Below are 57,470 nucleotides of genomic sequence, written 5' to 3' on the forward strand. Positions count from 1 at the left end.
TTTTAAATATCCTCACCCCCCCCCTACCGCGGGCGCGCGGGGGCGCGGGGGGGGGGGGCGCCCCCCCGGGGGGTTTCGGGGGGCGGGGGGGGGGGGCCGGCCCCAAACCGGCCGGCCCCGGCCACACCGTCGACGACGAACGCTGTGGAAGGAGATAACGATGAACAACGTCGGCGTCATCGACACCTTCCTCAACACCTTCACCACCTATACGAATCAGGCTTCGGCCTGATCAAAGGCGAGGTCACGTCTCTCGCCTCGACGCTGATCGTCATCGACATCACCTTGGCCGGCCTGTTCTGGGCGTAGGGCGCTGACGAAGGCATCCTCCAGCGGCTGGTGAAGAAGACGCTCTACATCGGATTCTTCGCCTTCACCAACTTCAACACTCTCTCGGGCGTCATCTTCAATAGCTTCGCCGGCCTTGGCCTGAAGGCCGGCGGCTCCTCAATCTCGACAGCCGATTTCCTGCGGGCCGGCCGGCTCGCGCAGGCCGGTCTCGACGCGGCGCACCTACTGCTGGACGCCGCAAGCCAGATGATTGGCTTCGCCAGCTTCTTTGCGAACTTCGTCCAGGTTGCCGTGCTGATGGTGTCCTGGCTCCTGGTCCTGATCGCCTTCTTCATTCTGGCGGTGCAGCTGTTCGTCACGCTGATCGAGTTCAAGCTGACAACGCTCGCCGGCTTCATCCTCATTCCCTTCGCCCTCTTCAACAAGACTGCCTTCCTCGCCGAGAAGGTGCTGAGCAATGTCGTCGCCTCCGGCGTGAAGGTGATGGTGCTCGCTGTCATCGTCGGCATCGGCACCGGACTGTTCTCGCAGTTCACCACCACCTATGGCGGCGGCCAGCCGATGATCGAGCAAGCGCTTTCTGTCGTGCTCGCCGCACTCGCCATGCTCGGCCCCGGCGCCCGGCATCGCCACCGGTCTGTTCTCCGGCGCGCCGCAGCTTGGCGCGGGCGCTGCTGTCGGAACTAGCCTCGCCGTCGCCGGCACGGCGATGGCGAGCGGCGCTTCGCTCGCTCTCGCCGGAAGGGAGCGATGGCGGCGGCCACGGTGCTGCGGCCGCCGCGCGTGGTGGTGCGGCGATGGCCCGGGTGGCCAAGCGCGTCCAGTGATTTGATCTCCATAAGCGGTCCTGTCCGCTAGTCAAAGACGCAAACTGTGCGTGTGGCGCAGCGGCGACCGCCAGATCCACAGCACCGACGCCGCGCCCAGCACGCTGCTGGCCAGCAACGTGGCACGCAGGCCCGATGCGGCAGCCGCCGCGCCGCCGACCAGCGCGCCCAGCGGCGCCAGCCCCCACACCACGCTCCGGATACTCGCGTTCACCCGGCCCTGCATCCGGTGCGGGGCCAGCGCATATCGAATGGGGACCTGCTGCACGTTGTAAATCCCTTGGCCAACCGATAGCAGGAATTGAGACAGTGCCACGCACACCAACGCGGCCCACAATGGCCGGGTGAGAAGCGCCGCCAAGCTCATGCCTCCAGCGCTGAGCGCCAGCGCAACCATCAGCACCGGCCCGAGGCCGATCGCGCGTCCCGCCCACGGTGCGGTAACCGCGCCGACGACGCCACCGAGTGCACCGATGCCGAGCACCATGCCGACAGTCCCGCCCTCCAAACCCAGATCTTTCGTCAGGTGCAGAAGGAAGACCGCCGAATATGCGTTGTACCAAAAGATGAAGGTGCCAGTGGCCAACGTGACTGCCCGCAGAATCGGGGTGCTGAACACGGTGGTCAGCCCTTCGGCCATTTGGCCGAGTAGCTGGGTCGACCCGACCGCTGAGCGCGCGGCCGCGCGCATCGGCACGAGCGACAACAACGCGGCAGCGATCAGGAACGAGGCCGAGTCGGCCAGGATCGCGGTCGGCGCGGAGAACGTGCTCACCAGCCAGCCGGCCAGGAACGGACCCGCTGCCAACGCGCTCGCCTGGCTGAGCTCCAACAAACTCTGCGCCTGGACCAGCTGAGTCCGGTCCACCACCGTGGGTACGCACGCCAGATAGGCCACCTCGGCGTTTACCGCCGCCACCCCGACCAGCGCCGTCGCCGTACACAGCTGGACCATTCCGAGATGTTCGAGGCCGGCCAGCACCGGAATCGTGGCCAGCGTTGCCGCCATCACGAAGTTGGCGATCAACAGAATCCACCGATGCGGGAGGCGGTCCACGATGACGCCGGCGAACGGGCCCGCCAACAGGTACGGCGCCCGACCGCAAGCCAGCAGCAGCCCGGTCTGCACGGGTCCCGCGCCCAGCAGAGTGATCGCGGTAAGCGGCAGCGCCAGCATGGTCACCTGGGAGCCCAGCAACGACACGGTTTGGCCAACGAGCAGCGCCAGGTAGCCGCGCGGCAGTCGGAGCAGGGCGGCGGAACAGTGGGCGCGCCTCACGCTTCGACGCTCAAGGTCGGGGCCGATAGATAGCCTAGCCGGGCCAGTTCACTGCCGGCAATCCGCTCGAACTCCGCGATCTGAGCGCGCGTCAGATCCTCGGCGTAGCGACCGAGCCGGCCCGAGTGCAGCGGTCTGCCAGCGGATTCCGCCGCCGGGTGGCCGTACGGATGGTCGAAGAGCGCGTGCTGATACTCGGCGTGCCGCAGCACCGCCTCGTCCCAAGGCAAGCCGAGGTGCTCCAGGATTTGGGTCAGGGTGGGTCGAGGACGACTTACCAGATCCTCGTAGCGCAGCTCGAGGTAGCGGTCCGGCGGCGCGACCCGATGCGGCCGGGAAACCACTTCAAGCCAGCCCGCGCGGCTTCGGCGGCGGTCCGGTAACCCCAATCTGGCACGGTTTTCAGGTGCGAGGCGGCCAGGTCCCGACCGTCGCGCACGATGTGCACGAAATGCGCCCTCGGCCACAGCCGGGCGTAAGAATCGATCTGAGCGATCTTGCGCTGTAGTTTTAGTCCCAACCGCAGGGCTCCGGTGTGAGCCCTGCGGAACTCACCGATCTCGTTGATCAGCCGGCACCGGTCGGCGAACGATACAATGTCATTGGCCACCTCGACCATTACCTTGGTGACCAGTTCGCGCACGTCGTCGAAGTCCAGGCCAAAGCGTCGGCACTGCACCGCGAAGTGCACGCCGTCGTACCAGAATGGATCGATCGCGCTTTTTGTAGTGCCGGTGACCTTCGGGTCGCGGGCGTCCAGCAGGTCGATCGCGCGCAGGATGTGCGGACCGAGATTCGGCGGCTCCAGGAAGTCGATCTCCGGCCCGATCACCAGATCGGGATGCGAGTCCAGCACCACGCTCAGCAAGGTCGTGCCGGACCTGTTGTCGCCGCCGAGCAGAACCGGCGAAGTGGGAAATGGGTCGGCCTCCGGCATAGCGGTGCCCCCTGTTTGACAGCTGCTGCTCATGGGTGGCTGGGCGCAGTGAACCAGCGCCGGACAGAATCCGGGGTAGCCACGAAGTGATCACCGGCGAACCGCACGGCAGCGGCCATCGGATCCGGGTCGCCGCCGATGCGATCCACTCGCGCCAGTGCCGCCGGCAAAGCGTGTCCGGCGGCTTCGATCGCGCCCCGTACGTCAGCGTCGGACAGTGCCGCGGATGGCATGAACCGGCCGCCGTACTGCATGAGGAAGCCCCGCGACCACATCTCCTGGAAAAACGCGTGGCCGAGTTCGGCGTCGGCAAACATGACGTCGAACATGGTAGGCCAGGCGAACGCCCACGCCTCGACCTGCTGGCCAACGAAGACCTCGTTGAGCCCCCTAATGAGTTGCTCGCCAACCTGACGCATCCGCGCCAGTGCGGTCCCGTCGCGCAGCGCGTCTAAGGTGCTCAGCGCGGCCGCGAACGGGGTAACCTCGCGCTGATAGGTGTTGCCCAGGTAGGTCTTTTCGGTGGCGTTGATCACGTCCGCCCGACCGGCCACCGCAGACAGCGCCATGCCGTTCGCCAGTCCTTTGCTCAGTGTGATCAGGTCGGGCGTGAGGCCGACTGCGGTGTGGTATCCGCCGAGGGCGTAGCGAAAGCCGGTCATAACCTCGTCCAGGATCAACAGGGCACCGTGCTGGTGCACCAGCGTCTGCAATCGCCGGTGGTATTCGGCAGGGAAGAAGTTGACCTCGGGGGTGATGATCACTGCGGCGACGCGCTGGACGTTGGCCAACTTCTCAAGCAGGTCCAGATCGTAGCGGAACTCCACGGTGTCCGGGTCCCGCCCGGGCAGCCCCATCGCTGGCCGGTCCTGTAAGTGCCAGTCGTGCCAGCCGTGATATCCGCTAGTAAGCACCAGGTTGACGCCAGTGTGCGCGCGGGCGAGGCGGACTGCGGCGGTGGTGGCGCACGAGCCTGTGCGGAAGAACACCGAGCGTTGCGCGACCGGGAAGATTTCCGCGAGCCGTTCGGCCACCTCGACCCGGTGCACGGACAACGGCCCGGGTAGGATGCCGCCGGTGCGGCGCATTTCCGTGGTGACGTGCGCGAGCACAGGTTCGTATCCGGCTCCCAACGGTGCGGCCCCGCTACATGAGGTGAAATCGACGTATTGTTTTCCATTAACATCCCAGACATGCGCGCCGGACGCGCGGCTCATCACCACTGGAAAACGCCGGTTAAGATCCCATTTCTCCGACGCGGTGATCCGCAGCGCGCGGCGGAGCGCGGTGTTTTGCGCGTCGGTCGCGGCGACGGTGGCACTGGGCGTGTTCATGGACATGAACGGTCTCCGGTTGATTCTTCGCACATGCGTCGGTCAGGCGAGCTGCGTGGCTATTCTTCGAGCGATGCGCAGCGCGTTCGCCTGAATAGTGAAGGTCGGGTTGACGCCTCCGGAATACGGAAAGAACCCGCCGTCCGCGACATAGAGATTGTCGATGTCGTGCACCCGACCCCAGCGGTCGACTACAGACTCTGTTGGATCGACCCCTGCTCGGCAGCCGCCATGCAGATGCCTGCTACCGAACTGATAGTTGGAATCCTGGTAATCGACTTTTTTCACGCCGGCTTCGGCCAGCAATTCCGACGCGCGTCGGGACAAATAGCCTAATCGGCGTTTGTCCAGCGGATGAGTCCAGTACTCAAGAATGATTTTCTGCAGACCTAGCCGATCTCGACTGTTGGCCAGTCGCACCGTGTTTTTGCGCATGGGCTGATCGGCCGCCAGGAAATGAAGCCGTAGCGCTATATTGCCGTCACAAACCGCCTGTTCGGCAGGACTGGCTTCGTAGATCATTCCGCCCAGCCCGGAGGGCGCCTCGTCGTCGAGGTAGTGATCCGACATTGCGACCGTGGAGAACGGGCCGCCCGGCGATCGCGCGGGCAGCCGGTCCAGCGTGGTGTTGCCGGACACGTAGCCACTGATTTTGAACGAGATGCCGCTGCCGACCATGCCAGTGGCATTGCCGATGCCGTTGGGCGCCATGGACTGCGCCGACCGTAGCAGCAAGGCGGCAGACTGCACCGCGTTGCCGGTGAGCACCACGCAGCGGGCGCGAACCCGAGCGCGTTGACTGGTGACGGTGTCCAGCCATTCCACCGAGTCCGCGCGGCTCACGTTGCCCAGATCGATACGCACGGCCTTGCTGCCCAGGGCAACTGTCAGTGCGCCGGGCGGCAGGGGTACGTCAGTGAACGGGGACCGCGCGTCGGCCCTCGCACCGGTCGGACACAGGTGTTCGTTGCAGGGGCCGCAGCAGTGACACGCCGGGCGGCCGCCATAGGGCAACGAGTTGATAGCCAGCGGGGTGGGGAACGGCAGCCGGCCTAGGCGTCCGCCCGCCTTGGCGATCAACAGGCCCTGTGGGCTGTACTCGTGCGGCGGCAGCACGGCGGGATCGCTGGGTGGCTCGAGCGGGTCCGCGCCAGGGAGCCGGGCCACCCCCGTCCGCCGTTCGAGCTCCTCGTAATAGGGGCGTAGTTCGGCGTAGTCGATCGGCCAGACTGGGTCGAGCGCGTCCGCGGCCACATGCGCTCGCGCGTCAAAATCGACGGTCCGATAACGGAAGGCGATCCCGGCGTACAGCGTCATTCCACCGCCGAGTGCCGACACGGTCCAGGGGCGCCCGAACGGCGTCAACGTCCCGGCAGGGGAGGGCACCAAGGCGTCATCGAAACCACTTTGGACAGTCGCCAGTGAAGCGCCGGGGGGAAGCGTCCGGCCTTCCTCGAGGACGAGCACCCGGAATCCGTTTCGAGCGATCTCGTGGGCGACTATCGAGCCACTGGCACCACTCCCGACAACGCATACGTCAACCGCACTGGTCATCATTGTGATACCTGGCCCCTCTAGCCGCAACTATCGCGTCCTGTGATATGCTTCCAAAACCGCTGTGGATCGAAGTGCCGCGAACCTCTTTGGCCTTGGTCTGTTCTTTAACTCGGCATCAGCGCTTTCTCTCCGTAATCCAAGATCCTGTCGTGCCGTTGATGTTCAGCTCAAATTGGCGCCTATTGCCCTACGGCGAGATAGAGCAACGGCCGTGCCAGCGCTCCTCGCGCGCATTAAGCGCCTGATTGTGCTTTGAAACAGTTCGCGATGCGCAGACGGCGCAGGGTGTTTTGAATCTCGCAGCTTTGTGCACCGCTGTCAGAAAGCGGACAAGGATCGAGGGGCTGATGCATCCGGACCTTGCCCCACGGACTTGATCCGGGTTGAAGGCAATTCCTTTTTGGCAATGCGCGCGGCGCCCTCGGAGACTTGCGGTGGGGTACCGCCAACTGCTGGAAGAGGATTTCACGGTCCACGCTTACAGCAAACTAACTGAGGCCGCCCGTCCATGCTGCCGAGGTCTATGGTCTCGGGGGCTGAGAGCCACAAAAAATTGACCCTGCGCCGGCAATTAGACAACGCCCGCGCGTGACCGGCGCGTGCCATGCTACGCATTTCGATCGGATCGCAAATTCGCATGTAGAGTCAGAACGCCGCGATACTTGCGCACGATTTCGATGTCAGCAACATGAGCTTCGTCCCCTTCTCGCGTAACCCACTCGCCGGACATTGACGGAGGCCACACCGATTTTCCACGACCTGGGCTTTGAGGAGGATGGGACTCTGGATCGCATTCACGGTCGAGACGCACCGAGATGGCTGAGACGAGGAGATCTCCAGAGAGCTAGAGTGGCGGCCTGGATTGCCGTGACGGGATTCTAGCCGCGAGAGAGGCCCGCGGTGCCCGTCGTGGAGAACCGCAATGTCCAGGCACAACCAAGTTTCGCAGAGCAGCTCCAGCCGGCAATTTTTATGACGAGATCTAGACTCATGTCGAGCTAGAGGCGGTGTGTGCCCTGGATCCAGGAACGGCCGTGGCGAAGGCGCCGCTTGCCATGCCTCACAATGCAGCAACACATCGGCGATATAGCGGCATTATTTGTCGGCCGGACTCAATTCGCAGCCATAGCGCCGCGCCATCTTGGTCGAGGCTCCCGTCTCGTCGATGAACACCAACCGATGGATGCCGATCTCAGGCTGAGATCCCTCCACGCCGCGCGCTCAGCGGCCACGTCCGGTCGATCCTGCTCGCTGGCGTGCGATGTTTTTTGAATGTGATGTTGTGGCGATCGAAGAATCGTCAGACCACGCTCGGCACGAACGCTCGCCTTGGACTTTGAAGAGATGGTCAGCGATCTCGGCCAGCGTCATGTCAGGCGTAGCTCTGACCAGGGAGAGGATCTCCGCAGCATGCCCCTCGATCCGAGCTAAACGCCGGTCTCCGCCCTGCGCTCCCGCCTCACAGGCGCCGGTGCTTCGCGACTCGCTGACCAGCTCCATCGCTGTCGATGGCGCCACGCCGAACCGGCTGGCGGCGCCCCGACAGCTCATGCCTTCATCCTCCACAGCCCGAATAATGCGAAGGCGAAGGTCCGGCGAGAGTGGTTTAGCCATGGGGGGCTGGCCTCCATCACCAGCCCTCAGGGTGAATCACGATTTGCCTCGCAAGGGAATCTGGAGGGTTCTGTGAGGTCGCGCTCACGCGAGGGCGCGGCAAGCGCTTATCACGCGACCTCATTGAAGCCGGATTGAACGAAGGCGCGGGAGGGTGAGCACGGTGGTGAGGCTATGGGGATTGTTCGAGATCGCAACTAGCTATCGGCAGACTGTGCATCTGAAGCGGAGACGTGCTGGCTGCGCATCGGCGGCAATTTGAGACCGGGAGCGTTTTGCAGGCGGTCGCGATCGATGGTCCGCTGCATTGAATGGTTGTCGTCGCGCGGTGTGGCCGCACGGCTTCGACCGCGTCGGCGGTGATCGAGACGCTGGGAATGATGATCGTCGTGCAGGGCACGAACTGGCTCACGACGTGTCGCATCGGAACGGTGGGGTTCGAGGGCTGGAGCGGCTGCAGCTGTGTCGAAAGCGCTCGACGATGCGCATGACGCCCCCACAATCGGGACAGGCAGGAACCTCGGCCCGGGTATGGAGGGCCGAATCCAAGGGCGACGGCTCGGCATTGTTTGGCGCTGTCCGCTCATCATCGAGAAGTTTGCGGCAGAGGGCGAGTTTGGCAGCGCGATGGCCGTTGGCCATGAAGCCGAAGTGGCGGATGCGATGGAAGCCGTCGGGCAGCGTGTGAAGAAAGGAAGCGGCGGATGAACTCGTCGGGCTTGAGCCTCATGATTTTTGTCGCGCCGTTCTGGCGGTAGTCCTTCCAGGTAAAGGCGACGTGATCCTCGTCGAGGGCTACGAGCCGGCCGTTGGCGATGGCGACGCGATGGGTGTAGCGGCCGAGATAGGCCAGCACCTGTGCGGGCCCGCCGAAGGGCCGCTTGGCGTAAACAACCCAGTTGATGCGTCGCATGACGTCGAGGTGGGCCGCGAAGGCAGCCGGCTCGGCCAGAGCTCCGAGATCGCCGAAGAAACGCAAGGCACCGGAGTTGAAGGCTGCCGACAGACGTTTGAGAAAAAGTGTGCGAAATAGTCTGGACAACGGTTTGACGGCCAGGAAGAAGTTCGGTCGGCAAGCGATCCAGCGCGCGCCATCGGGCGAGAGCCACCACTCGGAACGACGCAGTGGACGTGGGGATGATGCATCAGCGCCTGTCCCCAGGTGTGGAGGACGGCGACGCCGCCGATCGCACCGCCGAGCCGGCGTGGATTGGCGGTGAGCGTCGTCATCGCCTCGGCGGCAGCCTTGAACAGGATGGCATAGACGACGGCCTTTCTGGAAAGCGATCGCGGCGATCGGTGCGGGAAGTGTAAAGACGACGTGGAAATAGGGAACCGGAAGCAGGTCGGCTTGACGCGCGGCGAGCCACGCGGCTCGGGCTCTCCCCTGACACTTCGGACAGTGCCGGTTGCGGCAGGAATTATAGGCAACGCGTGTCGTGCCGCAGTCGTCGCAAGCCTCCACGTGGCCACCGAGCGCCTCGGTCCGGCACGCCACGATCGCGCTCATCACGCGCCGCTCGGCCCGACCGAGATGACCGGCATGTACACGGCGATAGGCGTCGCCATGCCGGCGCAGAATATCGGCAATCTCGATGGCGGGCCTGTTGGAGCGGCTGTCGGAGCGGGTCATGACCCGCTTCCCGCCGCGGATCATCCAGGTGGCGTCACCTCCAGCGACAGGCGATCGAGCGGGCTCTGGGTCGCTCGGATCGTATCGGTGGCGACCTGCGTGTAGCGCGCCGTCGACGACAAATTATTGTGTCCGAGCAAGACCTGAATGATCCGGATATCGGTTCCGTTCTCGAGAAGATGTGTCGCGAAGCTGTGGCGCAGCGTGTGGAGCGTGACGCGCTTGGTCAGGCCTGCAGCCTTCACCGCCGACCGGCAGGCGGCATGCAACACGGTCTGATCGATCGGATGATCTTCGTCACGGCCAGGAAACAGATAAAGCCGCGGCCGGGCGAGCCGCCAGTAGGTGCGCAGGATGCCCAGCAGCTGGGGCGACAGCATCACGTTGCGATCCTTCGCGCCCTTGCCGTGGCGCACCTGGATGACGCCGCGGGCGCTGTCGATGTCTTCGATCCGCAGTCCCGCAACCTCCGAGGCCCTGAGCCCGGCCGCATAGGCGGTGGTGAGCGCGGCGCGGCTCTTCAGGCTCGATACCGCTTCAAGAAACTGAACCACTTCGTCGGCGCTGAGCACGACCGGCAGCTTGCGCGGTTCTCGCGCATAGGGAATGCGCTCTGGGATGAGCGCCTCGCCGAGCGTGACGCCGTAGAAAAACCGTAGCGCACAGACAATCTGGTTCAGCGCCGGCCATGATATGCCGGTCGAGACCAGATGCACCTGGAAGGCGCGGACGTCTTCCAGCTCTAACCGATCAGGTGATCGGCCAAAATAGCGGCTGAACTTCGAAACCGCGCTGATGTAGGATCGCTGCGTCGCCGGCGACAGATTGCGGACGGTCATGTCTTCGATCATGCGGCGGCGAAGAGGGCTCAAATCCGCCATCTCGATACTCCTGTCTGAGGGGGTGGGCTCCAACACCCACATCCTCTCAGCCAGGAGGCGAACTACGCCACCTTGGCCCTTACGCCGCGGCAGCGGCTTCGTTCAATCCCTTCCGATTCCGCCAGGTCGGAAATGCTCTAGCCTCCACGTTAGACTGTACTGAGTCTGGCGTCCTTCGAATGCAGGAGCTGCTCCTTCAACTGCACGATCGACATGTTGCCTTAGGCAATTTTAAGCGTGTCGCCGCCGATCTCGCGGTTGCAAGGGCAGAGCTCATCAGTCTGTATCGCATCCAGAACGCGTAGCGTGTCCTTTGGGCTCCGGCCGACATTGAGGCTTGTCGCATAGACATGCTGGATCGTGTTCTCAGGATCGACGATGAAGGTGTAGCGATGCGCGATGCCGTCACGCGAGCGCACTCCAAGGCCATCGACCAGTGCGCCCTTGGTGTCGGCAAACTGCCAGATCGATAGACGGTGCAGGTCCTTGTGCTCACGCCGCCAGGCGAGCTTGCAGAACTCGTTATCGGTCGAGCCACCAAGCACGACTGCATCGCGATCGGCGAAATCCTTGGACAGGCGGGCAAACTCAGCGATTTCGGTTGGGCAGACGAATGTGAAATCCTTCGGGTAAAAGAAGATGACTTTCCATTTGCCGGGGAAACTCCTCTCAGTCAGGGTCTCGAAGGCGCTCTGCCCGTTCTCCTCTTGCTGGTGAAAGCCGGGCTTTACGCCTGTGATGTCGAACGGCGGCAACTTACTTCCAATTCCAGGCATATTGTCCTCTCAATATCGCGTCACGCGGAAACAGCGTTTCGCGACCAGCAAAGCAAGCGATATGCCACCCCGATCCAACGGCAAGTACCCGACATGCCGGTCGTGAAACATTCGCCTTTGATGATGGCGGTGTCCTCGAACCCGATCTGCACTGTGTGGTCTCCTCAATCGTCTCGGGCTTAAGGCCCGGCATTCCCCGTTCCGCGCTCTTTCGCCCGGCGCTCGTAGTGGAATCCACGCGCCGGGGCTTTGTCCGGTTTCTGTCAAAGCCCTTGCCGCTGTCGGGTCCGCCACCGCATCCGGTCTTGGACGCCGCGCTATTAGTCCAGCATGCTCAGACGCTTAATGCGCGTGCGAACGAAATGGCACGCCAGTTGCTAAATGGATGCAGCAACAACGAGTGAGGGCTGAGGGCACGCCGACGCCGATGGCGAGCGATGGCCTCCTTCCCGAAACCCGTGTGCCCACGTTTCTGAGAGAGAAACAGCCTCGCGCATTCGGCGCGAAAAAATTGGCAATCGGTTGATGGAGAGCAACATGTCTTCGCTGAGACAAATCGCGTTTTATGGCAAGGGTGGCATCGGTAAATCGACAACGTCGCAAAATACGCTGGCGGCCCTTGCAGAGCTGGGCCAAAGGATTCTGATCGTCGGCTGTGATCCCAAAGCGGATTCGACTCGCCTCATCCTGCACGCCAAAGCGCAGGACACCATTCTGAGCCTCGCGGCGAATGCCGGCAGTGTCGAGGACCTCGAAATCGAGGACGTCATCAAGCTCGGCTACAAGGACATTCGATGCGTCGAGTCCGGCGGTCCGGAGCCGGGGGTCGGTTGTGCCGGAAGAGGCGTGATTACTTCGATCAACTTTCTCGAGGAGAATGGCGCCTATGAGGACATCGACTACGTCTCTTACGACGTGCTCGGCGACGTCGTCTGCGGCGGCTTCGCGATGCCTATCCGCGAGAATAAGGCACAGGAAATCTACATCGTGATGTCCGGCGAGATGATGGCGATGTATGCCGCTAACAACATCTCCAAGGGTATTCTGAAGTATGCGAATTCCGGCGGCGTGCGCCTCGGCGGCCTGATCTGCAACGAGCGGCAGACCGACAAGGAGCTGGAGCTTGCGGATGCTCTTGCCAAGAAGCTCGGCAGCCGGCTGATCTACTTCGTGCCGCGCGACAATGTCGTGCAGCACGCGGAGCTGCGCCGCATGACTGTGCTGGAATACGCGCCAGAGTCCAAGCAGGCGGATCACTATCGCAATCTCGCGACCAAGATCCACAATAATGCTGGACAAGGCGCTATCCCGACGCCAATCAGCATGGACGAGCTCGAGGATATGCTCATGGAGCACGGCATCATCAAGCCTGTCGACGAGAGCCTGGTCGGCAAGACCGCCGCCGAGCTTGCCGCTGTTTCGGCATAGTTCATGTTGTCGGCCTTCTCGACCGGGGAAGGCCGACATCATCCACTCAGAAGCTGGGGGACCTTCATGATTGGTACACAAAGAAAATTGGCCGATACGATGTCACCTCCTGTATCGGCGGCTCACGTCGCCGAGCAGCGCGATGCGAGTGAGCTCTACGGCCTTCTGACCGGGCGCCATCCAGCAGATGTCGACATCAGCGACAATGACGATTTCGATCGCCATGTGCTCGCTTGCATTCTTGCCACATCCGCTATGGATGTCGGCCAACTTCCCGAACGGGCTGGCTTGACCAACCAGGAGCTCAATGTGCTCTTGGTGCAATACTTCCCATCCACGCCGATCAGGAGCTGTACCTGGCGCGAACAGTCCGCGTTACCGTCTCCTGACGAGACGATTATGGTGCGCGACCTCCTGCTTGCGCAACGTTCCACCCATGGCGAGGTCGGCGGCTGGTTGGCGACGATGATCGCGCGGCGCGCCATGGAGCCTAATCACTTGTGGGAAGATCTCGGTCTGCGGAAGCGGGACGAATTGTCCCGCCTCCTGACGCGCCATTTCGCGCCGCTAGCGGCTCGCAACACCAAGAACATGCGCTGGAAGCGCTTCTTCTATCGCATGCTATGCGAAGATGACGGCCTGGTGATGTGTACCGCGCCGGTCTGCACGGAATGCAATGATTTTGATCTTTGCTTCGGCGAGGAGAGCGGCGAGAGCCGGATGGCCGGACGCCGGCGGGATCATCTGCGTCGTCTCGATGACTCCGTCCAAGCGATCCCAAGTTCGCAAGACTGAGCTCATCATGGATTGCCCCTCGTCGGCGCGATTCCCGGTATATCGGACGAGCTTTCGGCCAGCTGTCACAAGAGGAGACTGAGGGTATGAAAAGACAACTGGGATAAACGATTGCGCGCAGCCGGCCTAAGGCCGACGCGGATGCGCCTGATGATCGCGGGTTGATATTTGGCGGAGGCGGCCGTCACATTCACCGGCCGAGATATTCTATGTTGACGCGCGATCGAGGCCAACATCCGGCTCTCGATCGCACCCGCTGAATTTGTTTACGAACGCCGACCTGTGGTTGGACCGAACCCGGCGGCTCAAAACTCTTCTTCGACGCGCATCCCAGAATGCGGCCGCCTTCCCCGAAGTGCTGCAGCTTGAGGTGAGACCCGAACCGTTGCCCGGCTAGGAAGCTTCCAAGCTCGGCACCTGCCTTCAACTCAGTCGCAAGCGCACCGAACCTCACGCTCCGCCGTTTCCACCCTGTCGGAATTGCGACACACTCGAGTCATCTAAAATTCGACGTCCGTCAGAGGCTCTTGGGAATTCGAACGGGTTGGCACGGCAGTTGCTGAAGAGTTTCCGGAATAAACATACGGAGCCGCTGATGGCGTTCGCTGCCGCGATCACCGGGCCCGACAAAGATCGGTCGAGGTCCATAGTCCTTAATGACGCTACGTTGCGCGACGGCGAACAGGCGCCCGGCGTGGCGTTCACGACAACGGAAAAGGTATCGATCGCGCGTGCTCTAGCGGCGGCCGGGGTCACGGAGATCGAGGCCGGCACGCCGGCGATGGGTCACGAAGAGATAACCGCGATCCCAGCGGTCGCCGAAGCGGGCCTTGCGGCCACGACCATTGGCTGGTGCCGGATGAAACCCGCGGACGTCGATGCGGCGATCGAGGCCGGCGTTTCGATGGTCAACCTATCGATTCCATCGTCTGACGTGCAGATTGCGGCGAAACTCGGTGGCGGCCGTTTAGCCGCGCTGGAGCGGGTGAAGCGCGTCGTGAGCTACGCTCGCGACAAGCGACTGGATGTTGCGGTGGGTGGCGAAGACTCCTCGCGTGTTCGAACAAAAAGGCCCGGTTGCCCAGGAAACGGTGGTGGCGATCTGGCGCGACATTCACGAGAGCTCGCTGGTCAACGGCCGGTGATCGGTTGGTCAGCCATGCGCGTCGCGTGATCGGGTTGGAACGTTCGAGCCTGGATGGTTTCCGGGCGCAGATCTAGATGGAGGTTGACAATGACGACGGACGGGATCCTTGCGCAATTGAACAAGGCGTCGGCGGCAGAGGAGTTTTTTGCACTGCTCGGCGTCGAGTACGATGCGAAAATCATCGACGTGGCGCGGCTTCACATCCTGCGTCGCATGGGTCAATATCTCGCGGATGAGGAGCTTGCCGGTGCATCCGATCCTGACATCGCCTCGCGTTGCAAGGCCACGCTTGAGCGCGCCTATGCCGACTTCGTCACGTCCTCCCCAATCGAACAGCGCGTGTTCAAGGTCCTGAAGGATGCGGCCGCACCACAACCGAACAAGCATCCAGCATTGGTCCAGCTCGGTTCCTTGGAGTGAATTGAGTTTATATCTCGTGCTCTGGACCGTGAAGGTTCGGAGAACCTGCCAGCCACCGAAGGTATCGAATTCAAGCGAAAGTTGAAGTTGCCGCCCCGCGGATCCGCAGCTTCAACACTCGGCTCGTTAAGGGCCAATCACGGCTCAGCCCTGGTATTTCCATCCTTAGCTGGTGCTCATGGTGCATCTATCTCCTGCGACGGTTCGGCAGCGGAGAGCGCACATTTGGCGAGGAAAGCGCATCATGATTCGGATGACTGTCTTCTGTCGCATTCCGGACATCGGTCAGCACGGTTATCGAATGTTCCGATCTTCGCGAGAGGCTGCCAATCCGATTTCCTTCAGTAAGAGTCTGTATTGGCGGTCAATTTTCATCACCTGCGCAATTGGTACGACAATTGCTGACATATGCTCAGCTAGTCTGGAGAAGCGCATGCACCTCTTGGTCCGTATCGATTTCGTTGGTGACGCCGCGCAGCTTCGCGCGCGCTGCCTGTCGGCACCATGATGCGTGGCGACGCCAAAACGATGGTCGCATATTTCGGCCTGGCTGAGCTGAAAGCTGCGCTTGATCCGCGCCAAAGGTTCGTCGACGAAATCACCGCCGTTGGTCGATCCATGGCCGAGGTTTCGCCGGGGCAGGCCTTGCTCTCCAGCGCCGACCATGCGGCGCCGTTGACGGGCGGCTTGACCGCCGGTGCTCGTGCCTTCGCCAAGAGTTGCGGGCTTGTCGCTGCAATAGGCAAGATCTCGAGGGCATTCGGAGCGGGGGAGCGCGTTTTCACCGGCAGGCACGCGGCCGAGCCGAGGCTCTGGCAGATCCTCGATCTGTTCCGGCTCGCTTGCATCTCGAAGATGAGGGGGATCAATCGATCGGCTCGCGTGACCCGCGTGGTTGGGTGCCTTACCAGTGCCCGTTGCCAAATGGCGGCCCCAGAATGCCGAACCCGGAAAGAACCCGAAACGCGTGCTTTCGGGCTCGTCGACACATTGAGCAATGTCTGTCTCGGCCCCGCGCTGCTGCCAAGCGGTGCTGACAGAATGGCGGCGGGCACGCGGCCGAACTTTTAACTGAAGCTATCTTCAAGCGCGAATTCAAAGCTGGAGGCGGAGCACGCTCCGCTGGCGAGCCGCTACTGAACACGAATGGGAGTACAGATGATGAGCACCGCACCCAAAAGCGCAGCTCCGGCCGCGGGTGGTGGTCGCGCGGCGACCAAGAGGGAGCTGCCCGAACGATTTAAGGCGTATAGGCACGTCTGGGTCTTCATCGAGCAGGAACGCGGGGTTGTGCACCCCGTCTCCTGGGAGCTGATGGGTGCCGGCCGCCGGCTCGCCGACAAGCTCAACGTTGACCTCGCCGCGGTTGTCATCGGCCCGGTCGGGGAGACAACGCAGCAGGCGGTCGCCGAATCCTTCTGCTACGGCGCCGACCTCGCCTATATCGTCGCGGACAATCTCTTGGCCGATTATCGCAACGAGTCCTATACCAAGGCGCTCTCCGAGCTAGTCAACACTTACAAGCCGGAAATCCTACTCCTAGGGGCGACCACACTCGGCCGCGATCTCGCCGGCTCAGTGGCCACCACCCTGCTCACCGGCCTAACTGCCGACTGCACCGAGCTCGATGTGGACGCCGACGGCTCGCTTGCAGCGACCCGGCCGACGTTTGGCGGCTCACTGTTGTGCACGATCTACACACTCAACTATCGTCCACAGATGGCAACCGTCCGCCCGCGCGTGATGCCGATGCCCGAGCGCGTGACAGGCGCCGTCTGGCGCGTTATCTCGCATCCGCTCGGGCTTGTAGAAGAAGATATCGTCACAAAGGTCCTGTCATTCCTGCCGGACCGCGATTCTACAAAGTCGAACCTTGCCTATGCCGACGTGGTCGTCGCTGGAGGGCTCGGTCTGGGATCGCCTGAGAACTTCCAACTGGTACAGCAGCTCGCAGACGTGCTTGGTGCCGAATATGGCTGCTCGCGGCCGCTGGTCCAGAAGGGCTGGGTCACCTCGGACCGACAAATCGGCCAGACCGGGAAAACCATTCGGCCGAAGCTCTATATCGCGGCCGGTATTTCCGGGGCGATCCAGCATCGCGTCGGAGTGGAGGGGGGCGACCTCATCGTTGCCATCAACACCGACAAGAACGCCCCGATCTTCGACTTCGCCCATATTGGTATCGTCACCGACGCCATTCGACTGTTGCCGGCATTGACCTCTGCATTCCGCGCGCAGCTGTCGCCGCACTCGCACGACCGCATCGCCGGCTAGGGAGCTTGTTATGATCGAAGAAAGATTCGACGCGATCGTCGTCGGTGCTGGCATGGGCGGGAATGCGGCGGCGCTTACCATGGCCGAGCGTGGCCTGAAAGTGCTGCAGCTGGAGCGCGGCGAGTATTCGGGGTCGAAGAACGTGCAAGGCGCCATCCTTTATGCCGATATGCTGGAGAAGCTGATCCCTGATTTCCGAGAAGACGCACCACTTGAGCGGCACCTGGTCGAGCAACGCTTCTGGATCATGGACGAGCGTTCGCACACGGGGCTTCACTATCGCTCCGATGATTTCAACGAGGAGAAGCCGAACCGCTACACCATCATCCGCGCCCAATTCGATAAATGGTTCTCGCACAAGGTCCGCGAGGCCGGCGCTACGGTGCTGTGCGAGACCACGGTGATCGATCTCCTCCAGGATTCCCATGGGAAGGTCGTCGGGGTGCGCACAGACCGCGATGGGGGTGAAATCCATGCAGATGTCGTCGTGCTGGCCGAGGGGGTGAACGGAGTGCTCGGCACGCGTGCGGGCCTAAGAGGGCGGCCGAAACCGGATAAGGTCGCGCTCGCGGTCAAGGAGATGCATTTCCTGTCGCGCGAGACAATCGATGCTCGCTTCAATCTCAAAGGCGACGAGGGGCTCGCCATCGAAGCCGCCGGAACTATCTCCCGGGGCATGACCGGTATGGGCTTCATCTATTCCAACAAGGAATGCATCTCCCTCGGTATTGGCTGTCTTGTTGCCGACTTCCAGCGTACCGGCGAGACGCCTTACGGCCTGCTCGAGGGTTTCAAGCGTCACCCCTCCGTCGCGCCGCTGATCGAGGGTTCGGAAGTAAAGGAATACTCCGCGCACTTGATCCCCGAAGGTGGGTACAAGGCGATCCCGCAGCTTTGTGGTGAGGGCTGGGTCGTCGTCGGAGACGCCGCCCAGCTCAACAACGCCATCCATCGCGAGGGGTCCAATCTGGCGATGACATCGGGCCGTATCGCGGCGGAAGCGATTTGTCTCATCAAATCGCGAAAAGATCCGATGACGGCCAAAAACCTTTCACTTTACAAGAAAATGCTGAATGATTCCTTCGTGATCAAGGACCTGAAGAAGTACAAGGATATGCCGGCTCTGATGCATACCCACTCGCAGAACTTCTTTCTCACATATCCGCAGCTCTTCTCGAGGGCGATGCAGGATTACGTGCGCGTCGACGGCACATCAAAGCTCGAGAAAGAGAAGCTGATGCTGAACTCGTTCATCAAGGCGCGGTCGTGGAGTGGACTGTTCAGCGATGCCCTCCGCATTGCCCGGGCCTGGCGCTGATCGCGAAGCACAGACAACGACGAATGACGGAGCCAGAAACAATGCCGAGCGAGCCATCCCAACGTGTCGAGGACAAGCTATTCTACAACCGTTATCTTGTTGATTCCGGCCGCGCCCATATCAAGGTGCGGCCGCACACCACGCCATCGTCGCGGCTCTTATCGATGCTGAAGGCTTGCCCGGCACGGTGCTACGAGCTCAACGATAAAGGTCATGTTGAAGTTACAGTCGACGGGTGTATCGAGTGCGGCACCTGCAGGGTGATCTGCGAAGAAAGTGGTGATATCGAGTGGAGCTACCCGCGCGGCGGTTACGGTGTGCTATTCAAGTTTGGTTGAAAGTTCAGGGGAGGGCCTGACCTTGGTAGGATGCGGCGTAGCGCGGCGACGCCGTCAACGCCGCCGCCGGCTACAACTTGGCCGCCTCATGCGCTTGCTCAGGCTCTTGGCGCGTCTGTTCCTGACAGCACTCTCCCTCGGCCTTCTGACGAACTCAGAAATCAGCCTTCTTCACGGACGACTAGGCAGAGCCCGGTAAGCGCAATCTTGATGCCAACCGTCTATATTCGAACGCACTTCGCAATCTACTGCTCAGCTCGCGTTGAATGATGAGTTCGAGGCCCGGTCGACCGATCTCATCAAAGACGAGTGGCTCCGCAACCATACCGGACCCAATTCTTGAAAATGGACCTTAGCGTGCGGAATGCAACGCGAGGTCTCCCGACGAGTGGCTGCGATCCAAGTGGCTGTGCGAACACTGAGTTCGAGACGAGACATGGTGCCGAAAGCGGTGCCACGGACCTGAAGCGGCGCTTTCCAGTGCACCAGGCCAAGATCTAGTAGCCGCCAAGCACGAGCAGATCACGAAATTAGCGCAATCTGACTCCTTCGGGACCGCCGGTTCCGCGTTCGTCAGCCGGGCCGCCCGCATGCAGCACACAATTTTGCACTTTCATTCGACCGAATCGGCAGGATATATCGTCGGGCGGAGAGCATGACGATGGTTCGAGTACAAAAGAGCAAAGCAGCCACCAACGCGCGGCGAGCACAGGCGCGCCGTGAGAGTTCGGTCGACGACATCCAGGCCCGCATAGCCGAACTGAGAAGCTTGCCGCGTGAGAAGCTCGCGGATGCGGTGTTCATGCTCTCGATCAATGCAAGACGGCAGGGCGAGTTGAAACGACAAGCGATCGAGAAGCGCGCCGAGGTCGCGTTGGACTTTGATCCGCCGCCGAAAGCTGATTTGGCGACCTATCTTGCGAGTGATGTGGTCTCGACCTTACGCCACCACGTTGCTGACCTTCCTTGCTTGACGTCTTGGTTCAGCGAGCGCCTGACGTTCGTTTCGCCGTCCATCGGGAGGAGGCCGTTTCGCTGCTCGCCGCCATAGTTCGCGTACAGCGGCTCGAAGGGGTCCTTGAAGGCCTCCGGCTCGCCGGGCTGCTGAACGAACCAGCGAAGGACCGCCATGCCGGGATCCGTTCGGAAGCGGATTTGAGGGGAGCTGCCGGCGGCACGTGAGTGTCCAGAGCGCTTTAAGGGAAAGTCCCTGTAGATGGAACGTCCAATCGGAACGGGGGACATCAGGCGCTTGGTTGCGAGGTCAAAACCGCGTCGAAATTCGCTGCGCAGTCCTTTTCATCCGTTTAGCGTTTATCGTCGACGCGGAGCCGCTATTGCAGGCAGCCCGGTCGCAGTCCCCGGCCCCGTCAAGCTCGGCGACTTCCCTGTTGGTGAGGACGAGATCCGTACTTCTGAGGTTCATCTTCAGTTGCAGCACGCTCCTTGCGCTGGAAATGGTGCGGTTCATGGAACTCTTCACTAATTCCCAAGCAAGGGAAATCACGGCAGGAGAGGTCGACGACCGAGCCGCGGCGATGCACCCAGAGCGGCGAAGGCGGTCGCTCAACTCATCGAGGCGCTTTGGTTGAAATCGGCTGTCCTTGTTCCGGTAGTCGCTGGGTGCGCGCTGGTGGACGGCCGGAGAGGCCCGGCAAAGTATTCTGCGATCCAATAGAGAATAGCAGACAAGCTCAGTGGCGGTCCCCTGCATAGCGGGCAAAGAGTCGTCTTTCCTGGTCGAGATAAACGCTCCGCGCGTGTACGCCATCACCCCATATCCTTGCCCGATACCCAGGGAAATGCGCCGGAAGTCGCCTCGTTTATTTGCTGGGTTCGCGAGCCGCACCGGATTTACCTCGCGTGCACGAACACGGCGAAGACATGGCCGAAATCCGCGGCTGAGTGTGCGGCCGAACGGCGCGTCTCCCGCCAATGCCGGTCTGATCGGTTAGTCAGCCCGCTCAAAGCCCACGAAGGCGCCTCGCGTGCTGCGGTAGCCGCACTTCAGTGAGCTACTGTAATAATCTGAAAGCATCCGATCGCAACTTCCATCACGATCAGCACGACTATAACCCACTCCAGACGCAGCGAGCGCCGTGTGTCGATGATGTCCGTCAGTGCGTTGGCTGTTCCGGAGATGGCCGACAGCTTGCGCTCGAGCATCTCAAGACGCTCCTTCAGTTCGTACTCGTCTTTCAGACGCGAATAGAACCGCTCGAGCTCCGGCTTGTCCCAGAGTGCGTCGGGCTTTTCGGCAATGGCGACGCGGCCCGCGACGCGCTGCTGGACCAGGAGCGCATTGCCGATCAGTTGGAGACCTGCGGCCCCGCGGCGTCCGGCCGCGCTCGGCTAGTTCACGTGCAAAGGGTTCGATCACGTCGAACACCGCGGCGACACGGCGCTCATCTCGCTCCAGCGCCGTGCTCTTGGCCAGCGTATCGGCGATCAGAAGCAGCCGGTCGTCGGTAAACTCGCTGAGACAAATCCGACCGCCCGGCAGGATGACCTCCGCGTCCTGGTCGTTGCAGAGCTGCACCTGCGCGCTCTCCTCTTCATAGGAGCTGAGTTCATCGATGACGCGCGACCTCAATGTATCGATCAGAGCGGTTTCCTCCGAGGGCGACAACCCGATGAGCACCACAACACCATAGCGGAAGATCACGACAAGGCCCGCATGTGTACGGAAAGCGACCGGCGTCGAGGACACCAGCGTTCCGATTTCGAGAGCCGACGGGTTGATACGATCGCCCAGCAGCGCGAATGCGCAGCATTGAGGCGGCCGCCGTCTGTCCGGAGACGGCAGTCTTACCGGGCGTAAGTTGATCCATGTTCACTTTAGCATCCGGTTTGCCGCCACTGCGACGCGATAGGCGTTCCCCCGGGACGGTCAAACACGTCCAGAACTTCGTCGCAGATGGTGCAGCGGAATTTGCCGGGCGCGTCGCTGAGAGATGATGCTGCGATCCCGCAAATGCCGGCTCCACAGTTTGGACGGATCGTCGCTATTTCCATGTTCGTGCGTGCTTGGCCGCAAGATCAATCGGACGACCCAGCAAGCCCTTGGAGGCAATGAGAGGTTTTCCGATTCGACGAGCCCGCCAAACATTTGGCGGCGCTCGAGGCGCCGTCCTTGAACAAGGTCGAGCAAGATTGATGCCGAACCGGTGCCTTCGCGCCAGCGGCCAGAGGATTTCCGCTTCAATGGGCGAGCGAGAATGTTTGTTCGAAACGGCACAGGTTGAGCAAAGACAGCGGCGCCATGTGTGTTCAATTTCGCCCAGAGCATGTCAGCTACAGAACACGTGGAATGTCGCGCGCTGCGGAGCTTTTCAAAGCGAAATCAGAGCCTTAACCGCGGTGGCGGCGCTGGCATAGCTGTTGCTATCGACATGTCGAAGTCCGAGCGAAGGCTGAGTGCACCCCCAATTCGATTGGCGAGACAGGACGTTGACCGGTTGACCGAGGGTGGGGAAGGTGAAGTGCCGTTTCCAACCGTCAGCCAAAAGACGGCCCGGCAAATTCTTGAGCTAAGACCCCGAGTACAATGACAGGCAGGACTTGAGACCATGCATATCGAACCGGGAATAGGAACAGGCGCCAAGCTCGGCTTGAGCTACGCGACAGGCCTTGCGACGGGCGGCGTCGCCGCCAAGCTTGTGGTCGAAAATATGCGCGAGCGGGGCGCCCTGTCATTTGCTGTGCAAGCCATGGCCGCGACGGGGCTTGTGTTCACGTTCTTCGAGATTCTCCCGCACTTTGCGGTTGGGGTCTCCGAGGTGCACTTCGTCCTCGGCTCGACGCTGTTCCTGTTGTTCGGCGCGGCGCCGGCTGCCTTTGGTCTTGCGCTCGGCCTCTTGCTGCAAGGCGTCCTCTTTGTTCCGACCGACCTGCCGCAATATGGTATGAATGTCACGACGCTTCTATTGCCGCTGTTTGCGATCCAGGCGCTCGCCAAGCGGCTCATTCCATCCGACACCGCCTATCGCGATCTGCAGTACAGCAAGGCGCTTGCGCTCTCGACCGCGTATCAGTCCGGCATATTTGTCTGGGTCGCGTTTTGGGCCCTCTATGGCGCGGGCTTCGACGCCGCCAACCTCTATAATATCGCATGGTTCGCGGTTTCCTATGCAGTTGTGGCCTTGGTCCAACTGGTCGCTGATCTGGCTGTGCCGGCGCTCGCAAAGCAAATTGGGCGGCGCGATTGCGGGCGGATCTGTCGCCCATCGCCTGTAGAAGGCATGTTGCCGTTGATAACAACGATGGCCGTCGGGTCGCCCGTTTTGCTCAAGCGATGCATACGCTTTCCCTGATAGCGACCGGCTGCAGCGGTCCCTGGCGGCGCGCGCTCGCTGCTGTCCGTCACAGCGATGCGGCCGAGCTTATGCTCATTCCGCACAAGGCGACCGGGAAATCATATCTCGCCGACTTGCGGCCGGCCGTCTGCGCCGGCTTGCTCGCTAATCAGCGGACGCAAACCACGGAGTTCGACCTGCTGGTGCGCGATGCGGCCGAGGCGGATTGCCGCAACGACGTGGAGCAAAGGCCGGATGCGGTCAGCGCAGCAGCCTGGTCGCAGAGCATCGCGGGCGAGGTTGGACGGGGGCGTCTTGCGCTGCTGATAAAAGAGGATTCATCCGTCGAACGAGCTTACCTATGGAACATTAGCACCCTCCTAAGCACTGCTGCGATGGAGCGCCTCTCGGCGCTTGCCAATGCTCTGCTGCACTCGGCGGGAATGTTCGCAGTTCGACAAAGAAGATCGCCATGCATGGATTGATCGTGGTGTTGACCATGCTCGCACTGTGCACAATCGTGTTGGCCGGCGAGTTGACGGGGCCGGCAAAGGTCATCAGCACCGACACCCTTGAAATTCACGGGACACGCGTTCGGCTCTGGGGCATCGATGCGCCGGACAAGACTCAAATGTGCCGAGATATCAACGGCAATCTATATCAATGTGGCCTCAGGACCGCGAGCAATCTTGAAGGCTTCATTGAAGATCGCGAAGTCAGTTGCCTGTCAGTCCTGAAGGATGAGTGTGGACGGACGACGGCGACCTGTTCAGCTCATGGCACCGATCTCGGAGAATGGCTGGTCCGTAACGGTCTCGTGCTCGATTGGACGCGATATTCGGGGGGACGATACCACGCTGCGCAACGCGCGGCTGATAGTGCCGGACTGGGCTTATGGGCGGGCAGCTTTGCCGTACCTTGGTTATATCGAGCGTGCGTTCGGTTAGGGGGTGGGCCAGCCCGCTGTTCTGATGACGTGAATGCACATCCTTAACGGGTATTCCCCACACTAGAATGTGCGATAATCGGCTCCGCGTGAGTTGACAGTCACGAGGTCGCGGCTCCGCAGGAAACGACACCATCTGGGCCGTGGTTCTTGCAAACCTTGGACTCCCGGTCATGCCAGGGCGCCGCCTTTTGAGTTCGAGAGAGAGACGCATTCGCCTCGGAAGAAGACGGAGTTCTCCGGCCTAACAAGACAATGGCGTGGCACGGAAACAACATCAGATTCCGACGGGTAGAGGTTGAGCGGAAAGAAAGAAGCCCAGTGGGGTTCAAGGCACCACTGGGCAAGGTAGGCAACACCAATGTGGCTTGGGATGCAGCCTACCTCCACTCCACGACTCTAACTCTCAGGCTTTGACATTCCCAGAGCTGATTCCCAGAGGCCGCCAGATGCTGTCCCCCAAACTTTTATACGCGCACTCAAATCTGACGGACCGAGCAGGTGTGAGCGCTTGCTCAACACCGGCTCCGAGGGGGCCATCGAAACGATGGTAGTCGAATTGCGGCGTTTGCCGCGGGAAGCCAGATAGGTCCCTTCTCGGAAACTTTCGCTGCTGTTGGCGATATCAGCCGGGATTGCCTTTCCAAGCCACGGCTGCTGCGACGTAGTCCAGCGTTTGACCGTGCGGGCAACAGGCGTAACACAACACGTGCCGTTTCGGTGACAAAGACGTGTGAACCTGCGTTGGAGGCGCCGATCACAACAATGCCAGAGAAGGCAATACATCTGTTCATATGGCTAGAAAACAGCGTGGCCCGCTCACCACTGGCTCGATATCCGCCGAATGAGCAACATCGCATGTGGCGAGCGCAACTACAGCGGCGGCCCGAACAAGAACATCCGATCGCATATCATCTCCCGAGCAGGTCGTCCGTGCCTTCAATGAAGCTTGAGCCCCTGAGGTCGCCGCGTCGCTCCGACGCCCTCGTGGTGTGCAGACACTGTGTCGAGGGATGCGATGCAAGCTTCCGGCATTTTCAATCGCGATGTCGTCTACGCGACAAGAGCGGTCATTGTGCAAACAAGCCGCCGGTCTGAGGTCGAACACCAATCGCATGTCGCGCGCCGGCGCCTCAGGTCGATGATTTTTGTGAACGCTCCTGCGAAAGAGATTAGGTGCTCCAGCTTCTTTACAACCGAAACAATGAAGCCGTACCCGGTTCGAGGCTCGGAGCTGTCGCAAGCTCACCTGACTGATCCGATGTAAGAGTTGAACTGGTCGGCAGTCCGTGATCGTGCCGGCGCGGGATGGTCGCAAGCAGTGCGGAGCAAACGAACACGATCTGCCGATCACATCGCTCTGTGATGCATCTTCACCCCTGCTGCTCCGCAGACCAAGGATTGCCTGACTCCGGCATGCGACCTTTTTTGGCCGCCGCCCGTAGATCAGCCGGATAGCTGGGGATCCGTTGCTGTTCTATTCGCATGTGAGCTCGGCAGCGAATTGTTCGTGCCATTCTGGCCGGTGCTATCGTGCCAAACGCAATGGCGGTGGGGACGCTGATGGGCGGCTGCCGTATCGTCCGCACCATGGGCTTTCGCATTGCGACAACTGAGAGTCGCGGCCAGCAGGTCTCGGCCCAGAGGGCCTGCATCGGCATCTGGTTCATGGCTAGTTTCCTCGGCCACTCCAAGCCGCGCCCCACGGCGGTGCGCTGGAACGCGGCCAGCCCAATTGTCCATGCCTGGACAATCACGGTGCCGGCCTCGGCCATCGTTGCGGCGCTGACCTGGTGGGGGTCAATGCTATCGATGTATTTTGTCAGGACACGAGCTTCAGCCCAACAATGCCGGCGACGATCAGTCCGATGCTGGCAAGGCGAAACGCGGCGGCCGGCTCCCCGAACAGGATGATGCCGAGCGCTGCGGTGCCGACCGCACCAATGCCGGTCCAGACCGCATAGGCAGTTCCAATGGGCAGCGTCTTCAGAGCGAGGCCGAGCAGGATCACGCTACCGGCCATGGCCGCGAGCGTGAGCACCGACGGAACGAGCTTGGTAAAGCCCTCGGTGTATTTGAGGCCGATTGCCCAGGCGACCTCCAGCAGGCCGGCGACCAACAAAATGCTCCAGGACATGGCGATCCTCCGTTCGTGGCAGGGTCGTCCCCGCGGCTGATATGATGATGAGCTGTAAGGCCGCTCTCGCCAGAGCTCGCAATTCGCTTCGATCAGGCAGGGAGGCAACTTCTCTCAAAGATCAGCGTTCGGACGTTAATGGTTCGGCGAATTCACACGATCGACAAAGCAGAAAACCCTCTGCTCCGTTCATGCGATCGGCAATGTTGCAGAAAGTCGCCCCTTCGAAGAGATCCTTGTACCTGTCGCGGAGGAGGTTGCCCAAAACGTGTCGTCGCTCAAAATCCATGCAACAGAAAGTAACATCGCCGTTTGGGAGAAGAACATTACGATATTGCCGTTCGTCAGGACATGTCAGTGCTCCAAGGAATTGCTGTCGTGCTTCAACCATCTTAAGCTCGCCGCTGCCAGCCCTGCTGCGCGGCGGTCGCGAGCGAAGCAGCGCTTCGTCAGGAATTATGTCGACAAGTGCGGGATGCACCTCCCCCATGACTATGAAGAGCAATGATGAAATGTCGGCATCGACAAGTTGGCGCATCAAATCGACATAGTTACTCGTGACAAGACCACTGTCCATGTGCGTGCCGTCATCAAAAACGTGCACCAGGAAAACGCGGAACTGCAGCGCACGCAAGCGTCTTAGATCCCGCCCGTTCATTCCTACGAGGCTTGTGAAAATCCGGACTCCATGGCCACACGCGTAGGCATGCTCAACCATTTCGGTGCAAGCCGGATTGAGCCAAGGCTCCGAATACCCGGAAAAGCTGATGTCGATAGCAGCTGGCACGCGCGCCAGGCATCGCTTGAAATCTTGGAGAGAAAGATGCTTCACGTCGGATATCGTTCTTTGCCGTTCGGCAAACTTGTCCTGCTGGCAATAAGAACATCCGACGACACAGCCCGTTGTCGTAGTTACCTCCAGGATCCTGCCGCCGATGGTAGAGCGCAGCTCCTGTAGAGTCATTGATTGTATATTATCCACTTCCGCGCTCCGCGTTTGGAAGAAAGAGCTCTTGAGGGGGACCGTCGATCTGCATTCCTCATGCCGGTCCGCTGTTGCATCATTCTCGAATCGTCAATCAGCGCGACACGGCACGCTCGTAAGCGCGGCTGTGACAGATGAAGAGAGCGCCACGGCTCTTCCCCCTAGCGCGCCCAGTCCTGCAGTATAGGGCAGTTGCCGTGTGGACATGCATCGATGGGTTGGTCTAACGTCTCGCTTGTTCCAAAAAGCATCACTCATGCCAAGTGCGGTAGTGTCCGGTAGTCGACACGTCCGCGACAAATGTCGTCATAATTGCGCAAGCGGAGCGCAACTCTACGCGATCGAAAGCGTACAATATGACGCTACGTACGATTCAAGCTCTCTCGAAAATGATTTGAATGGCAGCTTTCTTGTGAAATGTGGCGGCGTTGCCGCCCTCCGGAGCGCCATGTCATTATGATCGACGTGTGTCGGCATCGGTCCCGAAGGTACGATTTCGAGCGCCGTCGGCCGCAGTCGAGAACACAAATTCTTCATCGCGCCTTGATGCAGCAAATCATGAATTTCAACACTGGAAAACGGTGACGAACGCCTGAAGGTGCTGCCCATATGGCTTGTACGCTCGCCGCATGGTCCTTTGGGATGTTGCTCGCCCACGCCGTTGGTGAGATACGAATCTCTGCAAACGTGAGGGGCGATTGATGGCAAGGATCGATAGTGCCCATCCGGCGGAGCTAGGGAGACCTTCCACTCTCACCTTTGAATAGGAATCGTCTGAATTTCTTGCATTCCTTGTCAACAAGGGAGGATTGTTATCCGAACACGATGCAGCCATGGAAATTCAGCCGGGTGACTTCGCTACGCGAGCGCTGCTTTCGGTGCATGGACGATCGCTGTGCCGGCGCTTCAGGAAATCTACTTAACCAAGTGCGTCGTTGAACGGCCCCTCTTCCCGGCAGGGCTATCGCATATGATAGTTCGAGTTCGCCGGATGAGCTCGGCCCGCATGGTCCGAGACGCGCCGAAGGCGGCGCTCCTCACCATGACGGTTGACGATCTCTCCGCAAGCCAAAGACCAGCCCCCAGCTCCGAACCGGCGCTGCACACGGGTCATGAACTCGACATCCTGGCCTGGGGAGGGCCGTCGGGAGCAGTATGGCCGCTGATCCTCTGATGCACTCGTTGCCCAGCCCTGAGGTTGGTTCCGATCGCTGGCGATTGCATATTATGGCGAGCATTGCGCTTCCCGTTGGAGAGGTTTGCAATTTCATAGCCCGTTTGGCCTCCTGGCGGGACTTCGCGTTAGAATGGACGGCAGAAGCACATGAGGGCGCGAATGAGTAACTTGGCGGTATTGGATCCGCGTGCAGCCTTTCTCGATGTCGGCAGCGAGAAAATGTATGCGTCGATCGCGAGAGGGCCAACCGCGGTGTTCGGCACGGTGACCTCGCAACTGCATGCGCTGCGCGACTATTTGGCCGAACATCGGTGCGATCGGTCGCGATGGAAGCGACCGGGATCTACTGGTTACCCTCTATGGGGTGGAAGGAATAGATCCGGACCTGTGGTAGTGAAGCGGACCCATCCGGGACTACGGACATCAATCGATAGCTATGATCCTAGCGAGCACTGATGCGGATCGCCTGTGGACAGGGCCGCCCGTGTAAAGCATGCCGGGACGGCGCGGCTTGGACCCGAAGAGAATTCATCGAAACCTCCGATTATTGAGCTGGTGCGCACGCTCCAATTACCTTGTCGTGTCGCCGCCGAGCTGCTCGATGATCCCCCTCAGCGAGGTCGTCAGTTCCTCGACCTGCTGGGGCTCGTGTCCTGACGCGCGAGAAAGCCTTGCACGTAAACAGGCGTGGAAGTCCTTTCCTAGTAGCGTTGGTGCGGCTCCCTGCGACGAGCCGTTCGAGCCCTTCGGAAACGAAGTCGTAGGGTCTCAGAAAAGTGGGACAACGGCCCTCGATGCGGCATGTGGCTCCGCAGGATTGAGGCCAGCGTGAGGCGGCGAATTGTCGTGCGGGTTCGTGTGCAATGTCGTGTTCGCAGCATGTTGGAGGATAACAAACAAGTGCGGGTTGGCTTTCGGGCGTTGCGCTTCGCTTGCGTCCAGTTGGCCGCGCAGCGGCCCGTGCGCAGAAGCGTCGGGTCATTGGCCTGACTTTTGCTCCGCTTCTTGCCAACGGCGTGCGGCTCACTGCTTTGTCGGTGTTCGCTGCAGAACGTGAAACTCTAGGTGACCAAAGGCCATGACATGAAGAATTCCAGCTCCCTGACAATCAAGGTGCTAGGCACTGTCACTTTTGCCCTGGCCTTGATGGCGCGTACCGCGCTGACGGTCGAATACAAAACGGAAAATAGCCGGGATCCTAGCTCCCAGGACGTTCCTGTGAACAGGAGCGTTCTTGCTCAGATCACACCCACCTGGGAACGACCGGCGAGCTTCATGCTTCAGAACGGCCTGCAAGTTGTGGTGATCGTCGATCACCGCACGCCGGTGGTGACGGAGATGATCTGGTACAAGGTCGGCTCCGCCGACGAGAAGCCGGGCAAATCGGGATTGGCGCATTTCCTTGAACATCTGATGTTCAAGGGAACGGCCAACCATCCGGCCGGCGAATTCTCTCAGACCGTGCAGCGGGTCGGCGGCAACGAGAATGCCTTCACCTCGCTCGATTACACCGCATATTTCCAGCGCGTGCCGAGAGAGCAGCTCGCGCGGATGATGGAGTTCGAAGCCGACCGCATGACCGGCCTGATCCTGAAGGAGGAGAACGTGCTGCCCGAGCGCGACGTCGTGCTGGAAGAATTCAACATGCTGGTCGCCAACAATCCGGATGCACGGTTGACCGAGCAGATCATGGCTGCGCTCTACCTCAACCACCCCTACGGCCGGCCCGTGATCGGCTGGCGCCAGGAGATCGCGAAACTTGATCGCGAGGATGCGCTCGCCTTCTACAAGCGCTTCTACGCGCCAAACAACGCGATCCTGGTCATCGCCGGCGACGTCGACGCCAATGAAGTCCGTCTTCTGGTCGAGAAGAATTTCGCTGATATCCCTGCGCACCCGGTGATCCCCGCCAAACGCATGCGTCCGCAAGAACCCATCCCGGCGGCGCCGCGCACCGTGACACTGTCAGATCCGCGAGTCGAGCAGCCCGGGTTGCGCCGTTATTATCTCGTGCCTTCCGCAGCCACAGCGACCGCCGGCGAAAGCCCGGCGCTCGACGTGCTCGCGCGACTGATGGGTGGCGGCTCCAATTCCTATCTGTATCGGGCACTGGTGATCGACCGCCCGCTCGCGGTCTCTGCCCGCGCCGGCTACGCCGACATCGCGCTCGATGCTTCGCAGTTCTCCATCTCAGTGACGCCGAAACCCGGCGTGGAATTTTCGCAGATCGAACTCGTGATCGATGGCGTGATCGCCGAAATCGCGCAAAATCCGGCCCGCGGCGAAGACCTCGAGCGCGTCAAGACGCAGTTGATCGCGCAAGCGATCTACGCCCAGGACAACCAGCAGAGGCTGGCGGGCTGGTATGGCGGCGCGCTCACCACGGGGCTGAGCATCGACGATATCATAAGCTGGCCGGACCGCATTCGCGCGGTCACCGCCGCGCAGGTCAGCGAAGCCGCACAAAAATGGCTCGACAAGAAACGCTCGGTGACCGGCTACCTCATCAAGGATGCCGCGCCGAAACGCGAGGAGAAGCGCTCGTGATCAACCGCTTAACCTGCCGCTCGGCGCTGATCGGCAGCGCCTGCGTTGCGATGATGATGTTCTCTTCGGCGCCGTCTCAGGCCGCCGGAAAGATCCAGCGGGTGGTTTCCACCGGCGGCATCGCGGCCTGGTTCGTTCAGGACGCCACCGTTCCCCTGATCGCGATGGAATATGCCTTCGATGGCGGCGCGGCTCAGGACCCGGCCGACAAGCCCGGCGTGGGCAATCTGGTCGCCGATCTACTCGACGAAGGCTCCGCCGACCTCGATTCCAAAACCTTTCGCGAGCGTCTCGATCGCCGCGCCATCGAACTCAACTTCTCCTCGACCCGGGATCATTTCCGCGGCTCGCTGCGCATGCTGAAAGGCAACAAGGAGGAGGCCTACGATCTCCTGCGCATGGCGCTGACCGCGCCGCATTTCGAGGCCAGCGACGTCGAGCGGATTCGTGCCCAGGTGCTCTCGGGGCTACGCCGCGACAGCACCAACCCCAGCGCGCTCGCCGAACGAAAGTTCCTCGAAATCGCGTTCGGCGGCCATGCCTATGGCCGGGGATCGAGGGGAACGCTGGATAGCGTGCCAAGAATCGTTGTCGCCGACCTGAGGGACTATGTCGGCCACGTGATCGCCAAGGATACGCTGCGGATTGCGGTCGTCGGCGATATTGACGCCGATACGCTCGGCAAACTGCTCGACAAGACGTTTGGCAGCTTGCCCGCCAAAGCTAACCTTAGGCCCGTTCCTGATGTGCTAGCGGCAAAGCCGCCGCAGCGCGCCTTCATTCCACTCGATGTGCCGCAGACCATCCTGCAGTTCGGCGGTCCCGGCATCCGCCGCAATGATCCGGATTTCATGGCGGGGTACGTCGTCAACCATATCCTCGGCGGCGGGTTGTCGTCGCGACTTTTCCAAGAGGTCCGGGAGAAACGCGGGCTGGCCTATTCGGTCCATGAATCGCTGCTCTGGATGGAGCACTCCGCGGTGTTTGTCGGTGGTACCGGCACCGGCACCGACCGTGCCGGCCAAACCCTCGATCTGATCGAAAAGGAAATCCGCCGCATTGCCAAGGAGGGCCCGACCCAGAAAGAGCTGGATGAGGCCCAGTCGTATCTGAAGGGCTCGCAGATGCTGATGCTCGATACGTCGTCAAAGCTCGCCCAGGCGCTGTTGCAATATCAGCTAGACGAACTGCCGATCGACTATATCGAGAAGCTCAACGTCCTGGTCGATGCCGTGACGCTGGAGGACACCGAGAAAGTCGCGCGGCGGCTATGGGGCCAAGGCGTGCTCAGTGTCATCGTCGGCCGCTCTCCACCGGCAGCAGCCGAGTCGACGACCCCGCCATCGGCCGCGAAGCCGGCGGCCCCCAATTAACTTTTCAAGTAGCTTGGGGGGCGGCGTAGGCGCGAGCCTGGCTCTGCCGTGCCCCCGCTTGCATTGTTCGCGCTGGTCGTGTCGTTGTTCCTGGAGAGCTTGGCATGCTGCTCGCGCAGCCAGCTCTGCAACTCGATAATCAACGGGCGGCGACGCTCTTGACTTTGGAACAGGAGGTCGGTGGTTCGAGCCGAACTGGGTTGGCAAATCGTGTGATCTGACGACCACCGCGCACGCAACTGGCAGCCGAGGGATCCAGCACGCGCGAAGTACGCCTCTGACATCGCTCTTGCAGCGATTGATCACCTGTTCGATCATGAGCTGGGCCACACGTTCAACGGTCACTCCGCTCTGAAGAAGCAGGTCACCGGCTCCAGCCGGATCTCAGAAGCGGAATCGATTTCATCTCGCTCCGCGCTGAACCACCAAACTCTGGAATTTCAGGCGATTGTTTCGCTATCGGACAAGGTTTGCACCGACTTAGCACGGGTCCGGCCGTCACTGAGAAACAGGTGTATGACCTATTGTGTGCGGTCTATCTTCAGTGCCGAATATGGACGGAGGGTTTAGGTGCGACCACCGTCGAACGCGTGTTAACACAGAAAAACCATCCGCCCGCAAACATCCGACTGCAATTGATCTTGGGCTTGAGCGTTGAAGTGGTGTTGCAGCGCAAGTTGATGTCCATGCCCAACTCTCGGAGAGCTGGTGATCAGCGCAATCCTCGAGTGTGAGGAAGGTCTTGCGCGGTTGATGGGGACGTCGGTAATCCCGATGGTCCTGATGGACGATGCTGGTTTGACCCGGTCGGTCTTGCCGGCCTTGCTCGACGACTGGAAAAAATTACGGCCGCGATTGCTGCCGTATGCCTTCGGCGGAAGGCTGAGCCCGGACCTCTCGTAAGAGGCCAACCGTCATATAACTCCGCATTGGGCGTTAGCTATGCTGCAGCAAATCAGTCTCGCGTTTGGGTTCTAAATAATTCTTTGGGGCAGCGGCGCGTGATAGAAGGCAGCCCATGGGCTGATCTCAATAGGGATGAACAATGGGCATTGCGATAATGGGAGCCGGTCTCTTTCCATTGAAATGTGCAGCCCCCTTGCCCTCCTTTGCGAAGAGATGCCGTTTTGAACGGCGTCGCCGGGGTAAGTTTCGCCGGGCGATTTGATAAAGGACTGCGGTCGGGGATGCCAAGTGCGATCGAACTCATTGTGGATGGTTACGTTAGCCTGCAAGACCGGAGGGCTCTCGACGATTTGCACATGCAGCGCCGGAAGCTGGCCGCGGGCCTAAAAGGACGTACAGGTTTTGATTTCCAGACAACTGTCGAGCAGATCGAGAAAGATATCATCGTGATCGAGGCTGGGCTGGCGCGGTTGGATGGCGCTGCGCCGAGCTAACCTCCCGAAGCCGCTCGGGTTCAAGCTGCCGGCTTATCTTCCTTCTCCGCCCCGCGCACCAGCCCGGTCGAGCCGATCCAGCGGCAGGATCGACTGCGCACGACGCATGACGCAACTCCAATTCAAGGAGCAATCGCCCGGCTATCGGATCGTTCCGGCCGACGACTACGCCCCTTCTCCGGTTGGTGCCAGTCGAGCCGTCACAGCTACGCCCAAAGAAAAGAGGCGGCCGACTGGGTCGGCCCTTGTCATTAGCTCGGCGCTCTCAATCCTGGGGAGCTAATCCAATGCTGAAGCTGGAGGGCGGTTTCGCTTATGCGCGCCGCGAGCAGCGTTTCGCGCTTCGCTCCGGGCGGTGCCGCCTCTGCGCAGCGGCGGGCTTCGTCCGCCAACTGAGCGCGTCGAGCGGTCAGGGGAATGACTTGTTTCTTTCTGGTTAGCATGGGATGGCTTCGCCTAAGGGCGGAGCACGAGCAGCTCTCAGTCACCGACAGATGCCGTGATGGGGCCGGTAATGGAATGAATAGGCGCCTGTTCCGTCAGAATAGATACCAAATTCGGCGATGCAAAACAGGCCGCAGCCATTGATTTGGGCCACCGTCCTTGAAATTCGCAATTAGGCTGTTCTCATTAAAATGCCGCCCGCTTAAATGAAGCGCGGGCGGCGGCGTTCCAGCCCCGAGAGGGACAAGCAAAATCCCGGATATCCATTGGCCTGGACAGGCAGCGTAAAGGTTCACTTTCTGCTTCGGCGAGGAGGCGCAGCCCCGTCCTACGGGGACGATCGCGCCTCAGCACGTGTTTGTGATCGGAAGAGACCGCAGCGAATCCTCGATCGGGTCTACAATTGAACTGACGAGAACCCGGATGGGCCGCATTTTGGCTCAGCGGCACAGGGGCTACCTCTCTCGGGGATCCCACCATATAGAACACGTGCTTCCGATACGGGAGCTTAGTATGCGAATTGATTTCAGGTTGGCGGCGGATACCGCGCCAAGTGATCTTGCGTTGAAGGACCGGCAGGTCGATCCCCAAACGCGAGGAACAGAACCTACAGCCGCGAACGACAACGATGTGACGTGGCCGTTCATTCCGTTTCCGGAAGATTGGTATGCGTCAGTTTGATTGCTGGTCGGCGCATCCAGTTCGGCGGCGTCCGCTCGCCTCGGGTAAAGCACGGTACTTGTCGGCTGTCCAATCGCGCTATGGGGCCAAATTGGGAAGGTTCGCCACGGGTTCGGCGGGACAGGAACTCGCGCGAGGCTGGCTCGAAGTCAGGCGCGGGCCTGCTTGAGAATGGGGCAGCGCCATAGCGCACGGTCAGTCGGGTGGACCCAGCGCGAGGCCCGCTCCCTAAAGGATAAGGGCTTGAAGAACCGGGACCGGCCAAGCTACCCAGGTGACCCGCAAGTAGGCGTTGTCCAGCACGTGGTACGGGATGTCGCTGGCGCGCGCCCTGACCTGGTTGCCATGGTTCATTGCCTGCGCGACGATGACCGCCATCAGGCTGTCGGCGTCGGCGACCTTCTTTGCATAGCGCGGCTGCAAGGGTGTCAGCGCTGATAGGAATTGCCACTGGCCGTTGACGAAGCGGAACACGTCGGCCAGGTCGCAGAATGGCAGTTGCTCGTAGAACGCCTTGTCGCGGGTCTTCTGGTTCTCGCCTTTGGGCTTTCGCCAAGTCAGCTTCTGCGAGGTCTTGTCGTATTCTAGGTGTATCGGCTTCCCCTGTTTCAGCTCGCGGTTGAAGGCCAGCCATTGCGCTTGCAGCTCGGCCGCCAGCGCATCGTAGCGGTCGGCTTGCAGGCCCGATGGCTTGCCATCAGCGTCGAAGGTCAGCAGGCACGGCTGCAAGCGTTTCGGCAGCGTGGCTGCTGGACATCTGCGGCCGTTGCGATAGGCGCTGCTGTTTGGCGAACACACCCTTGGCCCAGGCCAGCGCCACGAGTCACAGGCTGTCCGGGTCGGTGCCGGCGAGATCGAGCACGGCGTACAGCGGTCGAAGATGCCGACGGATACGCTCGGCCAGGCCGTCCACCGCCTGCCAATGCAAAGCCAGTTTGCTCACCGACTCCACGCTCATGCGCAGTGCCGTGGTTTGCAGCGTATCGCGGGGCATGATCTTGTAGGCGCGCTGGCGTACATCGCCGAACGCGTGGGATCGGGCACGCTGTCGTCGATGTAAAGCGACAGCAGGCGACCGACCTGTGGCGTGTCTTGCTGACGGCGCACCTGCTCCGCGACAAAGGATTGCTTGCACCCGCACTGCTCTCGTCTTCCAAGTGCTTCATATGATAGGCCATCGCATCGACCAGATTGTCAGAGAGCTGCCGGTAGCGCACCATGCATAGCACAGCAGATAGAGGTTAATCTGATTGGCCTTCAGATTGCGCAGGTCGTGGATGGTGTAGAAGATTCGCCAGGCTCGCGTAGTACAGAAGGTTTTGCTGCGAGACGCCGAGCTTGGGCAGCAACGCCTTGGCGATCCCGTGCAGCGGCTCCAGCGTGGCGCGCTTCTCGCGCTCGCGAGCCATCTGCCGCCAGCCAAAATCCTTGGCGTCCTGCCTGAGTGCCGCCAATTGGGACAGGGTCTCGTCGCGCACCAAGAGGTGACTCAGCGCGGCCTTGGCCTGTTCGTCCAGCATTTTCGCCAGTAGACCGCCCAGCCGCCGACGCTCGGCGGACAGGGCTTCGCTGACCAGCTCTTGCAGGGCGGTGTAGCCGGGCCGGATGGTCTTGTGCTCATTGAGCCAGCCAATCAACTCGGCGGCGACGAATCCTGGCGTCACGTCGCGCCGAACGATTTGCGCGGCTTGCTGCGCGAGCTGCTGCAGGAAGTCAGCCGCCCCCGGCCAGTAGCAGAACAGCGCAGCGTTTCGCTCGCGCTGGCTGTAGTGTTCGTGCTTGATGATCAGCTTGCGCTCGAACCCATCGCCGTGGAAATAGCGACTCAGCACGAAGGCGCAATCGTCCTCGACCTCGTTCCAGTCAAAGCGAAAGAAGGCATGGTTGGCTTTGGACAGGATGCAATAAACCCGTGCGGTGAGGCTGCGGCGGCTGCTGGCAAGCGCCAGTTCGGTTTCGGTCAAGGCCAGGTATAAATCCGGCAGGCCGTGCAGGGCTTCATGCTCGGCGTCCGATAGGACGGTCAAGCTTTCGCTCTTGGTCGTCATCCCGATGACGCTCCACGGGAGCCCATCCAACCGACCCGCGCCAAGGTCTCGAGCAGCGTGGTTCGCCTGACGCCGAAGTTGCGCCATACTGCCGCTTTGGACATGCCGCCATCCAGCGCGGCGATGATGGCGTCCAGCTTCTCGCCGGTGATCGCCTGCTGCCAGCCGCCGATCCGACCGCACTTGCGCGCGGCGGCCAGGCCGGCGACGACACGCTCCTGGGTCAAAGCCGCTCATACTGCGCGAGCGCGCCGAACAACTGGAACAGGAATTCGCCCGAGGGCGTCGTGGTGTCCAGGTTCTCGGTCACCGAGCGGAACGCCACCCGATTGTCCTTGAGCGAGGTCACGATGGCGAGCAGGAGCGGCAGGAGCGGCAGGGGCGGCCAAGCCGGTCGAGTTTCCACACGACCAGCACGTCGCCGGGCCGGACGAATTCGAGCGCTCGCGCCAAGCCGGTGCGGTCATCCTTTGCGCCCGAGGGGTGATCCTCGAACAGGTGACGCGGATCAACTCCGGCGGCGAGCAGCGCATCGCGCTGCAACTCCGTGCTCTGGCGGTCGGAGTCCGACGACACGCGCATGTAGCCAACCAACATAGGCGGATGCCCATCGGAAATAGGTTTCCGTATGGCAGCGCGTGGCGACAAAGTTTTCCGCATATTTTTTTGCGCCACCAGGCGTTTAGCTTAGGGCGCAACTACAAGATTCGGTAGTTGGCTAAAGCCACCTTGAGGCCCTAGGGTCCGGCCGCCTTCCCCGTCGATCATCGTCGACGAACAGAACTGAACGCAAGCGCGCGTGAAGCCGCTGCCCGCGGCGCCTGCCGGTCACCTTCCGCCCTTCCATCGCTTAGAGAGTGAAGTGCCACCATGTCCGAACAACCCTTGCCGACGCTGCCGATGTGGCGCGTCGATCACATTGAGCCCTCGCCCGAGATGTTGGCACTACGCGCCAACGCTCCGATCCACCGCGTGCGCTTCCCGTCCGGGCACGAAGGCTGGTGGGTGACCGGCTACGACGAGGCCAAGGCGGTGCTGTCCGACGCGGCGTTCCGGCCCGCCGGAATGCCGCCGGCGGCATTCACCCCCGATTCGGTGATGCTCGGTTCGCCGGGGTGGCTGGTCTCCCACGAGGGGGGCGAGCATGCCCGGTTACGCACGATCGTGGCGCCGGCCTTCAGCGACCTCAGGGTGAAGCTGCTCGCGCAGCAGGTCGATGCAATCGCCGCGCAGCTGTTCGAGACGCTGGCGGCCCAGCCCCAGCCCGCCGACCTGCGACGCCACCTCTGCTTTCCACTTCCGGCCATGGTCATCAGCGCGCTGATGGGCGTGCTCTACGAGGATCACGCCTTTTTCGCCGGGCTGTCGGACGAGGTGATGACGCACCAGCATGAAAGCGGCCCGCGCAGCGCCTCGCGCCTAGCCTGGGAAGAATTGCGCGCCTACATTCGCGGCAAGATGCGGGACAAGCGCCAGGATCCGGGCGACAACCTGCTGACGGATCTGCTCGCGGCGGTCGACAAGGGCAAGGCGACCGAGGAAGAGGCGATCGGCCTGGCGGCGGGCATGCTGGTGGCGGGGCACGAGAGCACCGTCGCGCAGCTCGAATTCGGCCTGCTGGCCATGTTCCGCCATCCGCAACAGCGCGAACGCCTGGTCGGCGATCCATCCCTGGTGGACAAGGCGGTGGAGGAAATCCTGCGCATGTACCCGCCGGGCGCGGGCTGGGACGGCATCATGCGCTATCCGAGGACCGACGTGACCATCGCGGGCGTGCATATTCCCGCGGAGAGCAAGGTGCTGGTCGGCCTGCCGGCGACGTCGTTCGATCCGCGCCATTTCAAAGACCCGGAAATCTTCGACATCGGACGCGATGAAAAGCCGCACCTGGCGTTCTCCTACGGGCCGCACCACTGCATCGGCTTGGCGGTGGCCAGGCTGGAACTCAAGGTGGTGCTCGGTTCGATCTTCCAGCGCTTTCCCGCGCTGCGCCTGGCCGTGGCGCCCGAAGAACTGAAGTTGCGCAAGGAGATCATCACTGGCGGGTTCGAGGAGTTGCCGGTGCTCTGGTGATGCGCGGACGCCGCCGGGAATCGCGATCTTCTGCGCAGTTTGCCGGCGCGCTTGGTGCGCGCCGGTCAGATCAGCCAGCCAACAGGTAACTAAGATGGACGTGCAAGAAACCACGGCAGGCCGGGACGCCTTCGCCGAACTGGCGTCGCCAGCGTGTATCCACGACCCGTATCCGTTCATGCGGTGGTTGCGCGAGCACGATCCGGTGCATCGCGCGGCCTCGGGCATCTTTCTGTTGAGCCGCCACGCCGACATCTACTGGGCGCTCAAGGCCACGGGCGATGCGTTTCGGGGACCTGCGCCGGGCGAACTGGCGCGCTATATCCCGCGTGCGGCGAACAGCCTGTCGCTCAATCTGATGGCGTCCACGATAGCGATGAAGGACCCACCGACGCATACGCGTCTGCGCCGGCTGATCTCTCGCGATTTCACCGTGGGCCAGATCGACAACCTGCGGCCGAGCATCGCGCGCATCGTCGCAGCGCGTCTGGACGGCATGGCGGCCGCGCTGGAGCGCGGGGAGGCGGTGGACCTGCATCGGGAATTCGCGCTGGCCTTGCCCATGCTGGTCTTCGCCGAACTGTTCGGCCTGCCCCAGGACGACATGTTCGGGCTCGGAGCCGACATCGGCGCCATTGTAGAAGGCCTGAGCCCGCACGCCAGCGATCCCCAGCTCGCCGCGGCGGACGCGGGCAGCGCCAGGCTACAGGCCTACTTCGGCGACCTCATACAGCGCAAGCGCACCGATCCCCGCCACGACATCGTGTCGATGCTGGTCGGCGCACACGACGACGATGCCGACACGCTGTCAGATGCGGAGTTGATCAGCATGCTGTGGGGCATGTTGCTGGGCGGCTTCACCACCACTGCTGCGACCATCGACCACGCAGTCCTGGCGATGCTGGCGTATCCCGAACAGCGGCACTGGCTGCAGGGAGACGCTGCGGGGGTGAAGGCATTCGTCGAAGAAGTCCTGCGCTGCGACGCGCCCGTCCTGTTCAGCGCCACTCCGCGTATCACCCAGCGCGACATCGAACTGGGCGGCGTGGTGATCCCGAAGGACGCGGACGTGCGCCTGCTGATCGCGGCCGGCAATCGCGATCCGGACGCCTTCGCCGATCCCGACCGCTTCGATCCCGCGCGGTTCTACGGCACCAATCCTGGCATGTCGACTGACGGGAAGATCATGCTGAGCTTCGGCCACGGCATCCACTTCTGCCCCGGTGCGCAACTGGCCCGGATCGAGTTGGCCGAGAGCCTGCCGCGGATCCAGGCGCGCTTCCCCACGCTGGCATTGGCCGAGCAGCCGACCCGGGAGCCCTCCGCGTTCCTTAGGACGTTCCGCGCGCTGCCCGTGCGGCTGCATGCGCAGGGGGGGGCCTGAGATGCGGGTCGTGGTCGACCAGGATCTGTGCGGAACCACCGGGCAGTGCGTGCTGACGCTGCCGGGCACCTTTCGCCAGCGCGAACCGGACGGGGTGGCCGAAGTGTGCGTGGCGACGGTCCCGCAGGCGCTGCACGCCGTCGTGCGGCTCGCGGCCAGCCAGTGCCCGGTCGCTGCCATTCGGGTCATCGAAAGCGACGCTGGCGATGACAAGCGCGCCAGCGCCGACCCTGCGCCTTCTCCGGCGGAGGCCGAGCGGCATGCCGCGAAAAACCAACGCAATCCGCGAGGATACGATGGGACGGTTTGAAGGCAAGGTGGCCGTGGTGACCGGCGCCGGCGCCGGCATCGGCAGGGCATGCGCCCTCGCCATCGCGCGCGAGGGCGGCAGAGTGGTGGTGGCCGACATCGATGGCTCGGCGGCCATCGCCTGCACGGCGCAAATCGCCGCCGAAGCGGGCCACGCGCTGGCCCTGGCCATGGACATCGCCGATGCGCAGGCGGTGGCAGCGCTGTTCGAGACGGCGGAGCGGCACTTCGGTGGGGTCGACCTGCTGGTGAACAACGCGAGCGCCATGCATCTGACCCCGCGCGATCGCGCGATCCTCGACCTGGACCTGGCGGTCTGGGATCAGACCATGGCGACCAATCTGCGCGGCACGCTGCTCTGCTGCCGGCAGGCCATCCCACGGATGATCGCCCGCGGCGGTGGCGCGATCGTCAACATGTCATCGTGCCAGGGGCTCAGCGGCGACACTGCGCAGACGTCCTACGCCGCGTCGAAGGCGGCGATGAACATGCTGTCGGCCTCGCTCGCCACCCAGTACGGTCATGCGCAGATCCGCTGCAACGCGGTTGCGCCGGGTCTCATCATGACCGAGCGTCTCCTCGCCAAGCTGGACGAGAGCATGCAACGGCATCTGCGCCGGCACCAGCTCCTGCCGCGCGTCGGCCGCCCCGAGGACGTGGCCGCGCTGGTGGCGTTCCTGCTCTCCGACGATGCTGCGTTCATCACCGGCCAGGTCGTGTGCATCGACGGCGGCATGCTGGCGCATGTGCCGACGTACGCCGACGGTGGCAACAGCCGCGCCGCGCGGCCTGCCGGCGACTCCGCCGAAACGCCTGCGGCGCCGCGCTGCTGATGGACATGCTGCTCAACCCTCTGGCTCGTCGGCACCGGCTGCGGTACGACATCCCTGTTGTGCCCGGCGCTTTCCCCCTGGTCGGGCATCTTCCCGCCATCGTCCGCGACCTGCCGCGCCTGCTGCGGCGCGCGGAACGGACGCTGGGCAGCCACTTCTGGCTGGATTTCGGCCCTGCCGGACACCTGATGACTTGCGTGGATCCGGATGCGTTTGCACTGCTCCGGCACAAGGACGTGTCCTCGGCGCTGATCGAAGAGATCGCGCCCGAATTGCTTGCCGGAACGTTGGTCGCCCAGGACGGCGGCGCGCACCGGCAGGCGCGCGATGCGATCAAGGCGGCGTTCCTGCCCAAGGGGCTGACCCAGGCCGGCATCGGCGACCTGTTCGCGCCCGTCATCCGGGCGCGGGTGCAGGCGTGGTGCGACCGCGGCGAGGTAAGCATCCTGCGCGAAACCGGCGACCTGATGCTCAAGCTCATCTTCAGCTTCATGGGAATCCCCGCGCAGGACCTGCCGGGATGGTATCGCAAGTACCGGCAACTGCTGCAGTTGATCGTCGCGCCTCCGGTCGACCTGCCCGGACTGCCCTTGCGGCGCGGCCGCGCCGCCCGCGACTGGATCGACGCGCAGTTGCGCCAGTTCGTCCGCGACGCGCGCGCGCATGCCGCGCGCACCGGGTTGATCAACGACATGGTGAGCGCCTTCGATCGCAGCGACGATGCGCTCTCCGATGACGTCCTGGTCGCCAATATCCGCTTGCTGCTGCTTGGCGGTCACGACACCACCGCCTCGACGATGGCCTGGATGGTGATCGAGCTGGCGCGGCAGCCTGTGCTGTGGGATGCCTTGGTCGAGGAGGCGCAACGCGTGGGTGCGGTGCCGACCCGGCACGCGGATCTGGCGCAGTGTCCGGTCGCCGAGGCGCTGTTCCGCGAGACGCTGCGCGTGCATCCGCCGACCACGCTCGTGCTGCGTCGCGCGCTACAGGAATTGCAACTCGGCCAACGGCGCATTCCCGCGGGCACCCATCTGTGCATCCCGCTGCTGCATTTCTCGACCTCGGCGCTCCGGCACGAGGCGCCTGATCAGTTCCGCCTGACGCGCTGGCTGCAACGCACGGGGCCGATCCGGCCGGTGGACATGCTGCAGTTCGGTAACGGCCCACACGTCTGCATCGGCTACCACCTGGTATGGCTTGAACTGGTGCAGTTCTGCATCGCCCTGGCACTGACCATGCACAAGGCCGGGGTGCGGCCGCGGTTGCTGAGCGGCGTCGAAAAAGGCCGGCGCTATTACCCGACCGCACATCCGTCCATGACAGTCCGCATCGGATTCTCATGAGTTGGCATCGCATGCCCCGTGTGGCGAGGCAGCGGCGCCGGCGACGCGCGGCATTGCTGGACTCGGCGCGCGCGCTCGGTGCGACGCTGGCAACACCGCGGCGGCTCGCCGCTCGCCGTGGCCGTCCCCTGTCAGGTACAAGGACATGAACAGCATGCAGACCGGTTCCACGCTACACGACGACCGAACTGGCGTTTCCGCGCTCGGCGGATTGGGCGCGCAGGCGCGCGGCGCATCCGGCAGGCTGCCGCCGGAGATCTGGATGCAGGACGGCGCAAAGCGGGTCGAACAGGCGCTGGCGCGTCTTCTCTGCGCCGAAGACGACGGTGAGACCGAGCTGATGGCGGCGATGCGCTACGCCACCTTGCAAGGCGGGAAGCGCACCCGCGCCTTGCTCTGTCTGGCTGCCGGCGCACTGGCCGACACGCCGGCGCACATGCTCGACGACGTCGGCGCCGCCATCGAGATGATGCACGCCTGTACCCTGGTCCACGACGACCTGCCCGCGATGGACGATGACGTGCTTCGCCGCGGCCTTCCGACCGTGCACGTCAAGTTCGGCGAAGCCACTGCGATCCTGGTCGGCGATGCGCTGCAGGCGCACGCCTTCCTGACCCTGGCGAGCCTGGATGCGCCGGGCGACAACCGTATCGCGCTCGTGCGCGAACTGGCGCAGGCGGTGTCGGCCGAGGGTGCCGCAGGCGGGCAGGCCATGGATCTGTCGCTGGTTGGAAAGCACGTCGAGCTGGACAGGATCGTGGCGATGCACCGGATGAAGAGCGGCGCGCTAGTGCGCGCGTCCGTTCGCATGGGCGCGCTATGCACCATCGCGGAGGATGCCACGCACGCTGCGCTGTACTGTGCGCTCGATCGCTACAGCGCCTGTTTCGGCCTGGCGTTGCAGGTGGTCGACGACATTCTCGACGCGACAGCGGATACCGCGACGCTGGGCAAGACCCCCGGCAAGGACGCGGCGGCGCAGAAGCCGACCTGCGCGTCGATCATGGGGCTGCAGGCAGCGCGCCAGTTCGCGCTGGATCTGTTGCGCGACGCCGGGGAGGCCATCGCCCCGCTGGGGCCGCGTGCGGAACGGTTGGCGCAGATGCTGCAGCGGGCCAACGCGTATCTGTTCAAGCACGCGCCATGCGCATGAGCGCGCCCGTCCGCATGGAGTCGCCCCTGTGCCGCTGCGATCGGCCGGCAGCAGCGGTCCATGCTGCACTGTGTGCGAGTCCGCGGCGCCGATCGCAGCGCTTGCCCAGCACGGGCCGCGGCGCTCACGGCGCGCTGCGCGCAAGCCTGTGCGGCGGACCGGCGCCAGCATCGGGGCGCGTCGCCGCGCCGGAGCAGGGCGGCCGTCCGGCGCTGCCCATGCGCCGGGCCGCGACGGGCCTGCGGCGCCGTGCGCGGCGTTTGCTCGATCCTGGTTCTCGTCAACCGTCTGCAGAAGGAACATCCCGCGTGAACGCGCTGTCCGAACAGATCCTTTTCGAATTGCGCCACCTGCTGAGCGAGATGAGCGACGGCGGCAGCGTCGGTCCGTCCGTCTACGACACGGCGCGAGCTCTGCAGTTCCACGGCAACGTCACCGGTCGGCAGGACGCATACGCGTGGCTCATCGCGCAGCAACAGGCCGATGGCGGATGGGGAAGCGCAGACTTCCCGCTGTTCCGCCATGCGCCCACGTGGGCGGCGTTGCTGGCATTGCACCGTGCCGATCCTCTTCCCGGCGCTGCCGACGCAGTCCAGGCTGCAACCCGGTTCCTCGAGCGCCAGCCCGATCCCTACGCGCATGCGGTGCCGGAAGACGCGCCGATCGGCGCGGAGCTGATCCTGCCGCAGCTTTGCGGCGAGGCCGCATCCTTGCTGGGCGGCGTGGCGTTTCCGCGCCACCCGGCGCTGTTGCCGTTGCGGCAAGCGCGCCTGGTCAAGCTGCGGGCGGTGGCGAAATTGCCGAGCGGCCATCCGTTGCTGCACTCCTGGGAAGCCTGGGGGACGTCGCCGACCACCGCATGCCCGGATCACGACGGCAGCATCGGCATCAGTCCGGCGGCCACCGCCGCGTGGCGTGCGCACGCCGTGACACAGGGGAGCACACCGCAAGTCGGGCGCGCCGACGCGTATCTGCAGGCGGCGTCGCGGGCGACGCGCAGCGGCATCGAAGGTATCGTTCCCAACGTCTGGCCGATCAATGTGTTCGAGCCATGCTGGTCGCTGTACACCCTGCATCTGGCCGGGCTGTTCGCGCATCCCGCGCTCGAAGAGGCGGTGCGCGTGATCGCCGCGCAGCTCGACGCCCGCCTGGGCGTGCGCGGTTTGGGCCCGGCCTTGCACTTCGCGGCCGATGCGGACGACACCGCCGTTGCGTTGTGCGTCCTGCGCCTTGCAGGCCGCGACGCGGCGGTCGATGCATTGCGCCATTTCGAAATCGGCGAGCTGTTCGTCACCTTCCCTGGCGAGCGCAATGCCTCGGTGTCGACCAACATCCATGCCCTGCATGCGTTGCGACTGTTGGGAAAGCCCGCCGCCGGCACCAGCGCCTACGTCGAGGCCAATCGCAACCCGCACGGTCTATGGGACAACGAAAAATGGCACGTTTCGTGGCTGTATCCCACCGCGCATGCGGTCGCTGCGCTGGCGCAAGGCAAGCCCCAGTGGCGCGACGAGCGCGCGCTGGCGGCGCTGCTGCAGGCGCAGCGCGACGACGGCGGCTGGGGTGCCGGTCGCGCGTCCACATTCGAGGAAACCGCCTATGCGCTGTTCGCGTTGCACGTGATGGACAGGAGCGAAGAGCCGACAGGGCGCCGGCGCATCGCCCAGGCGGTGGCGCGTGCGCTGGAGTGGATGCTGGCCCGCCATGCGGCGCATGCACTGCCGCGGACGCCGCTGTGGATCGGCAAGGAACTGTATTGCCCCACCCGGGTCGTGCGCTTGGCCGAACTCGCCGGGTTGTGGCTGGCGCTTCGTTGGGGGCGGCGCGTCCTGGCCGAAGGAGCAGGAGCGGCGCCATGATCCAGACCGAACGCGCGCTACAGCAGGTGCTGGAGTGGGGGCGTTCCCTGACCGGGTTCGCCGACGAGCATGCCGTGGAAGCGGTCAGGGGCGGCCAGTACATCCTGCAGCGCATCCACCCGAGCCTGCGCGACACCAGCGTCCGCACCGGCCGCGATCCGCAGGACGAAACGCTGATCGTGGCGTTCTATCGCGAACTGGCGCTGCTGTTCTGGCTCGACGATTGCAACGACCTCGGCCTGATCGCGCCGGAGCAGCTCGCCGCGGTGGAGCAGGCGCTGGGGCAGGGCGTGCCGTGCGCGCTCCCCGGATTCGAGGGCTGCGCTGTGCTGCGCGCTTCGCTGGCCGCGCTCGCCTACGATCGTCGCGACTATGCTCAGCTTCTCGAGGATACCCGGTGCTACTGCGCGGCGCTGCGCGCCGGACGCGCGCAGGCGGGAGGGGCGGAACGCTGGTCCTACGCCGAGTACCTGCACAACGGCATCGATTCGATCGCCTACGCGAACGTGTTCTGTTGCCTGTCGTTGCTGTGGGGGCTGGACATGGCGACCTTGCGCGCGCGTCCGGCGTTTCGCCAGGTCCTGCGGCTCATCTCCGCGATAGGGCGCCTGCAGAACGATCTGCATGGACGCGACAAGGACAGGTCGGCCGGCGAGGCCGACAACGCGGCGATCCTGCTGCTGCAGCGCTATCCGGCTATGCCTGTGGTGGAATTCCTCAACGACGAGCTGGCCGGCCATACGCGCATGCTGCACCGGGTGATGGCGGAAGAACGCTTTCCCGCGCCGTGGGGACCGTTGATCGAGGCCATGGCGGCTATCAGCGCGCAGTACTACCGGACCTCGACCAGCCGCTACCGCAGCGACGCTGCGGGGGGAGGCCAGCGTGCGCCGGCCTGAACGCGCGGGAGGCGGCGGCGTGCGCGCGCTGCCGTCGGTCCGATCCGACGCAACGCCGTCGCACGATGCGACGGATGGAGCGAGCATGAGCGATACCGCCCTGCGCCGGCGCAAGGATGACCATCTGGACATCGTGCTGGATCGGCGAACGGCGCCGGTCACGGTCGCCGCCGGCTGGGAGTACATCCGGTTCGAACACTGCGCATTGCCCGAGTTGGACCTGACGCAGATCGAGCTGCGCGCCTCGCTGCTGGGCAAGACCATGCGCGCGCCGTTGCTGATCAGCTCCATGACCGGCGGCATGCCACGCGCCGAGGCCATCAACCGGCATCTGAGCGAGGCAGCGCAAGCCTTGGGGATCGCCATGTGCGTCGGTTCGCAGCGCGTGAGCCTGCAATCCCGGAACTGCCAGGGGCTGACGCGCGCGCTGCGCCGCCTCGCCCCAGACATTCCCTTGCTGGCCAATATCGGCGCCGCGCAACTGCGCGAGGCCGACGGCCTGGACCTGGCGCACCGGGCGGTGGATGCGCTGGAGGCCGATGGACTCATCGTCCATCTCAATCCGCTGCAGGAAGCGGTACAGCCGGAGGGCGACCGCGATTGGCGCGGCGTTCTGGCGCAGATCGCTCGCGCCGCGCGCAGCGTGGGCGTGCCGATCGTGGCCAAGGAAGTGGGGTCGGGCCTCTCCGCCTCGGTGGCCTGTGCGCTCGTCGAGGCGGGCGTGGCGGTGATCGATGTCGCCGGCGCCGGCGGCACCAGTTGGGCCGCGGTGGAGGGCGAGCGCGCCCGCGATGCCGCCGACCGTGCAGTGGCGATGGCGTTTGCCGATTGGGGGATTCCGACCCCGGCCAGCGTGCAGGCGGTACGTCGGGCGCTGCCAACGGTGAAGCTGATCGCGTCGGGCGGGATCCGCGACGGGGTCGACGTGGCCAAGGCCATCCGCCTGGGCGCGGACATCGCCGGGCAGGCGGCCGGCGTGCTGCGCGCGGCGACGGTGTCCACCGAGGCGGTTGTCGCGCATTTCGAGATCGTCATCCGCCAGTTGGCCGTCGCCTGCTTCTGCACCGGCTCTGCTGATCTGGAGGCATTGCGTCAGGCGCGCTTGTTGCCCTCTGCGCATCTGCCGGCCGGTTGATGCGGGCGTCGCCCGCACGTGGCGGCGGGCGCCTAGCAGGCTGCTGAAATACCTACGCCAAAGATACACTACTGATTCACCTTGGCGAGGCGGTTCGATGCCTGGGAGCGATGTGTTCATGGAGCAGCTGTTCACGATGAAGCGGTTGGAGGATTTCGTTCCAGCCGATCATCCACTGCGCCCGATCCGGCTGATGGTCGATGAAGCGCTGGTGCGGCTAGACGGCTTGTTTTCCGGCATGTACGCCTGCGGTGCAAAGGCGGTCGCCCCAGCATTGCGCTGGAGAAACTGCTGCGGGCCATGTTGTTGCAGGTGTTCTACAGCGTCCGTTCGAACGGCCATTGATGGAGCAGGTGCGGTACAACCTGCTGTACCGCTGGCTCATCGGTCTGTGCGCCGACTATTTTGCAATCGGCTCGACGAGTTGCTCACACTTCATCGGCCGGTGCCGAGCCGCCACCACCGACCCGCTTTCGCAGAAGTGTACGGCCGCAGTGAAAATCTGCGCAAAACCGAGCGGGGACAACGAAAAGCTGCATTGTTGTCACGATGCTATTGACGAACCCATACGGACTGTTTTTCAATGTGGACGGGAGATCCGCGGGTGCTCAGGCACGCGGACGGGGGGCGTTCATATGTGGATATTCAGCCGAGCCGCGGCTGGCATTGGCATTTGCCTTGCCATGGGCGGGTGCACCAGCCTGTATCATATTCATGACCCGCAGACAGGCGTGATCACGGCGGGTGAGCTGCCGTACTTTCTGAAATCGATCAGGTGTGAGGTCGTGACTTTCTACCAGATCGAACGCGAGAGGCGAAAGGAATACCTGAAGATCTACAAGAGGCGCCCTGAAGAGGCGTTCGATAGGTATGCTCATTTTGACATCGACCCGTTCCTGTACGGCACGTTCTTCCTGGAGTTGAAGGTGACCGATACGGGCGGGCTCGGATCCGGTACAGCATTCGATTACAAACGGGTTGTGAGCGCGACCAGTAATGAGGTGACCCATGTGGGCCCCACTGCTTCAGCCCAGGATACCTATGACCTGATCTGGTCATTTCTGATGAAGCAGAACGCCCAGCTTGCGTCCGATACGACGCCGGCGTCGGCGGATCCAGCAATGTATGAGCGTGGCTGCTATCGAGGAACGCCTGCGGACCTGATCGAGCTCGAGGGACTCGCCGAGGATAAGTATCCGGACCGCGCCGCCTACAAGCGCATCATTGTCGATGCATCCAAGCCACTCGCAGCTTGGTTACGGGACAACGCGATCCTCATAGCCGCCAACAATCTCACGCCGGCCATGCCTTCGGAGAGCGCGGAGCCAGCGCAAATGACGTACACGTTTTCAGTCCAGGTTACTGGCGGCGTCGAGGCAAAATACTCTCTCACTTCGTCGCGCTGGACGCCTGCTGCAGTCCAGGCGTCGGCCTCCGCTCAGCAGTTCAGTAATCTCGGAATCTACATCAACGGTCCGAATGCCGTTCTTGCGAACGCGGCCAAATCCGGGTCCGCCGGCTATGCGGCCAAGACGCCGCCGCTTGGATCAAAGGACAATCCAATTTACACCGCACCTTCGCCGGGAGGAGAAAAGTCGCAGGAATTCCCCGGAGGAGCCGGATCCACCGGGCGCCGTACGGGCGGTGGGCCTCGGACAAATGGTTTCATTGTGGCGCCGGTGCCTGTGTTCCCGCCGACCCCAACACCGACGCAGTAGGAAAATGTTTCGCCTGTGGCTGCCCAGACTCGTTCTGTTGCTCGTCCTCTTGTTCTGCTGGGAGGCGAACGCTCAGCCTGCGCTTCCTTCGGGAGTCTCCGAAATGGAGCTGTACGGCACGGTCATTCGCGGCTCGAAATGGGACATCAAAGAGATACCGGTCTGCTGGGAAAACCTGCAGCCGAAAGATCAAAACTATGCCGATCTGGTTCGAAAAGCGGTTGCGGACACGTGGGAGAGTGCGGCGCAAGGTGGCGTGTGGTTTGCGAAGACTTGGCCGTCCTGCACGGGCGGCGCGCCAGGTGTGCACGTGCGGGTCGCTGATGAAGGCGCCCACACCGACGTCGTCGGCAAGTATCTCGACGGCAAGCCATCGGGCATGACTCTCAATTTCAGTTTCGATCATTGGAGCAAAGGCTGTCGACATAGACGCGAGTTCTGCATTCGTGCGGTTGCAGTCCACGAGTTCGGACATGCTCTTGGTTTCACGCATGAACAGAACCGCGACGATGCGCCGGAGCAGTGCCGGAACGAGAAAGCTTCTGGCTCGGTCGGCGATTACAAAGTCACCAAGTACGACCCCAATTCCATAATGAACTATTGTAATCCAGCATGGAACGGAAACGGACAGCTCAGCCCTCTCGATATCGCCGCTGTCAGGACATTCTATCCGTCCTGACACTCGGTCTTTTGGTATCCATGAGCGCTCCCGCGCAGGCGGATCGCGCGGCAGTGCAAATCGCTGCGCGTTACAACGTCAGGACGGTTCATGTCCAGTTCGTTGGCGTGATGTACAACGACAAGCAGGAAGTCGGCGGCGGCTCCGGGCTGCTCATCGGCGACAGCCTCGTGCTGACCAACAGCCATGTGATCGGACGCGAGGAGAACTATAAGAGCTTCGAAGTCAATGCCCGTCTCGGGTCACGCAATGCGAACCCGATCAAGGTCACTGCGGTTCATCGCGACGATGCCAGAGACTTGGCTCTTCTCGAGCTGTCGCAGCCCGCCGGAAACAGCGGAGGCGCCTCTCGTTGTCCAATGCCCGTGATCGATGACAACCAGCAGGCCCCGATGGGGACTCAGCTTTATCTGCTCGGTTATCCACTCGATCTGGATCTGAGCATATCGAGCGGTCTGATAAGCAACCAGACTAGCCCCAATGGTCGCTGGCAAACCGACACGGTCATGAATGTCGGCAACAGCGGTGGCCCCGCATTCAACGAGTTCGGCGCTCTGCTAGGGATCGCAGTTGGCGGCATCGTCAAGTGGAACGAGGCGGATGTTTCTGGCGTCAACTTCATCATTCCCGCCACTGTGATTACTGCAAGCCCCCTGTACAGCATGATCGCGGCCATTCCGCAGCCGTCTGTTTGCTGGACCAAGTGGGTCGAGACAACGATCTCGTTTGAGAACTGGAGCAGGCTGAATTCCACGCATGTGCAGACGCAAGCCAATGCCGGCGTGAAGATCCCCGAAATCCTCGCCGAAGCGATCCATACGCTTCTGCCCGAAGACCGTCGGCTCATCGTGAACGTCCCGGTGTCGCAGCTCGTCGAGCCGAAGCTGATCGAGCGGTCGTATACGGTGGACAAAACCAAGGACGATCACCCGGTCGTATTTGCGGAGCATTCGGCGGACTATGCCGATACTTTCCCTGCTGAGCCCGGCTACCGCATCACGGGGTGCACGTGGCACGTTGAGACCGCCAATGGCGCCAGCAATATCGGTTGCGCAATCAACGGCGGTGGGGCGGAGGTTCGCTTCACCTACAAGCTCACCAGCGGACCTGCTGTCGACAGGTATCGCGGATGGCTGGGCGCTACGGTCAACGTTTCCCAAATCCTTGCGAAGTAGGTAGCTGATCGATGGTCATGCTCGTCTTGCCAATTCGAGGTTCGAACCGGTTGCATCGGCTCGGCCACGCCTTCCAGCAGCTTCGAACAGTGCTCATTGTCTTGTTTTGCGCGCTCGCGACCGGTTGCGCCCACCAGGAGCCGGCCTCGCAGCAGGCCAAGCGGCAAATACAGAAGGCGCCCCAGAAACATGAGAGCGCGTTCAAGAAATACGGCTATCGCTATGGCCCAGGGTACTACCATCATGTCCGGCATTATCATGCCTATCGGCCGTGGCGACGGACAACCGGTGAGGCGAGCGAGGAGGCGCCTCCCGAAAAAAGCAGCACCGGAGCCGAGGTGGTGGTCAACAAATCTGTGATTAAGGGATTGGTACCCGTCTACTTCGCCACCAATCGCGTGGTGACGGGTGGATCCGGTCTGGAATTGAGCCAAATCTCCTATGGTCGTGCGGCCAGCAACACATTTGGCTACGTGACGGTTAGCATTCCCATCGTTCGCAAGATGGGAGAAGTGGAAACGCCGAGTACAAGCTTCTTCGGGATGCGCAAGGAGGCGGAGGACGACGGAAAGCATTTCCGAATCCAGAAGCTCGATCGTCTTTCCCGCGAGGAGTTTGCTTCCGCTATCGCAAATCGGGCCGACAGCCTGATGCTCTTTGTGCACGGCTACAACGTTGCCTTTTCCGACGCAGCCTTCAAGGCGGCTCAAATTGCCTTCGACGCGAACTACAAAGGCCGCGTCATGATGTACTCATGGCCGTCCAAGGGCGGAGTGAAGGACTATGACTACGATCGGGAGAGTGCTTTGTACGCTCCGGATGGGTTGTTCGATCTCCTCCAGCTCATCAAAAAGGCCGGCAAAGTCTCACGGATTATCGTGATCGCGCATAGTCTGGGCAGCGAGGTCGTTTTAGGCGCCTTGCAGCAAGCCGCGCTGAGCCAGACGACGCTCGGGATTACTGAATTGATTTTTGCGGCCCCGGACGTGGATCGGGACGTTTATCTACAGCGCGCGAGCCAGATCAAGGCAGCGGCGGGCGCCGTGACGCTATACGCGTCCTCGACGGATCTCGCGTTGCTCGCCTCCATGAAGAAAGCGCAATCCGCATCGCGAATGGGGTTCGTAACCAAGAGCGGGCCAACTCTCGTGCCCGGTATCGAAACGGTCGACGTTTCTGCTGTGGGAAGCGAAATGTTTGCTCTAAATCACAGTACGTACTCAACCAGCCGTGCGGTTCTCGATGACATAGGCCGGATCATCTCGTCTTCGACGCATCTTAAACCCCCGCAGCGGACCCCGACCTTGCGATCGATGCCCGATGATTCGAATACGACTTATTGGATGTATCCCTATTAAGACATCGCTCTTCGGCTGTTTGGAGAGATGCGGGCGGCCACAGAACTGGCAGATGTGGGCGCGTTCAGCGCGAAAAGCGCGCCCGACTCGAAAAGTCTTTGATTGCAGGTGGGAGGGGTCTCTAATTCAGCGGGTCCCAGGCTCAAGGGCCTGGTGCGCCCACCAAAACGAAAGGGCGGCAGTTACTGGCAGCGCGCCATTGGCTCGGGTCACGCTGGGTTACAAACGGTCGGCGATCGCTGTTGAAGCAACAAGTGTTGTCCCGCCCTCAAGGGCCTGTTTCTGCTCTGCGTTGTCGCCGCAGAACTCGCAAAGAGCGCAATGCTCCGTACATTCGAACCCTGCGCCTTCACCTGATGCCGTTCTTTGGCGACATGGGTCTGTCCGAGATCACACCGGGCAAGGCGGAGGAATACAGGGTTCACCGGCTCTCGATGTCGAAAACGGGGAAGGCTCCGGCCCGAAGCACTATTCCCGATGAAATTGTGACATTGCGGAAGTGCTTAAGACCGCCATTCGGCACGAATGCCCGCGCACTTTCTGACGCGTTGTGTGCACGTCGTCATTCTCTCCCTCTCAGCTCAGATTGTGCACTCAGCGAGTTAGCTCCGACGCGATCCGAAAGACAGACCGCGGCGTTACCGCCGGAATTTAGGGGTCCAGCTTTCCACGAGTTCAGCCTCGCCGTCTTCGTCGGATTCGTCGCCGTTTGCCTGCGCTGTTAGGGTCTCGCAAGTCAGAACGGTCAGAGTGCGACCGTACTGTCCAAGCCCGACGACTTCCTCGGTAATGCGATAGACCCGCTCTCCCCCCATCCAGTCGTTCAGACGTCCGTCACCGGAGTCCTTTTTGCCGAGTCTAACATTTTCAGCCTGCGCGTTAAAACTCTCGGTAGCCGTTCCGCTCGGGACTGGCGTACCTTTGCGAATCCATTCCAGCTTCTTAGCTTCCTTCAGCCCTTCGGACATGAAGCACCAGTCGATGGAAGGTCCCGTGCTAAGAATCACGGCGACCGCGTCACGCGTAAGGCCTGCGTACCTGATAGCCGTCGCAGTAAGCGACGTTTCGCAGTCCCTGGCGAGCGTCTCGATGGCGGTGAGACCAGGATCATTCCGGTTGGCCTCCTTGCGGAACGGCACCTCGGGCATCAACAGAGCGGCGGCAAAATAATCGGCTTCCATCTCGAACGGATCGTTCGACGTGAAGTGCGCATGGGAATAGTGCGGGCCATGCGCGAGCAGCGCATTGGCATGACCCTCGATGCAATAGTGCCCAAGCTCGTGGGCGACGCAGAATTTTTGAAACCCTTTGCTGGACACGTGCGTCGCGTACAGGATGCCGAAGTTATCGCCAGCCTTCACCAACATGCCGGATACGCCTTGAACGGTACTCGGCTTAGCCTCGACCGCGATGCCCTTGCGGGTGGCGATCTCGATTGGATCCACCCGCAAGCCTTCAATTTTCATTTCGCCCAAGAGACAACGCTTGCGGCACCTTCCGCGATCATCTTTCGGGCCATGCGGGGCTTGGCGCTCAAGAGCGGCCTTTCTTGTCTGCATTGGCCCGGCTCAGGAGCATACCGACAAAATCCTCGGCTAGCTTCATGTCGTCGTGGCTCAGGTTGTGGATGTCACGGTGAAGGCGCCCAACAGTGCCCGATGCTTCGGGCGTATCCGCACGGCCCAAGAGGTAGTCGGTAGTGACGTCCAGGGCGGCGGAGAGCCGTTTGAGGTTTTCAAAGGAGGGTTTCCTGGCGCCCGACTCAAAATGCGAAACCGAACTCGGTGGAAGATCCGCCCTTGCAGCCAGCTGGCTTTGGCTCAATCCTCGCAGTTCTCGCGCCGCTTTCAGTCTTTCCCTAAAGATATCAGTAGCTTCCGCATTCATGGCGAATTCGACATTCCTCTATTGACGGTTTCGCCATTTCAGGGCATCATGGCGATATCGTCAATCATGCCATGGCGGAAGCGCATGGCGCAAGCACAATCGAAAGGAACCACAGCCATGGAAAATGTGAACGGCGACGAGGGCCGCGAGGTCAGCGGCCACGATGAAGCGGAGGCTCTGCACGACATTGAGAAGGCCAAGGCCGACATCGAGAAGGCCAAGGAGGAGATCGGCCAGGGCATGAAGGACCTGGACGCGGCCGAGAAAGAACTCGATGCGGCCGAGGAAGAACTTGAGGAAGCCCACCGCCATCCGAAAATCATCCATTTCTCGGTGGACGGCGAGAATTACGAGACCGAACAGCGCAAGTGGACGCCGAACGCGATCATCAAGGACTTCTCCGGCCTGGATATCGCAACACACTACCTCATCGAAACCGATCCCCATCATCAGGCCAGTTTTCAGGGCAAGGGCGACGTTCCCTTCGAATTGCATGATGGTGCGAGCTTTCAGGTCATCTCGGTCGGTCCTGCTCCGGTCTCCGACGGGACCGCGAGAAGTGGCGTGCCTTTCTTCATGGCGGGTCTGAAATCGCTCGGGTTCAATCCCGCGATTGCCCCCGGCAAGACTGAGCATGTTTACTTCGATTACGAAATTCCGACGGGCAAATTCGCCGGACGGCAGATCAAGCTGGGTCTAGTCGTACCCGGAGACTTCCCGATGACATCGCCCGGGGGAATCCACGTGTCGCCCAGGTTTTATCCCAATCAAGGCGGAGGCGCACACCCGACCGGTGGCATTCATGACAGCGCGGACTTTCAGCAAGCGGTGGGTGGTGAATGGCACTACTGGTCTCGCCCCTACACGAACTGGGGCGCCGCGAAGAAGGCGGTCGCCACCTACATGAGCCACGTCTGGAAATTGTGGGACACGCAATGACAAGGGCCGTCCGAAGTGCGGCCATGTCCGAGGCGGTCGACGCGCTAGCGCGACGTCACCTGTTACGCGCCGACCGCCAGGAAGATCTTTGCTTCGCGCTCTGGCATCCAAGCACGGGGCAGACGCGGGCGACCGCAGTGGTTGAACTGCTGATCTTGCCGCGAGAGGGTGAGCGGAACGTACATGGGAATGCCAGCTTCGAATCCCACTATTTCACCCGAGCCCTTTCGGAAGCCGCGCAGGCAGGCGCGGGCCTAGCCCTCATGCACAGCCACCCCGGTGGCATGGCATGGCAAGGCATGAGTCCGGACGACATCAATACCGAGCAAGGTCACGCAGCGGCCGCCTATGGCGCCACAAGACTTCCGTTTGTCGGCTTGACCATGGCTGGCGATGGGGCCTGGAGCGCCAGATTCTGGGAGCGCACGGCACCACGCCAGTACGCGAGGCGGGACTGCGCCACCGTTCGCGTGGTTGGAGAAAGGCTTCGAACCACATTCATGGAAGCGCTCGCGCCGGTCCCGCATGGGACAGAAGCGCAGATTCGAACGATTTCCGCCTGGGGGAAGAAGAAGCAAGCCGACCTCGCGAGGCTTCGGGTGGGCATCATCGGAGCAGGCAGTGTTGGCGCCTTCATCGCTGAGGGCATGGCACGTACTGGGATTGAAGACATCACGGTGATCGATTTCGACAGGATCGAAATCAAAAATCTGGACCGCCTCCTGTACGCGAAGCGGGGCAACGTCGGGGCGCTGAAAGCAACGGCATTGGCTGACCACTTAGGAGAATGCGCGACCGGGGCGAGATTCGACGCCCTTCCGGTGGTGGCCGCCGTCTACGAGGAAGTCGGCTTCTGTGCCGCGCTGGATTGCGACGTTCTGTTTTCCTGCGTTGATCGCCCTTGGGGAAGACATGTCCTCAATTTGATTGCCTATGCCCACCTGATTCCTGTCATTGATGGTGGCATTTCCGTTCGCACGAACCGCCATGAGGTGTTGGCTGCGGCTGACTGGCGCGCTCATACAGTCACTGTGGGGCATCAATGTATGCAATGCATGGGGCAGTACGATGCTGGGCTTGTTCAGCTGGAACGCGAGGGGTACCTGGACGACCCGACCTACATCCAAGGCTTGGAGAAGGGCCATCCGTTAAAAGCTCGCGAGAACGTTTTTGCGTTTTCGATGGCCTGCGCGAGTCTTCAGACGCTCCAAATGCTGGCGATGGTCCTCGATCCTCTTGGCCGATCGAATCCCGGTAAGCAGCTCTATCATTTCGTCGGCAGCTTTATGGAGCCGAGCGAACATGGGAAATGCAGCCCCGAATGTCTGTCTTCTGATATCGCCGCACGGGGGGATCACTGTGGGTTTGAGGTGACTGGCGCTCCTCCAGCGAACAGAGATCCTGTCGTCAAGAAATTGCCCACCGAGACGCCGAGCCTGTTCCAGCGAATCTCTCGCGCACTCAAGCACCTTTTCATCGGCTGACGGGTAACGAAGGATCGATGCATGCGTTTCGACCTTGCAACAGGTGCGGACACGTTCGACATCCGCGACGACTGATGGCGCTTCGCCGACATCGCGCGATTCCAGCCTAGCCCCGGCGGCCACGACGCATTCCGGCTCCGCGACGACAATGACGTAGAGGTAGTGCTTAGGACCGTCTCGCACCTTCGAGACGACACATTCTACACCGAGTTTGCAGGCGTGCGCGAACATCTCGCGGTCCTCGATCTGGAGGCTTTCGCTGAACTGGACGTCGGTACCATCGACGATCTTCCTCAGCTCGGCTTTCCTCTGGATCAGTGGCAGCTTCCGAGGTCATAGAGCAGATCGAACTCCACCATC

At 62.2% G+C, this 57,470-nt stretch carries 48 protein-coding genes and 7 pseudogenes (1 of these 55 only partly in view); 34 read left to right on the plus strand and 21 right to left on the minus strand.

All coding sequences use genetic code 11. The features are described from left to right. Window positions 1-160: 160 nt before the first annotated feature. A pseudogene (gene trbL / locus AC0L3X_RS28450) lies at window positions 161-1,094 on the plus strand (P-type conjugative transfer protein TrbL); the annotation flags it as partial. 55 nt (window positions 1,095-1,149) lie between these two features. On the opposite strand, the gene AC0L3X_RS28455 reads toward trbL, so the two are convergent. The 9 genes and pseudogenes from AC0L3X_RS28455 to AC0L3X_RS28495 form a co-directional block, all read right to left on the minus strand. Continuing rightward, window positions 1,150-2,397 (minus strand): MFS transporter, encoded by a 1,248-nt coding sequence (locus AC0L3X_RS28455; protein ID WP_439033965.1) that lies wholly within the window; start codon window positions 2,395-2,397, stop codon window positions 1,150-1,152. After that, window positions 2,394-2,741, minus strand: a complete 348-nt coding sequence (locus AC0L3X_RS28460; protein ID WP_439033966.1) for a sulfotransferase — start codon at window positions 2,739-2,741, stop codon at window positions 2,394-2,396. Before AC0L3X_RS28460 ends, AC0L3X_RS28455 begins: the two co-directional genes overlap by 4 nt. Beyond that, window positions 2,672-3,334, minus strand: coding sequence for a sulfotransferase (locus AC0L3X_RS28465; RefSeq protein ID WP_439033967.1), 663 nt, complete (start codon window positions 3,332-3,334; stop codon window positions 2,672-2,674). Before AC0L3X_RS28465 ends, AC0L3X_RS28460 begins: the two co-directional genes overlap by 70 nt. Before the next feature lie 29 nt (window positions 3,335-3,363). After that, window positions 3,364-4,674: an aminotransferase class III-fold pyridoxal phosphate-dependent enzyme gene (locus tag AC0L3X_RS28470; protein ID WP_439033968.1), complete on the minus strand. Its 1,311-nt coding sequence runs from the start codon at window positions 4,672-4,674 to the stop codon at window positions 3,364-3,366. A 36-nt stretch (window positions 4,675-4,710) separates the two neighbouring features. Beyond that, window positions 4,711-5,985 carry a GMC oxidoreductase gene (locus AC0L3X_RS28475; protein WP_439035703.1) on the minus strand — a complete coding sequence of 425 codons (1,275 nt, stop codon included), beginning with the start codon at window positions 5,983-5,985 and terminating at the stop codon, window positions 4,711-4,713. A gap of 51 nt (window positions 5,986-6,036) precedes the next feature. Next, window positions 6,037-6,225: pseudogene (locus AC0L3X_RS28480) on the minus strand (FAD-dependent oxidoreductase); the annotation flags it as partial. 2,022 nt (window positions 6,226-8,247) lie between these two features. After that, a pseudogene (locus AC0L3X_RS28485) lies at window positions 8,248-9,472 on the minus strand (IS91 family transposase). A gap of 20 nt (window positions 9,473-9,492) precedes the next feature. Further along, window positions 9,493-10,353 carry a tyrosine-type recombinase/integrase gene (locus tag AC0L3X_RS28490; RefSeq protein WP_029085027.1) on the minus strand — a complete coding sequence of 287 codons (861 nt, stop codon included), beginning with the start codon at window positions 10,351-10,353 and terminating at the stop codon, window positions 9,493-9,495. A gap of 221 nt (window positions 10,354-10,574) precedes the next feature. After that, complete coding sequence (locus tag AC0L3X_RS28495) at window positions 10,575-11,129, minus strand: peroxiredoxin (protein WP_439033969.1); 555 nt, start codon at window positions 11,127-11,129, stop codon at window positions 10,575-10,577. 537 nt (window positions 11,130-11,666) lie between these two features. Between AC0L3X_RS28495 and nifH the strand changes: the two genes are divergently transcribed. From nifH to AC0L3X_RS28540, 9 genes and pseudogenes are all read left to right on the plus strand, one after another. Next, window positions 11,667-12,557, plus strand: coding sequence for a nitrogenase iron protein (gene nifH, locus AC0L3X_RS28500; RefSeq protein WP_026233535.1), 891 nt, complete (start codon window positions 11,667-11,669; stop codon window positions 12,555-12,557). 66 nt (window positions 12,558-12,623) lie between these two features. After that, a complete protein-coding gene (locus tag AC0L3X_RS28505) occupies window positions 12,624-13,352 on the plus strand; it encodes a nitrogen fixation protein NifQ (RefSeq protein WP_439033970.1) in 729 nt (242 codons plus the stop codon). Between the two features lie 595 nt (window positions 13,353-13,947). Beyond that, window positions 13,948-14,409, plus strand: a pseudogene (locus AC0L3X_RS28510) (beta/alpha barrel domain-containing protein); the annotation flags it as partial. Between the two features lie 177 nt (window positions 14,410-14,586). Further along, the gene (gene nifW / locus AC0L3X_RS28515) at window positions 14,587-14,919 is read left to right on the plus strand and encodes a nitrogenase stabilizing/protective protein NifW (RefSeq protein ID WP_439033971.1); all 333 of its coding nucleotides are present in this window, start codon (window positions 14,587-14,589) and stop codon (window positions 14,917-14,919) included. 504 nt (window positions 14,920-15,423) lie between these two features. Then, window positions 15,424-15,990: a hypothetical protein gene (locus AC0L3X_RS28520; RefSeq protein WP_439033972.1), complete on the plus strand. Its 567-nt coding sequence runs from the start codon at window positions 15,424-15,426 to the stop codon at window positions 15,988-15,990. 87 nt (window positions 15,991-16,077) lie between these two features. Further along, entirely contained in the window at window positions 16,078-17,193 is a 1,116-nt protein-coding gene (locus AC0L3X_RS28525) for an electron transfer flavoprotein subunit alpha/FixB family protein (RefSeq protein WP_425364267.1), read from the plus strand. A 10-nt stretch (window positions 17,194-17,203) separates the two neighbouring features. Continuing rightward, window positions 17,204-18,511: an FAD-binding protein gene (locus AC0L3X_RS28530; RefSeq protein ID WP_439033973.1), complete on the plus strand. Its 1,308-nt coding sequence runs from the start codon at window positions 17,204-17,206 to the stop codon at window positions 18,509-18,511. A gap of 41 nt (window positions 18,512-18,552) precedes the next feature. Then, window positions 18,553-18,849: a ferredoxin family protein gene (locus AC0L3X_RS28535; RefSeq protein ID WP_085383486.1), complete on the plus strand. Its 297-nt coding sequence runs from the start codon at window positions 18,553-18,555 to the stop codon at window positions 18,847-18,849. Window positions 18,850-19,504: 655 nt separating this feature from the next. Beyond that, a complete protein-coding gene (locus tag AC0L3X_RS28540) occupies window positions 19,505-19,900 on the plus strand; it encodes a hypothetical protein (protein ID WP_439033974.1) in 396 nt (131 codons plus the stop codon). Between the two features lie 213 nt (window positions 19,901-20,113). On the opposite strand, the gene AC0L3X_RS28545 is transcribed toward AC0L3X_RS28540, so the two are convergent. The 3 genes from AC0L3X_RS28545 to AC0L3X_RS28555 all read right to left on the minus strand — a co-directional run bounded on the left by AC0L3X_RS28545 (window position 20,114) and on the right by AC0L3X_RS28555 (window position 21,559). Further along, window positions 20,114-20,320 carry a hypothetical protein gene (locus AC0L3X_RS28545; RefSeq protein WP_444593166.1) on the minus strand — a complete coding sequence of 69 codons (207 nt, stop codon included), beginning with the start codon at window positions 20,318-20,320 and terminating at the stop codon, window positions 20,114-20,116. Between the two features lie 536 nt (window positions 20,321-20,856). After that, the gene (locus AC0L3X_RS28550) at window positions 20,857-21,111 is read right to left on the minus strand and encodes an RMD1 family protein (protein WP_439035704.1); all 255 of its coding nucleotides are present in this window, start codon (window positions 21,109-21,111) and stop codon (window positions 20,857-20,859) included. Continuing rightward, window positions 21,017-21,559, minus strand: a complete 543-nt coding sequence (locus AC0L3X_RS28555; RefSeq protein ID WP_439033976.1) for an RMD1 family protein — start codon at window positions 21,557-21,559, stop codon at window positions 21,017-21,019. Before AC0L3X_RS28555 ends, AC0L3X_RS28550 begins: the two co-directional genes overlap by 95 nt. A gap of 859 nt (window positions 21,560-22,418) precedes the next feature. Here AC0L3X_RS28555 and AC0L3X_RS28560 point away from each other — a divergent pair. The 3 genes from AC0L3X_RS28560 to AC0L3X_RS28570 all read left to right on the plus strand — a co-directional run bounded on the left by AC0L3X_RS28560 (window position 22,419) and on the right by AC0L3X_RS28570 (window position 24,138). Beyond that, on the plus strand, window positions 22,419-23,162 hold the full coding sequence (locus AC0L3X_RS28560) for an energy-coupling factor ABC transporter permease (protein ID WP_439033977.1): 744 nt from the start codon (window positions 22,419-22,421) through the stop codon (window positions 23,160-23,162). A 71-nt stretch (window positions 23,163-23,233) separates the two neighbouring features. Next, the gene (locus AC0L3X_RS28565; RefSeq protein ID WP_439033978.1) at window positions 23,234-23,629 is read left to right on the plus strand and encodes an SAM-dependent methyltransferase; all 396 of its coding nucleotides are present in this window, start codon (window positions 23,234-23,236) and stop codon (window positions 23,627-23,629) included. Next, complete coding sequence (locus AC0L3X_RS28570; RefSeq protein WP_439033979.1) at window positions 23,617-24,138, plus strand: thermonuclease family protein; 522 nt, start codon at window positions 23,617-23,619, stop codon at window positions 24,136-24,138. The genes AC0L3X_RS28565 and AC0L3X_RS28570 overlap by 13 nt, the downstream gene beginning before the upstream one ends. A gap of 1,774 nt (window positions 24,139-25,912) precedes the next feature. Here AC0L3X_RS28570 and sugE read toward each other — a convergent pair. Together sugE and AC0L3X_RS28580 are read right to left on the minus strand one after the other, a co-directional pair. Then, window positions 25,913-26,227, minus strand: a complete 315-nt coding sequence (gene sugE / locus AC0L3X_RS28575; protein WP_439033980.1) for a quaternary ammonium compound efflux SMR transporter SugE — start codon at window positions 26,225-26,227, stop codon at window positions 25,913-25,915. Window positions 26,228-26,348: 121 nt separating this feature from the next. Next, window positions 26,349-27,191 carry a radical SAM/SPASM domain-containing protein gene (locus tag AC0L3X_RS28580; protein WP_439033981.1) on the minus strand — a complete coding sequence of 281 codons (843 nt, stop codon included), beginning with the start codon at window positions 27,189-27,191 and terminating at the stop codon, window positions 26,349-26,351. Between the two features lie 1,012 nt (window positions 27,192-28,203). On the opposite strand from AC0L3X_RS28580, the gene AC0L3X_RS28585 reads away from it, so the two are divergent. The 6 genes from AC0L3X_RS28585 to AC0L3X_RS28610 all read left to right on the plus strand — a co-directional run bounded on the left by AC0L3X_RS28585 (window position 28,204) and on the right by AC0L3X_RS28610 (window position 34,149). After that, entirely contained in the window at window positions 28,204-28,386 is a 183-nt protein-coding gene (locus tag AC0L3X_RS28585) for a hypothetical protein (RefSeq protein WP_439033982.1), read from the plus strand. Between the two features lie 1,278 nt (window positions 28,387-29,664). Further along, entirely contained in the window at window positions 29,665-30,936 is a 1,272-nt protein-coding gene (locus AC0L3X_RS28590) for a M16 family metallopeptidase (RefSeq protein ID WP_439033983.1), read from the plus strand. A gap of 50 nt (window positions 30,937-30,986) precedes the next feature. Next, the gene (locus tag AC0L3X_RS28595) at window positions 30,987-32,309 is read left to right on the plus strand and encodes a M16 family metallopeptidase (protein WP_439035705.1); all 1,323 of its coding nucleotides are present in this window, start codon (window positions 30,987-30,989) and stop codon (window positions 32,307-32,309) included. Window positions 32,310-33,017: 708 nt separating this feature from the next. Next, the gene (locus AC0L3X_RS28600; RefSeq protein ID WP_231144009.1) at window positions 33,018-33,212 is read left to right on the plus strand and encodes a hypothetical protein; all 195 of its coding nucleotides are present in this window, start codon (window positions 33,018-33,020) and stop codon (window positions 33,210-33,212) included. A 224-nt stretch (window positions 33,213-33,436) separates the two neighbouring features. Next, entirely contained in the window at window positions 33,437-33,709 is a 273-nt protein-coding gene (locus AC0L3X_RS28605) for a hypothetical protein (protein ID WP_425364268.1), read from the plus strand. 287 nt (window positions 33,710-33,996) lie between these two features. After that, entirely contained in the window at window positions 33,997-34,149 is a 153-nt protein-coding gene (locus AC0L3X_RS28610) for a hypothetical protein (protein WP_439033984.1), read from the plus strand. Between the two features lie 970 nt (window positions 34,150-35,119). Here the strand turns inward: AC0L3X_RS28610 and AC0L3X_RS28615 are convergent. The 4 genes and pseudogenes from AC0L3X_RS28615 to AC0L3X_RS28630 form a co-directional block, all read right to left on the minus strand. After that, window positions 35,120-36,882 (minus strand): annotated as a pseudogene (locus AC0L3X_RS28615) (DUF4158 domain-containing protein); the annotation flags it as partial. Continuing rightward, complete coding sequence (locus AC0L3X_RS28620; protein ID WP_439033986.1) at window positions 36,879-37,109, minus strand: hypothetical protein; 231 nt, start codon at window positions 37,107-37,109, stop codon at window positions 36,879-36,881. The gene AC0L3X_RS28620 and the pseudogene AC0L3X_RS28615, both read right to left, overlap by 4 nt. Then, the gene (locus AC0L3X_RS28625; RefSeq protein ID WP_439033987.1) at window positions 37,106-37,231 is read right to left on the minus strand and encodes a recombinase family protein; all 126 of its coding nucleotides are present in this window, start codon (window positions 37,229-37,231) and stop codon (window positions 37,106-37,108) included. The genes AC0L3X_RS28620 and AC0L3X_RS28625 overlap by 4 nt, the downstream gene beginning before the upstream one ends. Further along, complete coding sequence (locus tag AC0L3X_RS28630; protein ID WP_439033988.1) at window positions 37,228-37,479, minus strand: recombinase family protein; 252 nt, start codon at window positions 37,477-37,479, stop codon at window positions 37,228-37,230. The genes AC0L3X_RS28625 and AC0L3X_RS28630 overlap by 4 nt, the downstream gene beginning before the upstream one ends. Window positions 37,480-37,752: 273 nt before the next feature. Between AC0L3X_RS28630 and AC0L3X_RS28635 the strand changes: the two genes are divergently transcribed. The 13 genes and pseudogenes from AC0L3X_RS28635 (at window position 37,753) to AC0L3X_RS28695 (ending at window position 52,800) form a co-directional block, all read left to right on the plus strand. After that, entirely contained in the window at window positions 37,753-38,955 is a 1,203-nt protein-coding gene (locus AC0L3X_RS28635; RefSeq protein WP_439033989.1) for a cytochrome P450, read from the plus strand. Between the two features lie 94 nt (window positions 38,956-39,049). Next, window positions 39,050-40,339, plus strand: coding sequence for a cytochrome P450 (locus tag AC0L3X_RS28640; RefSeq protein WP_439033990.1), 1,290 nt, complete (start codon window positions 39,050-39,052; stop codon window positions 40,337-40,339). Between the two features lies 1 nt (window position 40,340). Beyond that, window positions 40,341-40,649 carry a ferredoxin gene (locus tag AC0L3X_RS28645; RefSeq protein ID WP_439033991.1) on the plus strand — a complete coding sequence of 103 codons (309 nt, stop codon included), beginning with the start codon at window positions 40,341-40,343 and terminating at the stop codon, window positions 40,647-40,649. Then, complete coding sequence (locus AC0L3X_RS28650; RefSeq protein ID WP_439035706.1) at window positions 40,636-41,481, plus strand: SDR family oxidoreductase; 846 nt, start codon at window positions 40,636-40,638, stop codon at window positions 41,479-41,481. The genes AC0L3X_RS28645 and AC0L3X_RS28650 overlap by 14 nt, the downstream gene beginning before the upstream one ends. Next, the gene (locus tag AC0L3X_RS28655; protein WP_473317030.1) at window positions 41,481-42,824 is read left to right on the plus strand and encodes a cytochrome P450; all 1,344 of its coding nucleotides are present in this window, start codon (window positions 41,481-41,483) and stop codon (window positions 42,822-42,824) included. The genes AC0L3X_RS28650 and AC0L3X_RS28655 overlap by 1 nt, the downstream gene beginning before the upstream one ends. A gap of 154 nt (window positions 42,825-42,978) precedes the next feature. Further along, complete coding sequence (locus AC0L3X_RS28660) at window positions 42,979-43,977, plus strand: polyprenyl synthetase family protein (RefSeq protein ID WP_439035707.1); 999 nt, start codon at window positions 42,979-42,981, stop codon at window positions 43,975-43,977. A gap of 308 nt (window positions 43,978-44,285) precedes the next feature. After that, window positions 44,286-45,836 (plus strand): hypothetical protein, encoded by a 1,551-nt coding sequence (locus AC0L3X_RS28665; protein WP_439033993.1) that lies wholly within the window; start codon window positions 44,286-44,288, stop codon window positions 45,834-45,836. Continuing rightward, window positions 45,833-46,735, plus strand: a complete 903-nt coding sequence (locus tag AC0L3X_RS28670; protein ID WP_439033994.1) for a terpene synthase family protein — start codon at window positions 45,833-45,835, stop codon at window positions 46,733-46,735. Before AC0L3X_RS28665 ends, AC0L3X_RS28670 begins: the two co-directional genes overlap by 4 nt. Before the next feature lie 85 nt (window positions 46,736-46,820). Continuing rightward, on the plus strand, window positions 46,821-47,870 hold the full coding sequence (gene fni / locus AC0L3X_RS28675; RefSeq protein ID WP_439033995.1) for a type 2 isopentenyl-diphosphate Delta-isomerase: 1,050 nt from the start codon (window positions 46,821-46,823) through the stop codon (window positions 47,868-47,870). A 97-nt stretch (window positions 47,871-47,967) separates the two neighbouring features. After that, window positions 47,968-48,271: pseudogene (locus AC0L3X_RS28680) on the plus strand (transposase); the annotation flags it as partial. A 1,420-nt stretch (window positions 48,272-49,691) separates the two neighbouring features. Further along, window positions 49,692-50,267, plus strand: coding sequence for a M12 family metallopeptidase (locus tag AC0L3X_RS28685; RefSeq protein ID WP_231144018.1), 576 nt, complete (start codon window positions 49,692-49,694; stop codon window positions 50,265-50,267). A gap of 20 nt (window positions 50,268-50,287) precedes the next feature. Next, a complete protein-coding gene (locus tag AC0L3X_RS28690; RefSeq protein ID WP_439033996.1) occupies window positions 50,288-51,442 on the plus strand; it encodes a S1 family peptidase in 1,155 nt (384 codons plus the stop codon). A gap of 11 nt (window positions 51,443-51,453) precedes the next feature. Continuing rightward, complete coding sequence (locus tag AC0L3X_RS28695) at window positions 51,454-52,800, plus strand: alpha/beta hydrolase (RefSeq protein ID WP_439033997.1); 1,347 nt, start codon at window positions 51,454-51,456, stop codon at window positions 52,798-52,800. 638 nt (window positions 52,801-53,438) lie between these two features. On the opposite strand, the gene AC0L3X_RS28700 is transcribed toward AC0L3X_RS28695, so the two are convergent. Together AC0L3X_RS28700 and AC0L3X_RS28705 are read right to left on the minus strand one after the other, a co-directional pair. Beyond that, complete coding sequence (locus tag AC0L3X_RS28700; RefSeq protein ID WP_439035708.1) at window positions 53,439-54,266, minus strand: ImmA/IrrE family metallo-endopeptidase; 828 nt, start codon at window positions 54,264-54,266, stop codon at window positions 53,439-53,441. A 67-nt stretch (window positions 54,267-54,333) separates the two neighbouring features. Then, complete coding sequence (locus AC0L3X_RS28705; protein ID WP_231144022.1) at window positions 54,334-54,687, minus strand: helix-turn-helix domain-containing protein; 354 nt, start codon at window positions 54,685-54,687, stop codon at window positions 54,334-54,336. A 117-nt stretch (window positions 54,688-54,804) separates the two neighbouring features. Here AC0L3X_RS28705 and AC0L3X_RS28710 point away from each other — a divergent pair, with 117 nt between their 5' ends. Both AC0L3X_RS28710 and AC0L3X_RS28715 read left to right on the plus strand, forming a co-directional pair. After that, complete coding sequence (locus tag AC0L3X_RS28710; RefSeq protein ID WP_231144023.1) at window positions 54,805-55,626, plus strand: E2/UBC family protein; 822 nt, start codon at window positions 54,805-54,807, stop codon at window positions 55,624-55,626. Window positions 55,627-55,649: 23 nt separating this feature from the next. Continuing rightward, entirely contained in the window at window positions 55,650-57,110 is a 1,461-nt protein-coding gene (locus AC0L3X_RS28715) for a ThiF family adenylyltransferase (protein ID WP_439033998.1), read from the plus strand. A 177-nt stretch (window positions 57,111-57,287) separates the two neighbouring features. On the opposite strand, the pseudogene AC0L3X_RS28720 reads toward AC0L3X_RS28715, so the two are convergent. Further along, window positions 57,288-57,470, minus strand: a pseudogene (locus AC0L3X_RS28720) (ATP-dependent DNA ligase) (its annotated part continues 347 nt past the right edge of the window); the annotation flags it as partial.

This window comes from Bradyrhizobium sp. MI1.7 (assembly GCF_055811795.1).

Excerpts from the sequence above, each read along its gene's own strand:
- AC0L3X_RS28465 (WP_439033967.1), bottom strand. The coding sequence starts at position 3,334 with ATGCCGGAGGCCGACCCATTTCCCACTTCGCCGGTTCTGCTCGGCGGC.
- AC0L3X_RS28470 (WP_439033968.1), bottom strand. The coding sequence starts at position 4,674 with ATGTCCATGAACACGCCCAGTGCCACCGTCGCCGCGACCGACGCGCAA.
- AC0L3X_RS28475 (WP_439035703.1), bottom strand. The coding sequence starts at position 5,985 with ATGACGCTGTACGCCGGGATCGCCTTCCGTTATCGGACCGTCGATTTT.
- AC0L3X_RS28490 (WP_029085027.1), bottom strand. The coding sequence starts at position 10,353 with ATGGCGGATTTGAGCCCTCTTCGCCGCCGCATGATCGAAGACATGACC.
- AC0L3X_RS28495 (WP_439033969.1), bottom strand. The coding sequence starts at position 11,129 with ATGCCTGGAATTGGAAGTAAGTTGCCGCCGTTCGACATCACAGGCGTA.
- nifH (WP_026233535.1), top strand. The coding sequence starts at position 11,667 with ATGTCTTCGCTGAGACAAATCGCGTTTTATGGCAAGGGTGGCATCGGT.
- AC0L3X_RS28505 (WP_439033970.1), top strand. The coding sequence starts at position 12,624 with ATGATTGGTACACAAAGAAAATTGGCCGATACGATGTCACCTCCTGTA.
- nifW (WP_439033971.1), top strand. The coding sequence starts at position 14,587 with ATGACGACGGACGGGATCCTTGCGCAATTGAACAAGGCGTCGGCGGCA.
- AC0L3X_RS28520 (WP_439033972.1), top strand. The coding sequence starts at position 15,424 with ATGATGCGTGGCGACGCCAAAACGATGGTCGCATATTTCGGCCTGGCT.
- AC0L3X_RS28525 (WP_425364267.1), top strand. The coding sequence starts at position 16,078 with ATGATGAGCACCGCACCCAAAAGCGCAGCTCCGGCCGCGGGTGGTGGT.
- AC0L3X_RS28530 (WP_439033973.1), top strand. The coding sequence starts at position 17,204 with ATGATCGAAGAAAGATTCGACGCGATCGTCGTCGGTGCTGGCATGGGC.
- AC0L3X_RS28535 (WP_085383486.1), top strand. The coding sequence starts at position 18,553 with ATGCCGAGCGAGCCATCCCAACGTGTCGAGGACAAGCTATTCTACAAC.
- AC0L3X_RS28540 (WP_439033974.1), top strand. The coding sequence starts at position 19,505 with ATGACGATGGTTCGAGTACAAAAGAGCAAAGCAGCCACCAACGCGCGG.
- AC0L3X_RS28545 (WP_444593166.1), bottom strand. The coding sequence starts at position 20,320 with ATGAACCGCACCATTTCCAGCGCAAGGAGCGTGCTGCAACTGAAGATG.
- AC0L3X_RS28560 (WP_439033977.1), top strand. The coding sequence starts at position 22,419 with ATGCATATCGAACCGGGAATAGGAACAGGCGCCAAGCTCGGCTTGAGC.
- AC0L3X_RS28565 (WP_439033978.1), top strand. The coding sequence starts at position 23,234 with ATGCTCATTCCGCACAAGGCGACCGGGAAATCATATCTCGCCGACTTG.
- AC0L3X_RS28570 (WP_439033979.1), top strand. The coding sequence starts at position 23,617 with ATGCATGGATTGATCGTGGTGTTGACCATGCTCGCACTGTGCACAATC.
- sugE (WP_439033980.1), bottom strand. The coding sequence starts at position 26,227 with ATGTCCTGGAGCATTTTGTTGGTCGCCGGCCTGCTGGAGGTCGCCTGG.
- AC0L3X_RS28580 (WP_439033981.1), bottom strand. The coding sequence starts at position 27,191 with ATGACTCTACAGGAGCTGCGCTCTACCATCGGCGGCAGGATCCTGGAG.
- AC0L3X_RS28585 (WP_439033982.1), top strand. The coding sequence starts at position 28,204 with ATGAGCTCGGCCCGCATGGTCCGAGACGCGCCGAAGGCGGCGCTCCTC.
- AC0L3X_RS28590 (WP_439033983.1), top strand. The coding sequence starts at position 29,665 with ATGCTTCAGAACGGCCTGCAAGTTGTGGTGATCGTCGATCACCGCACG.
- AC0L3X_RS28595 (WP_439035705.1), top strand. The coding sequence starts at position 30,987 with ATGATGATGTTCTCTTCGGCGCCGTCTCAGGCCGCCGGAAAGATCCAG.
- AC0L3X_RS28610 (WP_439033984.1), top strand. The coding sequence starts at position 33,997 with ATGCTGAAGCTGGAGGGCGGTTTCGCTTATGCGCGCCGCGAGCAGCGT.
- AC0L3X_RS28630 (WP_439033988.1), bottom strand. The coding sequence starts at position 37,479 with ATGTTGGTTGGCTACATGCGCGTGTCGTCGGACTCCGACCGCCAGAGC.
- AC0L3X_RS28635 (WP_439033989.1), top strand. The coding sequence starts at position 37,753 with ATGTCCGAACAACCCTTGCCGACGCTGCCGATGTGGCGCGTCGATCAC.
- AC0L3X_RS28640 (WP_439033990.1), top strand. The coding sequence starts at position 39,050 with ATGGACGTGCAAGAAACCACGGCAGGCCGGGACGCCTTCGCCGAACTG.
- AC0L3X_RS28645 (WP_439033991.1), top strand. The coding sequence starts at position 40,341 with ATGCGGGTCGTGGTCGACCAGGATCTGTGCGGAACCACCGGGCAGTGC.
- AC0L3X_RS28650 (WP_439035706.1), top strand. The coding sequence starts at position 40,636 with ATGGGACGGTTTGAAGGCAAGGTGGCCGTGGTGACCGGCGCCGGCGCC.
- AC0L3X_RS28655 (WP_473317030.1), top strand. The coding sequence starts at position 41,481 with ATGGACATGCTGCTCAACCCTCTGGCTCGTCGGCACCGGCTGCGGTAC.
- AC0L3X_RS28660 (WP_439035707.1), top strand. The coding sequence starts at position 42,979 with ATGCAGACCGGTTCCACGCTACACGACGACCGAACTGGCGTTTCCGCG.
- AC0L3X_RS28670 (WP_439033994.1), top strand. The coding sequence starts at position 45,833 with ATGATCCAGACCGAACGCGCGCTACAGCAGGTGCTGGAGTGGGGGCGT.
- fni (WP_439033995.1), top strand. The coding sequence starts at position 46,821 with ATGAGCGATACCGCCCTGCGCCGGCGCAAGGATGACCATCTGGACATC.
- AC0L3X_RS28685 (WP_231144018.1), top strand. The coding sequence starts at position 49,692 with ATGGAGCTGTACGGCACGGTCATTCGCGGCTCGAAATGGGACATCAAA.
- AC0L3X_RS28690 (WP_439033996.1), top strand. The coding sequence starts at position 50,288 with ATGAGCGCTCCCGCGCAGGCGGATCGCGCGGCAGTGCAAATCGCTGCG.
- AC0L3X_RS28695 (WP_439033997.1), top strand. The coding sequence starts at position 51,454 with ATGGTCATGCTCGTCTTGCCAATTCGAGGTTCGAACCGGTTGCATCGG.
- AC0L3X_RS28700 (WP_439035708.1), bottom strand. The coding sequence starts at position 54,266 with ATGAAAATTGAAGGCTTGCGGGTGGATCCAATCGAGATCGCCACCCGC.
- AC0L3X_RS28705 (WP_231144022.1), bottom strand. The coding sequence starts at position 54,687 with ATGAATGCGGAAGCTACTGATATCTTTAGGGAAAGACTGAAAGCGGCG.
- AC0L3X_RS28710 (WP_231144023.1), top strand. The coding sequence starts at position 54,805 with ATGGAAAATGTGAACGGCGACGAGGGCCGCGAGGTCAGCGGCCACGAT.
- AC0L3X_RS28715 (WP_439033998.1), top strand. The coding sequence starts at position 55,650 with ATGTCCGAGGCGGTCGACGCGCTAGCGCGACGTCACCTGTTACGCGCC.